This is a genomic window from Rheinheimera texasensis DSM 17496, from assembly GCF_000711985.1.
In the GTDB taxonomy this organism is placed as follows: domain Bacteria; phylum Pseudomonadota; class Gammaproteobacteria; order Enterobacterales; family Alteromonadaceae; genus Pararheinheimera; species Pararheinheimera texasensis.
This window is the reverse complement of the sequence record NZ_JONU01000007.1, coordinates 403701-461371: the sequence shown is the minus strand read 5'-3', so window position 1 is coordinate 461371 and position 57671 is coordinate 403701. Positions and strand designations below refer to the sequence as shown.

The window sequence follows — 57671 nt, the reverse complement described above, 5'->3', positions numbered from 1 at the left end:
CGGTGCTTTTAAGCTGCCGGCGCTTTCATCTGTCGCTGCTACTTCCACCTGAGTCTGATAGGTAAAATCAAAGCGCTGATGGGCGATAAAGACAGATACGGTTTGAGTCAGTGGGGTCGGCTGATAATGGCTGACCCGCACCCGGAACTGATGACTGTTGCCGGCGTTTGCCAGAGTAGCAGTTAAGGTATCACCACTCAGTTCAGCGCGGGCGTTGATGCAATAGTCATCAACACACAGACGCTGGCCGGTGGCCGTGCTTTGAATAACAACCTGCGAAGTGCTATCGCCGCTTTGTAAGTTAAACCGCACCTGTGGCGCTTCGTTTAACCGCCAGCCATAACCACAACTCCAGGGCGAGCGGTCGGTTGGGGCTGGTTGTTGCTTCAGCAGCAGATATAACGCCGCTAACAGCAACGCTTGTTGTGATTCGGACTGAGCCGGGGCAAATAAGTCGGCCTGATGATGTTCGATAAAGTGGGTGTCGAGCGCTGCCGCCGCAAAAGCCGGATGCGACACCAGCGCGCTTAAAAAGCCTAAGTTGGTTTTGACGCCGGCGATGCGATATTCGTCCAGCGCGTGGCGCATCCTGGCGATAGCGCGGTCACGGTTTTCATCCCAGACAATCAGTTTGGCGATCATCGGGTCATAAAACGGCGATACTTCGTCATATTCCACCACGCCGGTATCAATCCGCACATGGCGGTGACAATCCGGCTGGCGCAGGTAAGTCAGTTTGCCGGTGGCCGGTAAGAAGTTATTGTCCGGGTCTTCGGCATACACCCGCACTTCAATGGCATGGCCATCGAGCGGAATTTCTTCCTGCTTAAGCGGCAACGGCTGATTGCTGGCGACCAATAATTGCCATTTCACCAAATCCTGGCCGGTGATCATCTCAGTCACCGGATGCTCGACCTGCAGACGGGTGTTCATTTCCATAAAATAAAACGAGCCGTCTTCATCAAACAGGAATTCGACAGTACCGGCGCCGGCGTAACCAATGGCTTTGGCGGCAGTGACGGCGGCTTCACCCATGGCTTTACGCTGCTCAGCGCTGAAACTTGGCGCTGGCGCTTCTTCAATCACTTTCTGGTGGCGGCGCTGAATAGAACAATCGCGCTCGTGCAGGTAAACGGCGTTACCGAAGTTGTCAGCAAACACCTGAATTTCGACGTGGCGCGGTTTGGTGAGGTAACGTTCCATCAGAATTTTGTCGTTGCCAAAGCCGTTTATCGCTTCGCGTTTGGCGCTGTGTAGCTGCTCCATAAACTCAGATGCCTGCCACACCACTTTCATGCCTTTGCCGCCGCCGCCATAGGCCGCTTTGAGCAACAATGGATAGCCAATGCGGTTGGCTTCTGCGGCGAGGAACGTCTCGTCCTGATTTTCACCATGATAGCCCGGCACTAAAGGCACGCCGGCTTTGCTCATAATTTCTTTGGCCGCGCTTTTGGAACCCATGGCGGCAATGGCCGGCACCGGTGGGCCAATAAACACCACGCCGGCTTCAGCACAGGCTTTGGCAAAATCTTCGTTTTCACTTAAAAAGCCGTAGCCGGGGTGAATGGCTTCGGCGCCACTTTGTTTGGCGATGGCAAGAATTTTGTCCGCGCGCAGGTAGCTGTCTTTCGATGGCGCCGGGCCTAATAAAAAGGCTTCGTCAGCCATTTGCACATGGCGGGCGTTGGCGTCGGCTTCGGAATACACCGCAACACAACGAATGCCCAGCTGATGGGCGGTTTTAATCACGCGGCAGGCAATTTCGCCGCGGTTGGCGATCAGTATTTTGCTAAACATCTGAGTTATTCCTCGGTTTGGCCTGCGCTTGTGGGTTGTTGCCATGTCGGCGTGCGTTTATCTAAAAACGCCGTTAAACCTTCCTGGCCTTCGCTGGACACCCGAATGGCGGCGATACGTCGGGAGGTTTCGGCGATAGTGTCTGGTGTGAGCGGCGCGTCGGCGACATAAGCCACTAGAGCTTTGGCGGCTACTACCGCTTGCGGGCTGTTAGCGATAATGGCGTTGATCAGTGGCTGGGCTTTGGCGCGCAGGTCTGCCTGTTCTTCGCTTCCTGCGAGGTCACTGCCGGCAATTTCGCTAATCAGGCCCAGTTGTAAAGCCGTTTTCGCATCAAAACGCTCAGCTGTAGTGAAATAGCGCCGGCTGGCGCGTTCACCGATGGCGCGTACCACATAAGGGCTAATTACGGCCGGGATCAGGCCGATTTTCACTTCACTTAAACAAAAGCTGGCTTTGGGCGTGGCAATCGCCATATCACAGCAGGCGACTAAACCGACAGCGCCGCCAAAGGCTGCGCCTTGGACCAGCGCAATAACAGGCAGCGGAAAGCTGTTGAGTTTTTGCATCAGCAGCGCTAAGGCGCCGGCATCAGTCAGATTCTGCTGGTAGTCCTTTTGCGCCATCGCGCGCATCCAGTTCAAGTCAGCGCCGGCCGAGAAATTTTTGCCAGTCGATTCCAGCAGTAACACCCGTAAACCGGGCATAGCGGCGAGGGCATCCAGCGCCTGAATGAGTTCAGCGATCATCAGATCGCCAAAGGCATTATGCAGCTCAGGCCGGTTTAACCGCAGCACCCCGACGTAAGCGGATTCAGCGCCGTATTGTAAGAACTCAGTGGTGATTAAAGACATCAGCAGCTCCTTACATGCGGAACACGCCAAAGCGTGTCTCTTCAATCGGCGCATTGAGCGCAGCCGCTAAGGCGAGGCCCACCACCATCCGGCTTTGTGCCGGGTCGATAATGCCGTCATCCCACAACCGCGCCGATGCGTAGTAGGGGTGACCTTGTTGCTCGTACTGAGCGATGATCGGCTGTTTCAGGGCGGCTTCGGCTTCTGGCGTTAAAGTTTCGCCTTTCCGTGCCAGACCATCTTTAGTGACCTGCGCCATGACGCCGGCAGCCTGTTCGCCGCCCATCACAGAAATGCGCGCGTTCGGCCACATCCACATCATGGTCGGGTCGTAAGCACGACCACACATGCCGTAGTTACCAGCGCCATAAGAGCCGCCGATTAAAAGCGTAAACTTCGGCACTTTGGCGCAGGACACAGCGGTGACCATCTTGGCACCGTGTTTGGCAATGCCTTCGGCTTCATATTTCTGGCCAACCATAAAGCCAGTGATGTTTTGTAAAAACAGCAGCGGAATTTTGCGCTGACAGCAAAGTTCGATGAAGTGCGCGCCTTTTTGTGCCGATTCGGAGAATAAAATCCCGTTGTTTGCGACTATGCCAATCGGATTGCCGAAAATCCGCGCAAAACCACAGACCAGTGTGGGGCCGTACAGCTGTTTAAATTCATCAAAATCAGAGCCATCGACAATGCGTGCTATCACTTCGCGCACGTCAAATGGCTTTTTCAGATCTGTACCAACAATGCCGTACAGCTCTTGCGCGTCATATAAAGGCTCTTCGCTGGCTTTTACATCACGCAATACCGGCGTTTCACGATTTAAGCGGGATACGGCGTTCCGTGCCAGCTGCAGCGCGTGCTCATCGTTTTGCGCATAGTGATCAGCCACGCCGGAAATACGGCAGTGCACGTCGGCGCCGCCCAAATCTTCGGCGCTGACTTCTTCACCGGTGGCGGCTTTGACCAGCGGCGGGCCGGCGAGGAAAATGGTGCCTTGTTCTTTGACGATAATAGATTCATCGGCCATCGCCGGCACATAAGCGCCACCGGCGGTACACAGGCCCATCACCACGGCAATTTGCGGAATGCCTTTGGCAGACATATTCGCCTGATTAAAGAAAATACGGCCAAAATGCAGTTTGTCCGGGAATACATCATCCTGGCGTGGCAGGTTGGCACCGCCGGAATCCACCAGATAAATACAGGGCAGGTTACAACGCTCGGCAATTTCCTGGGCGCGTAAATGCTTTTTCACCGTCAGCGGATAATAAGTACCGCCTTTGACGGTCGCATCGTTGGCAACCACCATACATTCGATGCCATTGACGCGGCCGATGCCAGCGACCACGCCTGCAGCCGGTACATAGTCGTCATAACATTCCCAGCCGGCAAACTGACCGACTTCAAGAAATGGCGAGCCAGGGTCAAGTAATTTCTGAATACGGTCGCGGGCAAATAACTTGCCGCGGGCGACATGGCGGGCTATCAGGCTTTCGCCACCGCCGAGTTTGATTTGTTGCACCTTTTGATTCAGGTCGTCGACCAGCACCTGCATGGCCGCAGCGTTTTGCTGAAATTCAGCGCTTCGTGTGTTGATTTTACTGGTAATTTTGCTCACTGCATTCACCTGTCCAGTCAGATCCCGCGCCACGGGATAAAAAAACGGCAGCTCCAGGCTGCCGCTCCAGTCGTTATTTGGTTTCGTTGAACAGCTCGCGGCCAATCAGCATCCGGCGAATTTCTGAGGTGCCGGCGCCGATTTCATAGAGTTTGGCGTCACGTAACAAACGGCCAGTTGGGTATTCATTGATATAACCGTTACCGCCCAGCAGCTGGATTGCATCCAGCGCCATTTTGGTGGCTAATTCTGCGCTGTACAGAATGACGGCAGCGGCGTCTTTACGCGTGGTTTCACGGCGATCACAAGCTTTAGCGACTGTGTAGACATAAGCTTTGGCAGCATTCATCTGGGTGTACATGTCGGCCAGTTTGCCTTGTACCAGCTGGAATTCGCCAATCGACTGGCCGAATTGTTTGCGGTCGTGCAGATAAGGCACAACGATGTCCATACAGGCCTGCATAATGCCCAGCGGGCCGCCGGATAAAACCAGACGCTCGTAGTCGAGGCCTGACATCAACACTTTCACACCGCTGCCAATCTCGCCCAGCACGTTTTCTGCCGGTACTTCACAGTCTTCAAATACCAGCTCGCAAGTGTTGGAACCGCGCATACCGAGTTTGTCCAGTTTTTGCGCCTGGCTGAAACCTTTAAAACCACGCTCGACGATAAAAGCGGTGATACCTTTGCTGCCGGCGTTGACGTCAGTTTTGGCATAAATCACATAAGTGTGGGCATCCGGGCCGTTGGTGATCCACATCTTATTGCCGTTCAGTATATAGACGTCGCCTTTTTTGTCGGCGCGTAATTTCATCGACACCACGTCAGAGCCGGCATTTGGCTCAGACATCGCTAAAGCGCCGATATGCTCGCCGGAGCAAAGTTTTGGCAGATATTTTAATTTTTGCGCTTCGGTGCCGTTGCGGAAAATCTGGTTCACACACAGATTCGAGTGGGCGCCGTAAGATAAAGCCACAGAGGCGGAAGCGCGGCTGATCTCTTCCATCGCCACCACGTGTTCTAAATAGCCCAGGCCTGAACCACCGTATTTTTCATCGACGGTGATACCGAGCAAACCTAAATCACCGAACTTGCGCCACAGGTCATTCGGGAAAGCATTGTCATGGTCGATTTGCGCGGCACGTGGTGCGATTTCTTCGCGGGCAAAGGCGTTGACTTGTTCGCGGATCATGTCCACGGTTTCGCCTAAGTCAAAGTTCAGTGTTTTGTAGTGGCTAATCATTGGTTTATCCCCGTTTGCCTGTGAAGGGCGGATGGTTGATTTGAAAATGGTTATTTATTGGCAGTGTTATGTTCACTGCTTTTTGATTCGGCGTGTTTCAGCTCGCTGGTGCGGGCTTCGGTCAGCGTGTCACGACAACGTTTTTCGACGGTGATGAGTTCCATCAACACCACTTTGATGTCATCGAGTTGCTGATGCAGTTCGGTTTTTTTCAGCTCTATCAGCTGCAACATCGTCGTGAGCTGCGTGACGCTGGATTTGTCCGCGTCATAAAGTTCAAACAACTGGCCGGTTTCGGCGAGACTAAAACCGAGGCGTTTGCCGCGCAGAATAAGCTTCAGGCGCACCCGATCGCGTTTGCTGTAAATGCGGGTTTGGCCCTGGCGTTGTGGCGTCAGCAAGCCCTGATCTTCATAGAAACGGATGCTACGCGTCGTGATATCGAACTCTTTCGCCAGTTCGCTGATGCTATAAGTTGTCTGTTCTTTTTCAGTCATAAAGGCCACCATCGGATCTGCGGCTCACTATAAGTGAAGTTTACGTAAAGGTAAAGCTGGCGAGTGCGTGAGTAAAGCGGGTTAATTCGCCGATAAATTCTGTAAAATCAATAAAAACAACAAGATAATTTCGAAACTAATGCGGTTTTGTCCGTTTATCGTTGACGGCCTTGTACCTCTTATTCTGATAATTCGTAAAGACTGGCTGCCAAAAGGCGGCTCTGTGGCAGCTAATACAGACAAATCGCATCAACTGATAAGACCAAAGTGCAGCATGGTTGACGTTGGCGTAAACGTAAATTTGGTGTAGGCTCAGCGACAATTCGGTTGAAGCAGCCTTCAGTGAGGAAAAGCATGTCTGAGCAAATCGTGATTGTGGGTGCCAAGCGCACGGCGATGGGTGGTTTTATGGGTGGCCTGAGCGATGTGACCGCGCCGGATTTAGGTGCTGTGGCGATCAAAGCCGCGTTGGAACAAGCCGGCATCAGCGGTGATAAAGTCAGCGAAGTGCTGATGGGCTGTGTGTTACCGGCGGGCCTTGGCCAGGCGCCGGCGCGTCAGGCGGTGTTAAAAGCCGGTCTGCCATTATCTGCAGGCGCTACTACCTTAAATAAAGTCTGTGGTTCAGGCTTAAAAACCGTGATGCTTGCCCACGATTTGTTAAAAGCCGGCAGTGCTGATGTCGTTATCGCCGGTGGTATGGAATCAATGACCAACGCACCTTATCTGCTGCCAAAAGCCCGCGCCGGTATGCGGATGGGCCATGGCGAAGTCAAAGATCACATGATGCTGGACGGTCTGGAAAACGCTTATGACGGTAAAGCCATGGGCTGTTTTGCCCAGGGGACAGCCAACGAGCAAGGTTTCAGCCGGGAAGATATGGACCGCTTTGCCATTCAGTCGACCACGCGCGCTCAGCAAGCCATCGCCAATGGCGCTTTTGCCGCTGAAATTGCTCCTGTCACTATCCAGAGCCGCAAAGGCGAAGTGGTATTTGCCACTGACGAACAGCCTGGCAATGCGAAAATTGACAAAATCCCAGGCCTGCGCCCGGCGTTTGCCAAAGACGGCACTATCACTGCTGCCAACTCTTCCTCTATTTCTGATGGTGCCGCGGCCTTAGTGCTGATGCGCGCGACGGATGCCAAAGTGCACAACTGTGACGTGCTGGCGACGGTTGTCGGTCACGCCACCCATTCAATGGAACCGGCGCTTTTCACTGTCGCCCCTGTTGGTGCCATGCAAAAGCTGCTGAATAAACTCGGCTGGGGCGTGCATGACGTCGACCTGTGGGAAATCAACGAAGCCTTTGCCATGGTGACTATGCTGGCAGTCAAAGAGCTGGGTCTGGATGAAGCCAAAGTCAACGTCAACGGCGGTGCCTGTGCTTTAGGTCATCCGATTGGCGCTTCAGGCGCGCGTATTCTGGTGACTTTAATTCACGCATTAAAAGCCCGTGGCCTCAAACGCGGTATCGCGTCACTGTGTATCGGTGGCGGGGAAGCGGTCGCTCTCGCGGTCGAGTTGGCATAAGTAATACGCAAAGCAGGCAAATAGCCAAAGCGCCTCTACCAGCAGGCGCTTCCACATAAAAAACAACAGGGGTTGTTCCACAACGTGGAATGACAAAGCACCTAAACGGAGCACAGACTTCGGGTGCAATAAAAGACAGTGACCGGCCAGCCGGTTAAAGACAATCGCAGCGGCCGCTCAGAAGGCAGGCCGCGCAACGGGGAAAATGCTATGACAACTCAGGTTCAGCTGTTTATCGATGGCGAATTTGTTCACTCAAAAAGTGAAAAACTGATCCCGGTCACCAATCCGGCTACCCAAGAAGTGATTGCGCAGGTGCCTTGTGCTACTGCTGATGAAATGGCACAGGCCATTGCTTCTGCTAAAACAGCGTTCCAAAGCTGGAAAGAAACCCCGGTTTCCGAGCGCGCGCGCTTGATGATGCGTTTCGCCGTGCTGTTAAAAGAACATCAGGCAGAAATCGCCGACATTATTTGCCGCGAACTGGGTAAAACCATTGAAGATGCCAAAGGTGACGTCTGGCGTGGTATTGAAGTGGTGGAGCAAGCTGCCAATATCCCGTCGCTGATGATGGGTGAAACTGTCGAAAACGTTGCGCGCAGCATCGACACTTATAGCTATATTCAGCCACTCGGCGTTTGCGCCGGTATTACGCCATTTAACTTCCCGGCGATGATCCCGCTGTGGATGTTCCCGATGGCGATCGCCTGTGGTAACACTTTTGTGTTAAAGCCATCTGAGCAAGACCCGATGACGGTCAACCGTATCGCGGAACTGTTTGCAGAAGCCGGCGCGCCAAAAGGCGTGTTACAAGTGGTGCATGGTTGTAAAGAGCAGGTCGATGTGTTGCTGCATCACCCGGATATCAAAGCAATTTCTTTTGTTGGCTCGGTGAATGTCGGCCAATATATATACAAAACCGGTACTGATAACCTCAAACGCGTGCAGGCTTTTGCCGGCGCGAAAAACCATATGGTCATCATGCCGGATGCGAATAAACAACAAGTAGTGAATGCTTTAGTGGGGGCTTCAGTCGGTGCCGCCGGTCAGCGTTGTATGGCGATTTCAGTGGCGGTCTTTGTTGGCGCGGCCGCAGAATGGATCCCGGAAGTGGCTGCAGCTATTGGCAAAGTGCGTCCTGGTGTGTACACAGATCCGAACGCGGCCTATGGCCCGCAAATCAGTCCGCAGGCGAAAGCCAGGATTTTATCTTTGATTGCTAAAGGCAAAGAAGAAGGCGCGACTTGTTTGTTGGATGGCTCTGATTTTATGGTCGACGGTTATCCAAATGGTAACTGGGTAGGTCCAACGGTGTTCAGTGACGTCACGACTGATATGACCATTTATAAAGAAGAGATCTTCGGCCCGGTGTTAACGACTATGACAGTTGATTCACTCGATGCGGCTATCAGCGTGGTCAACGCCAGCCCATACGGTAACGGCACTTCGATTTTCACTGCCAGTGGCCATGCGGCGCGTAAATATCAGCATGAAATCGAAGTAGGTCAGGTCGGCATTAACATTCCAATTCCGGTACCACTGCCGTTTTTCTCATTCACTGGCTGGAAAGGTTCGTTCTACGGCGACCAGCATGCCTACGGCAAACAAGCAGTGCGCTTCTACACTGAGACTAAAACCATCACGGCGCGTTGGTTTGACGACGAAGTGCAGGTGTCTGGCCCGAATATGTCGATTAATCTGCGTTAATACCAAGCAAAGCCACCGCGTCAACAGCGGTGGCTTCGCTAATTTGTTTTATCAAGTCCGGTCATCATTTCAAACCACAGCGGCTGGTCTTAAAACACTGAGGTCCAAGCATGAATTTTAATTTAACCGAAGATCAAAAAGCCTTTGCCGACACAGCGCGCCAGTTTGCTGAAACTGAACTGGCACCTTTTGCCGCGCAGTGGGACCGTGAACATCATTTCCCGAAAGATGTTCTGCAAAAAGCCGGTGAGCTGGGTTTTTGTAGTCTGTATACACCGGAAGACGCCGGTGGTTTAGGTCTGTCACGATTGGATTCGTCCATTATTTTCGAACAGCTGGCGATGGGCTGCACTGCGACCACGGCCATGCTGACTATCCACAATATGGCGACCTGGATGATTGCGACCTGGGGCACTGAAGCAATCAAAGCGAAATGGTGCCCGACTTTAGTCACCGGCGAGCAGCTGGCATCGTATTGTTTAACTGAACCAGGTTCAGGCTCTGATGCAGCATCTCTTCGTACCAGCGCGAAAAAAGATGGCGACAGTTATGTCATCAACGGTTCAAAAATGTTTATCTCCGGCGCCGGCAGCACTGATGTGCTGGTGGTGATGGCGCGCACCGGTGAAGCGGGTCCAAAAGGTATTTCTGCTTTTGTGGTGCCAGCTGATGCTGAAGGCGTGATTTATGGCAAAGCCGAAGAGAAAATGGGCTGGAATGCCCAGCCGACCCGGTTAGTCACATTTGATAATGTGCGGGTGCCGTCGGAGAACTTATTAGGCGCAGAAGGCCAGGGTTTTACTTTTGCGATGAAAGGCTTAGACGGTGGCCGCATCAATATAGCTACTTGTTCTATTGGCACCGCGCAGCAGGCGCTCAACACCGCCCGCAATTACATGCTGGAGCGTGAACAATTCGGCAAACCGCTGGCAGCCTTTCAGGCGCTGCAGTTTAAATTAGCCGATATGGCAACTGAACTGGTGGCAGCACGCCAGCTGGTGCGTTTAGCGGCGTTTAAACTGGACCAACAGGACGCGGAAGCCACCGCATATTGCGCCATGGCCAAGCGGTTCGCTACTGACATCGGTTTTCAGGTTTGCGATCAAGCGCTGCAAATCCATGGCGGTTACGGCTACATCAAAGAGTATCCGCTGGAGCGGCATTTCCGCGATGTGCGGGTGCACCAGATTTTAGAAGGTACCAATGAAATCATGAGGCTGATCATCGGCCGGCGCTTACTGGACAGCGCGGCCTCTGATATTCTGTAAGCCTGTTTGCAAAATAACAACAAAGAGTTGGGCTGCCGGACGCAGCCCGCGGCTTGTCTTTCCGTATAAGGGATCCTTATGGCCCAGTTAAATGTTGAATTTCGTGGTCACACTGCCTTACTGACCATGTCCAATCCACCGGCCAATACCTGGACGCAGGAAACTTTGACCGCCTTGCGTGACACTGTGCGCAGCCTGAATCAAAACAACGACGTTTATGCCTTAGTGATCACCGGTGAAGGTCAGAAGTTTTTCTCCGCCGGCGCCGACTTAAAATTATTTGCTGACGGCGATAAAGCAGTCGCCAGCGATATGGCGCGGATTTTTGGTGAAGCCTTTGAAACGCTAAGCCAGTTCCGTGGTGTGTCGATTGCCGCGATTAATGGCTACGCGATGGGTGGTGGCCTTGAAGTGGCGCTGGCCTGTGATATCCGCATTGCTGAAACGCAGGCGCAACTGGCATTGCCAGAAGCCAAAGTCGGTTTATTACCTTGTGCCGGCGGCACGCAAAATCTGGCCTGGCTGGTGGGCGAAGGCTGGGCCAAACGCATGATCCTTTGTGGTGAGCGTCTTAACGCCGATAAAGCGCTGCAGATTGGCCTGGTTGAAGAAGTAGTCGGAACCGGCGAAGCGCTGGCTGCGGCGCTGGCACTTGCGGAAAAAGTCGCAGAGCAAAGCCCATCAGCGGTGACCGCCTGTAAAAAGCTGATCCAACAGGGCCGCAGTGGCTCGATTAACGCAGCGTTGCCGCTTGAGCGTGAACTTTTTGTTGGTCTGTTTGATACCAAAGATCAGGTCGAAGGCGTCAGCGCCTTTTTGCAAAAACGCCCGCCACAATGGGTGAACGGTTAAGGAGCCTGGTATGACCGAAATCACGCAAAACCAGGCTGTTGTACTGTTCAGCGAACTGACGGCCGACAATGGCAAAAAAATTGGCGTAGCGACGCTTAACAGTGAAAAGTCACTGAATGCGCTGAGTCTGCCGATGGTAGAACTGCTGCTGCCACAAATGCAGCAGTGGAAAGACAATCCGGACATCGCTATGGTGCTGTTGCAGGGCGCGGGTGACAAAGCCTTTTGCGCCGGTGGTGACATCCGCGATTTGTATCATACGATGAAAGCCAGTCCCGCTACTTTTCAGCCTTATGTAACTGAATTTTTTACCAAAGAATATACGCTGGATTATCTCATCCATACCTTCGACAAACCGGTGCTGGTGTGGGGCAATGGCATCGTGATGGGTGGCGGTTTAGGCCTGATGGCCGGCGCTTCGCACCGCGTAGTGACAGCGACCAGCCGGATTGCGATGCCGGAAATGGCGATTGGTTTGTATCCGGACGTTGGCGGCAGCTGGTTTTTAAACCGGATGCCAGCTGGTTGTGGTTTGTTTTTAGGGCTAACCGGTGCTTCGATTAACGCCGCCGATGCTAAGTTTATTGATTTAGCTGACTTTTATATTCCGCATGATAAACGCCAACAAGTGATTGAGGCGTTGCTCAGCATCCGCTGGGGCAATACCGTGGTGCTGAATCATCAGAAGTTGTCAGACTTGCTGATGAGTATTGAGACGCAGACGTTAAATCAGCAGCCGGCCAGCCAAATCCGTTTGCATCAGACGCCTATCGCAGCGCTGGGAAATACACCGGATTTACCGGCGGCTATCGACGCCATTCTGGCCATGCCGAACGAAGACAGCTGGCTTGGTAAAGCCAAAACGTCTTTACGGTATGGCAGTCCAATAACCGCGCATATCGTTTATCGCTTGCTGCAGCTGGGGCAGTCGAAAATTCTGGCCGACAGTTTCCGTTTAGAACTTGGCCTCAGTGTGCAATGCGGCAAACTCGGCGAATTTACCGAAGGCGTGCGGGCATTACTGATCGATAAAGACCAGCGGCCACAGTGGTTGTACCCGGATGTAGCTTCAGTACCAACATCGGTCATTGACGAATTGTTCAGCTCACCCTGGTCAGCCGCCGAGCATCCGCTGGCCGCGTTGGGTCGGCTGCATCCACCACAATAAATACAGGCAGATGCGGGCTAAAACGCATCGCTAACAGGGGAGAATTCTATGCAAGTTGTTGCTTTTATCGGTCTTGGCAATATGGGCGGCCCGATGGCGCTGAACCTGCAAAAAGCCGGGTTTCAGGTGCAGGCCTTCGACTTAAATAAAGATGCTTTAGCTGCGGTTGCGGCTGAAGGAGCCAAAGCCGCCGATTCCGCGCGCGCGGCAGTGCAAGGCGCTGATTTTGTTATTTCGATGCTGCCGGCCGGCAAACACGTCATTGGTTTATATCAGGACGTGCGCAGTGAGATTAAAGTCGGTGCTTTGGTGCTGGATTGTTCCACTATCGATGCGCAAAGCGCACGTCAGGTCGGGGCTTTACTGGCTGATGCCGGTATCGCCTTCATAGATGCACCGGTATCCGGCGGTGTGGGTGGTGCTAAAGCCGGAACTTTGACTTTTATCGTTGGCGGCTCCGCCGAGAACTTCCAACGTGCCAACGACGTCCTTTCGGCGATGGGCAAAAATCTGTTCCATGCCGGGGATGTTGGCGCCGGGCAAATTGCCAAAATCTGTAACAACATGCTGTTGTCGGTGTTGATGGTTGGCACCAGCGAAGCGCTGCAGCTGGGTATTGATAATGGTCTGGACCCGAAAGTGTTGTCTGAGATCATGCTGAAAAGCTCAGGCCGCAACTGGACGCTGGAACTCTATAACCCATGCCCGGACGTGTTGCCAAACGTGCCTGCCAGCAACAACTATCAGGGCGGTTTTATGGTCGACTTGATGGCGAAAGATTTGGGCCTTGCCAGCGAATGTGCCCAGCAAAGTCAGTCCACCACGCCGATGGGGGCATTAGCGCGTAATTTGTATGTGCAGCATCAGCGGCAGGGCAACGGCAAACTCGATTTTTCCAGCATTTTCCGTTTTTTCAGTAAAAAATAATTGCCGCGGGCAAATAGGTTAACGCGATGAATTTAAAAGACAAAGTCATAGTGATCACTGGCGGCGCACAGGGCCTTGGCCTCGAAATGGCGCGGATGTGTGCGGACAACGGCGCGGCTCTGGCGCTGATTGATATGAATGCTGAGCAACTCGCTGCTGCTGCGACAGAGCTGCGCGCTTACGGTGTGCGGGTTGAAACTTATGCCGCGAATGTAGCGGATGAAGCCAGTGTTGAGCAGACGTTCGCCGCTATTGCTGCTGATTTTGGCAGTATTGACGGCCTCATCAATAACGCCGGTATTTTACGCGATGGCTTGCTTTTGAAATATAAAGACGGTCAGCTCACCGGCAAAATGCCACTGCAGCAGTTCCAGTCTGTGATTGATGTTAACCTGACCGGCGTGTTCCTCTGTGGCCGCGAAGCAGCTGCTCTGATGGTTCAAACCGGCCGCAAAGGCGTCATCATCAATATGTCGAGCGTGGCTCGTGGCGGTAATATGGGCCAGACCAATTACGCCGCATCTAAAGCTGGCGTGGTTGCGATGACGGTGACCTGGGCGCGGGAATTGGGTCGTTATGGCATTCGGGTTGGCGCTATTGCGCCGGGCGTGATTCGCACAGCGATGACCGATGCGATGAAGCCGGAAGCGCGTGACCGGTTGGTGGCGATGAAGCCGGTTGGCCGGTTAGGCGAAGCGGCTGAAATTGCGCACACCGCCAAATATATCTTCGAAAATGACTTTTTCACCGGCCGAGTGGTTGAGGTCGACGGTGGCATTTCGATGTAGTGAGAAAACCCCGAAAAAGAGCCCGCTGTTGCGGGCTTTTTGGTGCGATGTCACTGAACTCAGCAACTTCAGTCGATTAAACCGTAGTGCTGTTTCAGCACTTCAACAATTTCCGCCTTCGGATTGGCGGACAATTCAATACGCCGGCCTATTACTTTCTCGGCGATGCCGAGGTAAGTACGTGAAATATCCATCATCACTTCAGTCGGCAACAGGTTGTCGCGGGCAAGAGCCACGCGCTCCGGCATCCGATCTTTGTTCAGCAGAATATCCGGATCCGGGAAGTGATTCAGCAGCCACTGGCGGAAGCCTTCTTTGGACTGCTCAACAATCTGGCCATCGCGCCAGGACGCGCCGTCCCAAATCCGTGAACTGTCCGGTGTGCCGACTTCATCCATATAAATCAGTTTGCTGTTGCCTTGGGTGTCTTTGACATAACCAAACTCAAATTTGGTATCGACAAACATCTGGTCGAGCGCGGCCAAAGCGTCGCTTATCACGGCAAAGCCTTGTTTTAACAGCTTTTCATACAAAGCGATGTCTGACAGCTGTTCAAAGCCAAAGGCCTGATAATGGCGTTCGATGTCAGCGCGGGAAATGTTGACGTCATCTGCTTCCGGCACGCCGGCCAGACCGGTCAGAATGCCTTTGGTCGAAGGTGTGATCAGAATTTCCGGCAGCTTTTGTTCTTTTTGCAGGCCTTCCGGCAGCGTGATGCCACAGAATTCGCGCTCACCTTTGCTGTAAGCGCGCCACATGGAGCCGGTGATATATTGCCGGGCAATGGCTTCAATTTTCACCGGCCGGGCTTTTTGTACAATCCAGACCAGCGGGTGCGGGATGTCGAGAATATGGCTGTCGGCTAAGCCATGTTGTTTAAATAACGAGAACCAGTGATTTGAAATTGCATTCAGTGCAGCGCCTTTGCCTGGCACGCCATTCAGGCCGTTTTCACCTTGCCAGATACAATCAAATGCCGAGATACGGTCACTGATCACCATAATGGCGAGCGGGGTATCAGCTGGCACCGGGTAATTTTTTTCCCGGATAAGACGGGCGCTGTCCTGTTCGGTCAGCCAATAAACACTGCGGACTTTGCCGGAATGTACAGGTAAATGCGTGCGGATCGGCAGATCATCGTTGACCGCCAGGACCTGAGTTGCAAGAGTCATGATCACTTCTTCTGTCGCTGAAAAAAGGCGGGCCTGAGTGTAGCAGAAAGGGCGCTTTAACTGAATCGGTGGCAGCAGTTTATCTGCGCTCTGATATGATAGGCAGCATTATTTAAGACAGGACGACGGAGTTTTCCATGTCAGACTTACGCAATCCGGTTCAGCCGGATGCCTGCCCTTTATGCCAACACCCGGCAACCACACCTTATTACACAGATAAAACACGCCAATACTGGCATTGCCCGGTCTGTCAGTTGGTATTTGCCAGCCGGCAAAGTTTACTGAGCAACGACGCTGAACTGGCGATCTACCAGCAGCATCAGAATGACCCGAGTGATGCAGGTTACCGGCATTTCCTCAACAAGCTGGCGGCGCCTTTGTTGCAGCGCCTCGGCCCGCAGGCACTACAAGGGCTGGATTTTGGTGCAGGCCCAGGGCCGACTTTGTATCTACTACTTGAGGAAGGTGGACATCAGGTCAGCAATTACGACCCGTATTTTGCGCCGGACGCAACCTTACTTGAGCGTCAGTATGATTTCATTTGTTCAACAGAAGCGATAGAGCATTTCTATCAACCGGCATTAGAGTGGCAGCTTTGGCTGGACTTGTTAAAACCTGGTGGTTGGCTTGGGTTGATGACACGACTTCGGCCACAACAGGTCGAAGATTTTTCCCGCTGGCACTATAAAAATGACCCGACTCACGTCAGCTTTTTTCACGCAAAGACTTTTGAATGGCTGGCAAAGCGTGACGGTTTTAGTCTCGAAATCATTGGCCCTGATGTGGTGATAATGCAAAGATGCGTCGCAACGGTCTATAGCTAAATCATGCAGCATGGCGAGTCTACAGTAAAAAATAGTTTGCTTAACCAGGCCTGGCAGCAGGCATTGCTGGATGTTATCCATCAGCGCCAGCTGAAAATTTTCGCCATCAGTGGTGCGCAGGGCTCTGGTAAAACGACGCTGGCAGCCAGTCTGCAACAGGCCTTGCAACAAAGCGGTATGCGTGTTGGTGTGGTGTCGCTGGATGATTATTATTTAAGCCGCAACGAACGCCAAATACTGGCAACCCAGGTTCATCCGCTATTGAGCCAACGTGGCGTACCCGGTACTCATCACATCAACGGCTTACAGCAGGACCTGACAGCGCACCTTGCCGGTCAGCCAATAGCATTGCCGCGTTTTGATAAAGCGCTGGATGATGTGGTGGCGGATACGCCGCTGTGCGGCTTCGACCTGCTGATCATTGAAGGCTGGTGCCTCGGCGCTTTGCCACTCAGTAAAGCTGAAATGGCTCTGCCGGTGAATGCACTAGATGTGTTGCCGGGTGCGGAGCGTTGGCGGCAATTTCAAAATGAGCAGCTACAACAGCATTATCAGCCCCTATGGCCTTTGTTACAGCCGATGGTTTATCTGCAGGCGCCGGATTGGCCAACGGTCTGTTTATGGCGGCAACAGCAGGAAGCTGAGTTATGGCGCCAGCGCGGCGTCGGTATGGATAAAGTTGCTCTGCTGAAGTTTATGTTGCCGTTTCAGCGTTTAACAGAAGCGATGTTGCGGGGCGATCTGGCTGGTCAGCCGCTGGTGCTAAAGCTTGATCAAAACCGACAAATCACTGCGACTTTGCCGGCAGACCTTGATTGTTTGTGGCCTAAGTCACAGAGCTGACAGCAAAAATTTGCTAATTTCTGCACAGTATCGTCATACTGCAGTGGCATATTAAACAGCTGTTGCCAGTCAACAAAACATTGTTGCAAGCGCAACCTCAGACTTCAGGAGTTTTGCGATGCCAGCCTTGTTAAGGACCATTTTGGCGCTGCTTACCGGCGTGGTGGTGACTTTCTTTACGATTTCTGCGGTGGAGCAGCTTGGTCATATTCTGTACCGCGCACCGGTTGGACTCGACTGGCAGGACAGTTCTGCCGTTTCCGCCTATTTAAAACAGTTACCTGTAGGTGCTTTATTGTTAGTGCTGGCTGGCTGGTTACTTGGTATTTTTACCGGCCTGACCGCTGCCACCTTGTTGGCCGGCCGTTGCCGCGGCCGTTTTGCCCTGGCCATCGGTATTCTGGTCTTTTTAGGCGCCGTCTCGAATTTTTATCTGCTGCCGCATCCGATGTGGCTGATGGCGCTGAGCCTTACCACAATCCCACTGGTGACATTGTCGAGCTGGTGGGCGCTAAAACAACGTTTTGCACAATCTGTGTTGCCCCCTGAAGGAGAACAATGATGGTGGAGATTCGTTTACTGGGTATTTGTGGCAGCCTGCGTAAGGCGTCACACAACATGACTTTATTAAAAACAGCTCAGCAATTGCTGCCGGCTGAAGTTAGTCTCCAAATTGCGGATTTAACCGAAGTACCCTTCTTTAATGCGGACCTGACGTCCAAGCCGCCTGCTGTAACCACGTTATTAGCAGCGATGGAACAAGCCGATGGTTTTGTCTTTGCTTGCCCGGAATACAATTATTCGCTGGCGCCGGCGCTAAAAAATGCGTTGGATTGGGCTTCGCGGGAGCCAGACAACCGCCTGCTGGCAGGTAAAGCCGCAGCCATCATGGGCGCTGGCGGTGGTATGGGCACCTCACGGGCACAATATCATTTGCGTCAGGTCGGTGTGTATCTGGACCTGCATTTTGTCAATAAACCTGAAGTGTTCGTCAATGCTTTCAGTGGTGTGTTTGCCGCCGACGGCGCACTGCAGGATGACAAAATCCGCGCCACCATGCAGGCGCAGTTGGTTGCTTTACAGGCGCTGGTTTTAAGATGCAAAAAATGATGCAGGCCCGTCGGTTTAAGCAAACTTTGATTGGACTGGCTTTGTCTGTCGTTGCAATGCAAGTTGCTGCTGTGCCGGAAAGCACGCTGTCGACGCGCTATCCAACCGAGATCCAGTCCTTTTGGCAGCAACAGGTCAAGACCGGCAGCATAAAGACACCGGATGGCTCTCAGCTGGCTTACGCCTACGTGATACCGCCACAGGCCAAATATGCGCTGTTATTAGTGCAAGGCCGGACCGAAGCTTATCTGAAATACCAGGAGCTTTATTTTGATTTAGCCTCGAAAGGTGTGGCGGTGTTTAGTCTGGACCATCGCGGTCAGGGCTTGTCTCCCCGTGAGCTTGAAGACCCGCATAAAGGCCACATCACGGATTTCGCGTTATATAGCAAGGACCAGCAGCAATTTATTGCCGAAGTGGTCAAAGCTCAGACCCAGTTACCACTCAATCTGTTAGCGCATTCGATGGGCGGTGCTGTCGCTGTGCAGCTACTGGCGCAGCAACCCGCGTTGTTTCAGCGTGCTGTGCTGACGTCGCCAATGATAGCGCCAAATGCCACAGTGGCGTTTTCTGAACAGGATGGGTGTTATCTGGCAGCAGCTTTCGAGTGGACTTGTCCGGACTGTTATGCCGGTTTTGTGGCTCAGCCATATCCCTTTGATCAGACTTTTGCCGACAATATTCTGACCAGCTCTAAAACGCGTTATCAGTTATTTAGGGATTTGTATCAGCAACAACCGCAGTTGCAGCTGGGTGGCCCGACGTGGGCCTGGTTGTCGCAGGCTTGTGCTGTTGCAGAGCAAATGTCGCAGTTAGCCCAACAGATCAAAACACCGGTGTTGATATTACAATCAGGTGCTGAACAGGCCGTCAGTAATAGTGCGCAGCAACAGTTTTGTCAGGAATTAGGGCCACTTTGCTTTGGCGGAAAGGTCGAGAATTTTGCCGGCGCAAAACATGAGTTGTTGTTTGAAGCGGATAGTATTCGCGATCAGGCATTGAAGAAAATCTTCGGTTTTATTGCTGAAGATAGATAGCAGCACTCTGAAACGTGACTTAGGTTAAGAAAAACTGACAAAAAAAGAGCCAGCAATAGCTGGCTCTTCATCTTTACCCAGAGATTATTCTACTGCAGGCGGCTTCGTCATAGGCGCAGCGGCAGACTGGCGGGCTGAGGCAGAACCTGCAGTGCCTTCTACTGTGGCTTTGACTTCATATTGCACGCCTTGCGGCACCACTGCCGGGCTGTCGTCAACAACCGCGACTGGTTTAGTCATAGTTGCAACCACCATATTGCCATACCGGTTCGCTTTGGCAGCCGGAGCCGGCGCCGAGACTGGTGCTGGTGCTGCCGCAGGGGCTTCCATCACAGCAACTTCGACAACTGGAGCGACAGCTTGGGCTGCAACTGCTGGTGCTTGTTCAATAACAGTTTCAACTGGCGTTGCGACTGCAGCGTCGATGGCAGCGACAGGTGCTTCAGGCGCAGTGGCTTCCACAGTTGTTGTTGCAGGCTCTGCCGCAACGCCTATTTCTGCGACCGGTTCATCTGCAACAACGTCGGTGACGGCAGCTTCTGCGGCTTCAACCACCTTCGGCTCGCGCTGACGCTGACGGCGTGGTTTTGCCGGTGCAGCTTCAGCAGCAGATGCTTCGATTGCAGTAATTTCTTCTGCTGCAGCGACTACAACTTCTGCACTGACTGGAACTGTCGATTCAGCGGCTTCAGCAGCGATTGGCAAGTCTAATTGCTGTTCAGTACTGACGACATCTTCTTCAGGATAACGGGCATCTACGGCATCATCCGATTCGCCTTGTTGCTGCTCTTTTTTGCGTTTCTGACCAGCGGCACGCAGATGGCGTGGTGAGCGGCGGCTGCGGCTGCGGTTTTCGCCGTTAGCTGCATCAGCGACTTCTGCCTGGCTGTCTGATGCTTCAGCGCTGATGTCAGTTGTGACTGGCTCAGCGGCGATATCAGTTGCAACTGCGAGCACGGGCTGTTCAGCCGGCGCCACAACCACGGCTACAGGTTCTGCAACGATCTGCAGTTCTGTTTCCACACCTTGTTCAGCCTGTTGCTGTTTGTCCAGGCGCACAGATTTACGCATATTACGGCGCTGACGACGCTCGGCAACTTTGCTTGATGATGGAACTTCATCATCAGCATCAATCACTGGAGCCGGACGTGGTGCTTTCTCGCCCTGAGGTTTTTTATCCAGGCGTTCAGTGCGCTCAGGGCGCTCAGCACGTTCTGGGCGGTCGGCTTTTTGTTCCGGACGGGTGTTGCGTGGTTTGTCGTTACGGTCCTGGCGTGGCTGGCGGCCTTCATTCCGGCTGTCATCCTGTTCAGCGCGGCGTTTTTGACCATCGCGGTTGTCCTGACGGTTATCGGTGCGGCCATCGCGGTTATCACGGCCGCCGCGGCGGTTACGACTGTCGCGGTTATTCTGCCGGCGCTGTGGCGCTTCTGCTTTCACTTCTGGCACCGGTGTTGGTGCACCAAACAAAGATTTAAAGAAAGCACCGACTTTGGCCAACAAACCAGTTTCTGCAGCTTCTGGTGCTGCCGGTGCAGCGTCGGTTTTAACCACTGGCACAGCTACCGGGGCTGGTGCTTCAGTCATTGAAATGGCAGCAATCGCCGGTTTTTCCTTCACTGCATCAGACACCGGGTGATACAGCGTATTGGTCACCGCCGGCGCCTTCACCAGATTGTAGCTGGACTCTTCGATTTCTTCGTCAATACGGATCCGCGTTACTTCGTAATGCGGCGTCTCATAATGCTCATTCGGGATAATGAAGATCCGAATGCCATGACGGGCCTCAATGCGGCGAATAGATTCACGTTTTTCGTTCATCAGGTAGGTAGCGACTGAAACCGGCACCTGCGCATGGATTTGGCTGGTGTTGTCTTTAATCGCTTCTTCTTCGATTAAACGTAAAATAGACAATGCAGATGACTCAGTACTGCGGATAGTGCCGCGACCGTGACAGCGTGGGCAGACATGCGTCGCGGATTCACCTAATGACGGCCGCAGGCGCTGACGCGACATTTCCAGCAAACCAAAGCGGGAGATGCGGCCGATTTGCACGCGGGCGCGGTCTTGTTTCACTGCTTCTTTTAAGCGGTTTTCCACTTCACGCTGATGCCGGACTGGCGTCATATCGATGAAGTCGATGACGATCAAACCACCTAAGTCACGTAAACGTAACTGGCGGGCGATTTCATCGGCAGCTTCCAGGTTGGTGTTAAAAGCGGTTTCTTCGATATCGCCGCCTTTGGTCGCTTTTGATGAGTTGATATCAATGGCGGTTAAGGCTTCGGTTGAATCGATCACGATAGAGCCGCCACTTGGCAGACGCACTTCGCGGCGGAACGCAGATTCAATTTGCGTTTCGATTTGATAATGCATAAACAGTGGCGTTTCGCCCTGATACATTTTTACACGGTGGGCGAAGTCCGGGCGGAACTGCTGGATATAGAGTTTGGCTTCTTCGAAAATACGCGGGTTGTCGATCAGGATCTCACCGACATCGCGGCGCAGATAGTCACGGATGGCGCGAAAGACCACGTTGCTTTCCTGATGGATCAGGAATGGTGCAGGGCGGTTTTGTGCTTCTGTGGTGATGGCTGACCAATGCTTCATCAGCGCTTTTAAGTCGTAATCCAGCTCTTCGTATGATTTGCCAACACCGGCAGTGCGGACAATCAACCCCATGCCGTCTGGCATTTCAAGCTGACCTAACGAGTCTTTTAATTCCTGCCGTTCATCGCCTTCAATGCGGCGGGAAATGCCACCGGCGCGCGGGTTGTTCGGCATCAGCACCAGGTAAGAACCAGCCAGACTGATAAAAGTGGTCAGCGCAGCGCCTTTTTGGCCGCGTTCTTCTTTATCGATTTGAATGATGACTTCCTGACCTTCGCGTACCACTTCTTTAATGTTCGGGCGACCGTCGAAGGCATAACCTGATGGGAAATATTCGCGGGAAATTTCTTTTAATGGCAGAAAACCATGCCGCTCGGCGCCGTAATCGACGAAAGCTGCTTCCAGGCTGGGTTCAACCCGGGTGATTTTACCTTTGTAAATATTAGCTTTTTTCTGTTCGTGGCCCGGGCTTTCAATATCCAGGTCGTATAATTTCTGGCCATCGACCAGCGCAACGCGGATTTCTTCTTCCTGCGTCGCATTAATGAGCATTCTTTTCATTGTGTCTGACTCTTGCATTCAGCCACAACGACAGCGCGCACAATCTATGCGTGTCAGATAACGTCAAACATATAAAAATGCAGTCTCCCGACTGGAATGCTTGAAAATCGATTTAATTATCAATTGTTTTTAAAACAGAACACCAACTGGGTTGTCAGGCCGGTCTGGCATTCATTGAGAATCTGCACACATCGCGTCAGCGTTGCGTTATAGCTTTACTTTTTTGTGTGTTGCCCAGTTAACTGGCAGCTGTGTCGTGCTTCGAACAGTAATAAATTACGCACATTACTGGTTGCACAGAGCATTATTCGTTGGCGGGGAAGATAAAATCGTTGGTTTTCACCACGGATTCGGTATGATCTGCGTCCCGACCGGTGCCTCACAGCTTCTCTTACGTCTTTCTGAGCGCCCTAACGGCCATTTTGGCTCAATTAGCGGGTCGATTATCCCATTAATTAAGTTGCATTAGCAACCTAAATGTAGCAGCAAATACGCATGACAGAAGAAAGAAAAACCTCGGTGCAATTTATTGATGTAGATGCAGAATTCGCCGGTCAACGCATCGATAATTTTCTGCTGGCGCGCCTCAAGGGTGTACCCAAAAGTGTTATTTACCGGGTGCTGCGAAAAGGGGAAGTTCGGGTCAATAAAGGCCGGATCAAGCCTGAATATAAGTTACAGGCTGGTGACCAGGTCCGGGTGCCGCCGATGGTAGTGGCTGCAGAGGCTGACCCGGTGTCAGTCAAGCTGACCGCAGTCAAAACGCTTGAATCGCACATTTTGTACGAAGACAACGAGCTGATTGTATTAAACAAACCGACCGGCATGGCGGTGCATGGTGGCAGCGGCTTACAGTTTGGTGCTATCGAAGCGCTGCGAGCGCTGCGGCCGCAAGCGAAGTTTTTAGAGCTGGTGCATCGACTTGATCGCGATACCTCAGGTTGTCTGCTAATCGCAAAAAAACGTTCGATCCTGACTGCATTGCATGAGCAACTGCGCTTAAAGGTCGTCGAGAAAAAATATTGGGCACTAGTGGCCGGCCAGTGGGACGGTAAAATCAAAAAAGTCACAGAGCCACTGAAAAAGAACACCTTGCAAAGTGGTGAGCGGATTGTGCGGGTAGATGAACGTGACGGGAAACCATCTGAGACCCGCTTTAAAGTGTTACAACGTTTTGAGGAAGGCACTTTATTAGAAGCATTTCCGGTGACAGGCCGGACGCACCAAATCCGCGTCCATACCGCCTGTAATGGTCATCCAATTGCCTGTGATGACAAATACGGCGATAACGAATTTACCGGTCAGATGAATGGGCTGGGCCTGAACCGATTGTTCTTGCATGCCAAACTCATCAGTTTCGAACATCCGGTGTCTGGTCAGCGCATGACGTTTGAAGCGCCACTGGATAAAGCCTTGAGTCAAATTCTGACCAGGCTGGTTAAAAAAAAGTAGGGCAGTTTTCGGTATGCAAGATGTCAAAGTTGTGATTTTCGACTGGGATGGCACTGTGATGGATTCCATTGCCAAGATTGTCAACTCAGTTCGGATCGCCGCACAGCGGCTAGAGCTACCGGTGCCAACTGAGCATGCGGCAAAACAGATTATAGGTTTATCGCTGGACCCGGCGTTTAAAACCTTGTTTCCACATAGTTCAGCAGCAGAGCGCGAGTTACTGTCAGAACACTATAAAGATGTCTACAGCAATGTAGACCGCACGCCGACACCGCTGTTTGACGGCGCTGAACATGTCTTCAACTCACTACGTCAGCGCGGTTATCAGTTAGCTGTAGCAACCGGCAAAGCCCGTCTCGGTTTGGACCGGATGTTCAGTGAAACGAAGACCGGACATCATTTTGTTACCAGTCGCTGTTCCGATGAGGCGCAAAGTAAACCACATCCGCAAATGCTGGAACATATTCTGACCGAACTAAAACTGACCCCGCAGCAGGCAGTGATGATTGGTGATTCCCGCTACGATTTGATGATGGCGCATAGTATCGGAATGCACCGGATTGGCGTCACTCATGGTGTGCATGGCCGTCAGGAGTTCGCGCCCTTCGCGCCGCATGCGGTGATCGACAACCTGCCGGCGCTGTTAGATATTTTGCGTTGAGGATAGCGGGGGAGAACCCCGCTTCCGGCTATACGCCATGCAATAGCAAATCCACCCCAGCGCGCTTTAACATGGCGTGCAGTTTTATCAAGGGCAAGCCAATCAGACTGTTTGGGTCGTCGCCTTCTAAGCGTTCAAACAAAGTAATACCCAGCCCTTCAGATTTAAAACTGCCTGCACAATTCAGCGGTTGTTCGCGTTTTATATAACTGTGGATCTCAGCATCTGTCAGTTCACGGAAATGTACAATAAAACGGTCGAGGATTGTGTCGGTCTTATTTGTTAGGGTGTCCGTTACTGACAAGCCGGTTAAGAATTGAACCTCTTGACCACTAAAGCTGCGTAATTGGGCAAAAGCACGCTCTTCAGTGTGTGGTTTGCCTAGAATTTGGCCGTTAAAAACCGCGACCTGATCAGAACCAATGACTAGTGCTCCCTCTGCAGCTGAAGTGATCTGCAAAGCAACTGCCTGTGCTTTTGCAGCCGACAAACGTAAAACAAGTTGTTCAGCTGTTTCACCGGCGAAAGGTGTTTCGTCGACCTCAGGTTTAGAGGTCTGGAATTGTGCAGTCAGTTTTTCTAATAAAGCGCGGCGGTAAATGGATGTTGAAGCCAACCATAATGATTTGGACATATTCTGCCTTTTGTTTGATTTGCGTCGTCAAATGATATGCTGCGCACTATAATATTTTTCTTTGATTTTCGCGTCAGAAAAGTTAACAAAAGTCTGATCAACCCTTTGACAGCAAGGGGATCGATCTATATGATGCGCGCCTTATGCAAAAAGTTAAAATACCAATTACCATCGATCCCGCCCGTGCCGCGCAAAAGCGCAGCAGTTTTGACGGAGTCCTGCCGCTGCAAAATCTGACGCGTTTGTCAGAGCAGCTTGTGATGACAGATGGTGATGTTGCTGTCGTTATTCATTGCGGCAATGACGAGCAAGGTCTGGTCTATATAGAGGGTGAAGCCCACTGTACTGTCCAGGTCCGTTGCGAACGTTGTGGCGATGATATGACAATGCACATAGACAGCAGTTTTGCATATACCCCGATTAAAGGGGATGATTCGGCTCAAGAAGAGATTCCACAACGCTACGACGTGGTCGAAACTGACGAACACGGCGAAGTGAACCTGCGGCAATTGGTTGAGGACGAATTAATTCTGGCTTTGCCACTGTTTCCAATGCACGATGAAGGTCAATGCGACTCCAACAAAGTGCAGATGAGCTGGGGCGAAATAGAGCCGGAACCAGAGAAACCGAATCCATTTGCAATTCTGCAAGAATTGAAGAAAAAGTGATTTTTTAGGAGAAAGACCATGGCTGTACAACAGAACAAAAAATCTCGCGCCCGCCGCGACATGCGTCGTTCACACGACGCGCTGACTGGCCCAACGCTGTCAGTTGACGCAACTACCGGTGAAACGCATCGTCGTCACCACATTACTGCTGACGGTTTCTACAAAGGCCGCAAAGTAAAATAAGTCCCGGTGCACCAAGTGCAACCAGCCAGACTTAAAATTGCGTTAGATATGATGGGGGGCGATCATGGCCCCCTATCTACTATTCCTGCAGCCATCGACGCTGTGTCTGAAAATCCCCTGCTAGACCTCATTCTCGTTGGCGACGCGGTAGCAATCCGACAAGCGTTAACCGATGCCGGTTATGCCGAACACCCACAATTACAAATTCAACACGCCAGTCAGCAAGTGCTGATGACTGACAAGCCTTCTGTTGCGCTTCGCACCAAACGTGATTCTTCGATGCGCGTGGCGCTGGATTTGGTTGACCAGCAAAAAGTCCAGGCTTGTGTCAGTGCCGGTAACACCGGGGCTTTGATAGCCATGGCGCATTATGTGCTGAAGATGCTCAATGGTATCGAAAGACCAGCATTAATCAGTGCCTTGCCGACTACAGCGGGTAGCCCGGTATTTATGCTGGACCTCGGTGCGACCGTCAACTGTGATTCCGACACGCTGTTTCAGTTTGCTGTGATGGGCGCGGTGATGGCGGAAGAAGTGGAGTCTATTCAGCAGCCGAAAGTCGCTTTGCTTAATATGGGCGAAGAGGAAATCAAAGGCTCGGACCAGATTAAACGCACCTCTTTATTGTTGTCTGAATGCGCTGATATCAATTACATCGGCTATATCGAAGGCAACGATATCTTTTCCGGCAAAGCTGATGTCATCGTCTGTGATGGTTTTGTTGGCAATGTGGCATTAAAAACCTGCGAAGGTGTCGCCAAACTCATCATTAAACGCTTTGAATTTGCGTTGAAAAACAGTATGTCTGCGCATTTATTCGGCTGGATGATCAAACCTCTGCTAAAAAGCATCGGAACAGGTGTGAACCCCGACCACTATAACGGTGCAAGTCTGATAGGATTGCGCGGAATTGTAGTGAAAAGTCATGGAAATGCGACAAAAGAAGCATTTCTCAGTGCCATCCGGCAGGCGGTGCGCGAGGTTGAACGCCAGGTGCCCGCAAAAATAAAAGACCGGTTGGAACACCTATTAATCGATAAAGCGTAGGTCTGCATGTATTCTCGCATTATAGGCACCGGCAGTTATTTCCCGGCGCAAATCCGCACCAATGCGGATCTGGAAGATATGGTGGAAACCACCGACGAATGGATTATCGAACGCACAGGGATCCGCGAACGTCGTATCATTGGTGAAGATGAAACTGTTGCCACCATGAGCACACAAGCCGCACGCAAAGCCATCGAGGCTGCCGGCATCGATAAAAACTCCATTGATATGATTGTACTGGCAACTACCAGTGCGTCGCGCGCTTTACCCAGTGCTGCCTGTGAAGTGCAGCGTGAGCTGGATATTCCTGGTATTCCTGCTTTTGATATCGCCGCAGCCTGTGCCGGGTTTTGTTATGCCCTGAGTATTGCTGATCAGTACATTAAAGGTGGCATGGCAAAGCGCGTACTGGTGATTGGTGCCGATTGCCTATCACAACTGGTAAGCCCGGAAGACCGTTCTATGGTCATTTTGTTTGGTGATGCAGCTGGTGCAGTGGTGCTGGAAGCCTCTGAACAACCAGGCATTTTATCCACCCATATTCATGCCGACGGCAAGTACTCCGAATTACTGTATGTCGACAATCCACGTCGTGGCGTTGAGGCTTCAGTCCACGAAAGCTGGGGCTCAATGAAAGGCAATGACGTATTTAAAGTTGCCGTCACTAAATTATCGGAAGTTGTTGAGCAAACACTTGCGGCCAATAATCTCGATAAATCGCAAATTGACTGGCTGGTGCCGCATCAGGCCAACCTGCGGATCATCTCTGCGGTCGCACGTAAACTTGATATGTCGATGGATCAGGTGGTGATTAACCTGGATCGTTATGGCAATACGTCTGCGGCGACAGTGCCAACTGCGCTTGATGAAGCGGTACGGGATGGTCGCATTAAGCGCGGTCAGACTTTATTGCTGGAAGCCTTTGGTGGTGGATTTGCCTGGGCATCAGCCTTAGTGCGTTATTAATCTCATACATTGCAGAGCAGAACAATGAATCAAAAACTTGCATTGGTATTCCCTGGTCAGGGCTCACAAACTGTGGGCATGATGGCAGATCTTTATGCGGAATTTCCGCTGGTCCGTGACACTTTTGCCGAAGCATCTGCGGCACTGGGTTATGATCTTTGGGCGTTAATCGCGAATGGCCCGGAAGCTGATTTAAATGAAACGCACCGTACCCAACCTGCGCTGTTAACTGCGTCAGTGGCCGTATGGCGTTTATGGCAACAACAGGGTGGTGCGACGCCAGCTTATCTGGCAGGTCATTCTTTAGGTGAATATTCGGCGCTGGTTTGTGCCGGTGTACTGACCCTGGTTGATGCAGTTAAACTGGTGGAAAAACGCGGTCAGTATATGCAAAGCGCAGTACCAACCGGCACTGGTGCTATGTCCGCCATTATTGGTCTCGACGACGCTTTGATTGCCAAAGCTTGTGAAGAAGCTGGCCAGGGTGAAGTGGTGTCGCCGGTGAACTACAACTCGCCGGGCCAGGTGGTGATCGCCGGTCACAAAGCCGCCGTTGAACGCGCCAATGAGCTTTGTAAAGCTGCAGGCGCCAAACGTGCTTTGCCGTTGCCAGTCAGTGTGCCAAGCCACTGCGCGCTGATGCGCCCGGCCGCCGAACAGCTTGCCAAAGATTTACAAACGCTTGATTTTAATGTGCCTGTCATTTCGGTAGTGAATAATGTCGATGTCACTGTCTCTACTGATGCAGCAGCCATTCAGGACGCTTTGGTCCGGCAATTATTCAGCCCGGTGCGCTGGACTGAAACCATTGAATATCTGGCCGCTCAGGGTGTCACCGAAGTGATTGAACTGGGTGCCGGCAAAGTGCTGAGCGGTTTAATCAAACGTATAAATAGAGAATTAGTGACAACGTCGGTCAACGATGTTGCGTCGTTACAAGCTGCGCTGGCAGCGAAGGAATAAGGATTTTTATGACTGCTTTTATCTCTCTGGAAGGCAAAGTCGCGTTGGTGACCGGTGCGAGCCGTGGTATTGGCCGGGCCATCGCAGAACAGCTGGCCGCACTTGGCGCCAAAGTGATTGGTACTGCTACCAGTGAAAAAGGTGCCCAGGCTATCAGCGATTATTTAGGCGCAGGCCAGGGCCTGGTGCTTGATGTCGCCAGCGCAGAATCGATTGAACAATGCCTAGAAACCATCAAAACCAATTTTGGTGATATCGATATCCTCGTCAATAATGCCGGCATCACCCGTGATAATCTGTTAATGCGGATGAAAGATGAAGAATGGTTTGATATCATTCAGACCAATCTGACGTCCGTGTTCCGCATGAGTAAAGCCGTCATGCGCACCATGATGAAGAAGCGCTTTGGCCGTATTATCACTATTGGTTCAGTGGTGGGTTCTATGGGCAATGCCGGTCAAACCAACTACGCAGCAGCCAAAGCCGGTGTGCTTGGATTTACAAAATCTCTTGCGAAAGAAGTGGCGTCTCGTGGTATAACTGTCAACGCTGTTGCCCCTGGTTTTATCGATACCGATATGACTAAGGAGCTGACAGAAGAACAAAAACAAGCGATCTTTGGTCAGGTACCGGCGAATCGTCTGGGACAACCTGAAGAAATTGCGGCCACTGTCGCGTTCCTGGCATCGAACCAGGCCGCGTATATTACCGGTGAAACGATTCACGTTAACGGCGGCATGTATATGGTTTAAATATCAGGTTTGACCAGCAGGAAATGCCAAACGCATGGCTTGCATCGATCTGAGTGAACCACTAAACTAGCCGCCACACAAAATTGCACGAATTGTTGCGATTTATATGAGAAAAAGGAAGAAAAGATGAGCAACATCGAAGAACGCGTTAAGAAAATTATCATCGAACAGTTAGGCGTTAAAGAAGAAGACGTAAAACACGAAGCTTCTTTTGTTGACGATCTGGGCGCTGATTCATTAGACACAGTTGAACTGGTCATGGCGCTGGAAGAAGAATTCGATACCGAAATTCCTGATGAAGAAGCAGAAAAAATCACGACAGTACAATCTGCTATCGATTACATCAAAGCCCACGCTGAATAAGGCGTGAGGTCATCGCCAGGCGCGATGCAGACGGGTAGCGCAGGCTACCCGTTTTTATTTGTAGCGGTGAAAATCCGCAGGATTGCAAACAACTTCAGGTTGTTGTGGAGGATAAAGTGACGAAACGTCGGGTCGTTGTTACCGGAATGGGGATGTTAACGCCGTTGGGCAATGATGTGGCATCCACCTGGCAGGCATTACAACAAGGCAAAAGCGGCATTGATTTTATTACCCATTTTGATGCTGAAGCCTACAGTACTAAATTCGCCGGCTTGGTTAAAAATTTTGAAGTCGAACCTTTTTTCTCCGGCAAAGAAGCGCGGAAAATGGACCTGTTCATTCAATACGGCGTCGCTGCAGGCATTCAGGCATTTCGTGATTCAGGTATTGAAATCACTGAACAAAATGCCGGCCGGATCGGTGCTGCTATCGGTTCTGGTATCGGTGGTTTAGGCCTCATTGAAGAGAATCATGAAAAGTTGTTGGCCAGCGGCCCGCGTAAGCTGTCGCCGTTTTTTGTGCCTTCAACCATTATCAATATGATTTCAGGTCATTTGTCGATCATGCTGGGTTTACAGGGGCCAAATATCAGTATCGTCACCGCCTGTACCACCGGCGTGCACAATATTGGTCATGCCGCGCGGATGATTGCTTATGGCGATGCCGATGCCATGTTAGCCGGTGGCGCGGAAAAAGCTTCGACGACGTTAGGCATGGGCGGTTTTGGTGCAGCCCGTGCTTTATCAACCCGTAACGATGCGCCACAACAAGCCAGCCGCCCATGGGATAAAGACCGTGATGGTTTTGTGCTCGGCGATGGCGCTGGTGTCGTGATGCTGGAAGAATACGAACACGCCAAGGCGCGTGGCGCGAAAATTTATGCGGAACTGGTTGGTTTTGGCATGAGTGGCGATGCCTATCATATGACGTCCCCGCCGGAAAATGGCCGTGGTGCCGCTTCAGCGATGGTCAATGCGCTGCGGGATGCCGGCGTAAATCCGTCGCAAGTGCAATACATCAATGCCCACGGCACTTCGACACCTGCTGGTGATATTGCCGAAACTATGGCGATTAAGTCAGTGTTCGGCGCCAAACCTGAAGGTCTGATGGTCAGCTCCAGTAAGTCGATGTTAGGTCACTTATTAGGTGCTGCCGGTTCTGTCGAGTCGATCATTACCGTGTTGTCACTACAAGATCAAATCGTTACACCGACTATTAACCTGGATAATCCGGATGAAGGTTGTGACCTTGATTACGTGCCACATCATTCGCGTCAAGCGAAAATGGAGTACGCTCTGTGCAACTCTTTTGGTTTCGGTGGCACTAACGGTTCGATTTTATTTAAGAAAATCTAGTTTGCCGTTTTTGTGGAGCAAAAGGCTGCGATGCAGCCTTTTGTTTTTTGCAAGCTGCTGTTCTGGCAGATTTAACCTGTGGCTTTTTTCAGGCATACTGCCGTTCAATTCTCTTTTTATTTCACAATGTCGATGCAAATCCCGTTTTCAGACCGCAGCTTTCAATACGGCGATGGTATTTTTTCGACCATCCGGATTTGCCGTGGCGAACCGCAACTCTGGTCTTTGCACTGGCAGCGGCTAACAGATTCTATGCACCGGCTTGGCTTTAATGCCCCGGGTGAAGAAGTGGTGTTATCTCAGGTCCATGCTGCAATCAGTGCACCCAATCAAGTGCTCAAGGTATTAATTAGTCGCGGGCAAGGCGCGAGAGGTTACGGCACTCTTGGGATAAGCGAGGCGGATATCTACTGCTGGACGGCGCCAATGCCGGACTATAGCCTCACGCGCCAGCAAGGAGTCTCACTGGGCCTGGCCAGTATGCAGCTCTCGCAACAACCTTTGCTGGCCGGTATCAAACACTGCAGTCGCCTCGAAACCGTGTTATTAAAACGCGAAGCTGAGCTGAGCCAATATGACGATTTGCTTGTTGGTGACCAGCAAGGTTTTTTAATCGAAGCCAGTGCCGCTAATCTGCTGGTCTGGCATCAGCAACAGTGGTGGACGCCGGACCTGCAACAAGCAGGTGTAGCGGGGGTGATGCGTCAACTATTATTGCAGCAGCAGCTGGTGTCAGTTCAACCGTTGCCGGTGAGCCTGCTCAGTGAAGTCTCCACACTGGCACTGTGTAATGCGCTGATGGGGATAGTGCCGGTTGCTACTTTTGCTGGCCGTTCGCTGGTTACCGGGCCTGCCGTGACATTGCAGCGTCAGGTCGATGAATTATTACAGGAAGTCTGAATGAAAAAGTTTTTGTTGCAGGGGCTGATTGTGCTGGCCGTTGCGGCTTTTGGTGTTCGCAATGAACTGCAGCAAGTCCTCCTGGTGCAGATGAAGTTGCCTGATACTTATTTAGAGCTAAGACCCGGCTCGAATTTGTCGTCTTTATGCCGGCAATGGCAACAACAGCAATTATTAACTGCTTGGCAATGTCAGCAGCTAAAACTGCAGTCGCTGCTGAATCCGCAATTAAGGCAGCTACAGGCCGGGGTTTACGCTGTGCAACCAATGCGTTTACAGCAACTTCTACAGCTATTGCGCAGTGGGAAAGTTGCTCAGTTCAGCCTGACCATCCGGGAAGGCCAGACTTTTGCCCAGAACCTGCAACAGCTGCAACAGTTGCCTTATCTGGACGCTGATGTCGCCGACACCGACAAAGCCCGGCAGCTGCTGCAATGGCCAGCTGATTGGGGCACAAAGCCGGTGTCAGCCGAAGCACTAGTGTTCCCTGATACCTATTTTTATACCGCTCACACCAAATTGTCTGTGGTGCTGCAAAGAGCCAATCAGGTGTTGCTGAATAAGCTCGACGCCGCCTGGCAGAGCAAACAAGGCGGCTTACCGCTGCAAAATCGTTATGAGCTGCTGACGCTGGCTTCTATTGTGGAAAAAGAAACTGGTCATTTACCCGAAAAGCCGTTGATCGCGGCGGTTTTTATCAACAGGTTGCAGAGCAAAATGAAGCTGCAGACCGATCCAACGGTTATTTACGGATTGGGTGACCGGTATCAGGGTGATATTAAACGCGAGCATTTGAAAGACCCGCATCCGTACAATACTTATGTGTATGCCGGGCTGCCGCCAGGGCCAATTGCATTGGTCAGCTTGGGCTCCTTACAGGCCGCGGCGCAGCCGGCTCAGTCTGACAAATTGTATTTTGTTGCAAAGGGCGATGGGACTCACCAGTTTTCACAAAGTCTGGCCGAACATAATAAAGCGGTACAGCAGTATATTTTTGGGAAAAAATCATGAAACAGGGCCGTTTTGTTGTAATTGAGGGGCTGGAAGGCGCCGGTAAAACGACAGCCATCCAGACAGTGCAGCAGTGGCTGCAAGAGCAAGGGCATCCATTGGTGCAAACGCGAGAACCAGGCGGCACGCCATTGGCCGAACAGATCCGCACGCTGGTGAAATCGGTACAACAGGAAAGAGTATCACCAGTCACCGAGCTGCTGCTGATGTACGCAGCACGCGCCCAGCTGTTGGATAACGTGATCCGGCCGGCACTGGAACGCGGCGACTGGGTGTTAGCCGACCGGCACGACCTCTCTTCCCGCGCTTATCAGGGCGGTGGCCGGCAGATTCCGGACGAGGTACTGGACCCGATCCGTCAGCTGGTATTGGCAGATTTGCGGCCGGATCTGACGCTGTATCTGGATATTGACCCGGTGATTGGCCTGGAACGCGCCAGAGCCCGCGGCGAGCTGGACCGGATTGAACAAGAGCAGCTGGGGTTCTTCCAACGCGCACGCGCGAAGTATCTGGCCATAGCCTCGAGCGAACCCAATATCGTGGTGATTGATGCTGCAAAGCCGCTGGCGGATGTGCAGCAGCAATTACGACAAGCGCTGGAGCAACATTTCGCGTGACTACGTCATTACCCTGGTTGCAGCACACTGAACTGCGTCTTTTTACTCTCGCCGTCAACCAACAGTTGCATCATGCCATTTTACTGACTGGCCCGGAGGGCATCGGCAAACATATCCTCGCCAAACAACTGGCCCATCTGTTGCTGTGCCAGAATCCTTTAGCGGAAGGCGCTTGTGGTCGATGTAAAAGCTGTTTGCTCGGGGCCGCCGGCCATCATCCGGATCTGTTGACGCTGGAAGTTGGCAGCAGTATTTCAGTGGACCAGATTCGGGACATCAGTTATTTGCTGCAAAATGCGCCGCAGCAGGGCGGTGCCCGGGTAGTGGTGATCCCACAGGCGGAAAAAATGACCGAATCCGCGGCCAATGCCCTGCTGAAAACGCTGGAAGAACCCGGCCACAGCAGTTATCTGCTTTTACAAACCGCTTATGCCGATCAGCTGATGCCGACTATTTTGTCGCGTTGTCAGCGCTGGGACTTACCGGCGCAGTACAGTGCCCAAACGGCGCAGTGGCTGCAGCAACACAGCCCGGACCCATTACCGGAGTTTTTGCTGGAGCTCTGCGGCGGTGCTCCGTTAAAGGCGTTGGAATTGCTGCAAAGTGGTGAGGCGCTGACATTGGCGGCACAGTTGCAGCAACTGCAACAATTTCTGCAAAGCGGCAATGGGCTTGGTGCACTGCAAAAGCAGCTGGAGACACAAACGGAACTGCCGGCTTTACTTTACTATACGCTTAGGCACTGGTCGGTACAGCAGGCGTTGCCGCCGGTGCAGCTTTTTCAAAGAGTGGCTCAATGGTGCCGTGACGAACAACGGATTTTGGGGCAGAATAAATCTTTAGCACTGACAACTTTGTTGTTAGACCTGCACCAGATGTTGAGAGGTACGCCATGGAAGAACTGACATTAGATTTCGCCGATTTAAAAGAGCTGTACCGTTCTTACATGCCGTTTTTTAAACAAGGCGGGCTCTTTGTGCGCACCAGCCGGCATTATAAAATGGGGCAGTCGCTGGCATTACAGGTCACCTTGCCGGATGCACTGGAAGCTATTCCGGTGTCAGGGAAAGTGGCGTGGTTAACGCCGCAAGGCGCGCAAAATACCAGTCCGGCCGGTATTGGTGTGGCCTTTATTGATGACAAAATGAATCTGCGTGACAAAATCGAAAAGTTATTAAGCGGCACGCAGGAGTCGGCGGAACTGACTTTTACGTTGTAGTGCTTGCAGGCTGAGTCCGGAACAGATTTTTACGGCAGGCAGCTTCACCAAGCAGTTTGATGTCGCACAGCTTCACAATCCAAATCTTCACGATCCAGCCTGCTTCAGGTACACTGCCGCCGTTTTTCCTATCGCCATTCAAGTCTGGAGCTGCTTTTGTTTATTGATTCCCATTGCCACCTTGACCGTCTTGAACTCGACAAGCTCGGGATGGATTTACCTGCAGTTCTAGCTGCAGCTGCGACAGCGCAGGTTAATCATATGCTGTGTGTCAGTGTCAGTTTGCAGGAATTTCCGGCGATGGCTGCGCTGGTCAAAGACTATCCGCAAATATCCGTTTCCTGCGGCGAACACCCGCTGCATCAAAAACTGGGATTTAGTCAGGACGATTTACTGCGCTTGTGCCAAAGCAACTCAGTAGTGGCTGTCGGTGAAACCGGCCTAGATTATTTTTATAGTCCGGATAACAAAACGACCCAACAATCGGCTTTTGCCGCTCATATCGGTGTGGCCCGTCAGCTGAACAAACCGCTGATTGTGCATACCCGGGATGCAAGAGGTGATACATTAGCCTTGTTGCGTGGCGAGCAGGCGCAGGATTGTGGCGGTGTGCTGCACTGTTTTACCGAAGACTGGGATACGGCCAAAGCAGCGCTGGATTTAGGCTTTTATATTTCCTTTTCCGGCATTATGACCTTTCGTAATGCCGACGCTTTGCGGGAAGTTGTCAGGTTGGTGCCATCAGATCGCCTGTTAATTGAAACGGACTCGCCATATCTGGCGCCGGTGCCATATCGCGGTAAAACTAATCAGCCTGCTTATGTCGCAGCTGTCGCGACGGCAATTGCCCGTGAGCGCCAGATCGATATTGAATTATTAGCTGAGCAAACCAGTCAGAATTTTCGTCGTTTATTTCCGCTTGCCAGCGCCTGAGTCAGACAAAGCACTATTGGTTCAGGGCCAGCCCGCGGCAAACATTGTCGACAAAAGAAAAGAAGCCCAGAACCAATCCGCATTGTTCCGGGCTTAGGGGAATGGCTCAAGGATGAGCCGTGCGCTAGAGGGGGAGGTGCAGACCATCTGCACCAAACAGATAAAACCAGTGTAGCCAAGTGCACATATTTTGCGCAGCGAGCGGTGAGCAATAAAATGTTGAATTGGTAAACAATACGTAATTAAAGCACAGCTTGCACCCAGCTTATGCAGAAGTTATCCCCAGCTTTATCCAGTCAATAAAGCATTAGCTAAGGCTTTGCTTTAGGTTTCCCTAAATCTGCTACTTATCATTGACATATTAATTAACTCTTATGCACCTGATTTTTAATCACCAAATATTCTAATAAAAAATTCTTACTGTTGAGTTCCAGTTGAGTTGGAAGAAATTTGTTACAAGCCCCTGTGCATGCAACTTGCCAAAGTCACGGTGTTTTGCATATGAATTGTCGACAATACTACTTTTGTCTGGCTTGACTTAGCATTAAAAAGACTCTAAAACTGCGCCATGGCATATTTATGTCGACATAATGCGGTTTTCTGATGCAAAAAGACCCAATTACTGCCGCAGACAGAGTGCTGCTAGAGATCCAGCGCGCCATAGTCGCCGGCGAAATAGCCCCTGGCAGCAAAATTTCCGAACCTGAATTGGCGAAGCAGTTTGATTTAAGCCGCGCGCCTCTGCGTGAAGCGCTTGCGCGACTGGAACGCTGTCATCTGATTGAACGGATCCCGAATGCCGGAGCCAGGGTAGTGAAATTGACCCCGCAAGGTCTGATTTCGCTGTATCAAATTCGTGAAAATCTCGAAGGTATGGCTTGCAGGCTGGCGGCAGAGCAGATGTCCGATGCAGACATCAAACAAATGCAAAGCCTGCTGGACCAACACCTGGCGACGCAGCGCGTGCGTGAAGGCGAAAGTTATTATCAGGAAGCCGGCGACGTCGATTTCCACTACCGAATTATCCAGGCCAGCAAAAATCCTTATCTCATCAACATCTTATGTGACGAGCTTTATTATCTTGTGCGGATGTACCGGGTGCAGATGGGCATGGCTGGCCCACGGGTGTCGCGCGCTTTTGACGAACATAAAGCCATACTGAACGCCATTGCCAATCGTGATGGCGAACTGGCCGAACTTCTGATGCGCCGCCATATCAGCGCGTCGCGCCGCAATATCGAATTACATTTACAACAGGGGAATTGAAATGACAGCAACTGCAGGTTTTAAACTCCGTCAGGCCATTGAGGCTAACCAGCCATTACAGCTGGTCGGTACTATCAACGCCTACACCGCCATGATGGCCGAACGTGTTGGTCACAAAGCGCTGTATTTATCCGGCGCTGGCGTAGCCAATGCCTCTTTTGGTTTACCGGATCTGGGCATGACTTCGCTTAATGACGTCTGTGAAGACATCCGCCGTATTACCGGTGCCACTGAACTGCCGCTGTTAGTTGATGCCGACACCGGCTGGGGCGGGGCTTTTAACATCGCCCGCACCGTGCGTGAGATGACGCGGGCTGGCGCTGCTGGTTTTCACATTGAAGATCAGGTGATGCAAAAACGTTGTGGTCACAGACCGAACAAAGAAATTGTGTCGCAGGACGAGATGGTCGACCGCGTCAAAGCTGCAGTCGATGCCCGCACTGACGCCAGCTTTTTTATCATGGCGCGCACTGATGCATTACAGCAACAAGGCTTAGCCGCGGCGATTGAACGGGCACAGGCGTGTGTTGAAGCTGGTGCCGATGCCATTTTTGCCGAAGCCGTGTATACGCTGGAACAATATCATGCCTTTACTCAGGCGCTGTCGGTACCGGTGCTCGCCAATATCACTGAATTTGGGCAGACGCCACTGTTTAATACCGCCGAACTTGCCGGCGTTGGCGTCAAGATGGTGCTGTATCCGTTATCTGCGTTCCGCGCGATGAACAAAGCTGCGCTGAATGTATATCAGTCCATTCTGACCAACGGCGACCAGAAAGCGGTGGTCGACAGCATGCAGACCCGCGCTGAACTTTACGATTTCCTGAATTATCACAGTTACGAAGAAAAACTGGACTCGTTATTTGCTCAAGGCAAAAACAAATAATCACAGTAACTTTTACTTATCTGCCTCTGGAGAACCGAATATGTCGACAACTAAACAACTGACCGGTGCCGGTTTACGCGGTCAAATTGCTGGAAAAACCGCTTTATCTACGGTCGGAAAAACCGGCTCAGGCCTGACTTACCGCGGTTATGATGTCAAAGATTTAGCGGCGAAATGTGAATTTGAAGAAGTTGCCCACCTGATTTTAAAAGGTGAGTTACCAACCGAAGCTGAACTTGCCGCTTATAAAGCAAAACTGAAAAGTTTACGCAGCCTGCCACAGGCATTAAAAGAAGTGCTGGAACGCATTCCGGCGAGCGCCCATCCGATGGACGTGATGCGCACCGGTTGTTCTATGCTTGGCAACCTGGAAACTGAGCACAGTTTCAATGAACAGCAAGATGTCACTGACCGCATGCTGGCGATTTTCCCTGGCATGATTAACTACTGGTACAACTACAGCCATCATGGCAAGCGTATCAACGTTGAAACGGCCGCGGATTCGATTGCTGAGCAATTCCTCTGGACTTTGCATGACAAAAAACCAGAACCACTGCATGTGACTGTGATGCACGCATCACTGATTTTATACGCCGAGCATGAATTTAACGCCTCGACTTTTACCGCGCGCGTCTGTGCTTCGACATTGTCTGACATGCATTCCTGTATCACCGGCGCTATTGGTTCGCTGCGCGGCCCACTGCACGGCGGCGCTAACGAAGCTGCGATGGAACTGATTGAAAATATGCGTGACCCTGAGCACGCTGAAGAGACCTTACTCGGCATGCTGGCGCGTAAAGATAAAATCATGGGCTTTGGCCATGCGATTTATTCTGAATCCGACCCACGTAATGCCGTGATCAAAGCCTGGTCTGAGCAACTGGCCAAAGCTAACGGCGATACGCGTTTGTACGATGTGTCTGTGCGCTGTGAAGCCGTGATGTGGCGTGAGAAAAAACTGTTCTGTAACGCCGACTTTTTCCATGCCTCGGCTTATAACTACATGGGCATCGCCACTAAGTTGTTCACGCCGATTTTCGTTTGTTCACGCTTAACCGGCTGGGCCGCTCATGTGATGGAACAACGGGCTGATAACCGCATCATCCGGCCTAGTGCGGACTATGTTGGTGTAGAACCGCGTGAAGTGCAGCCTATCGCCGCACGTGGTTAATGTCGCTGGCGCCGGCGGGGTGATGCCGGCGCATCAAGTCTATGAAAAGTCTGAAGAAGAGATGGCGATGAACACTTTATTCCGTAAACCCCTGGCCGATACTGGCCTTGATTATTTTGATGCGGCTGCTGCGGTCGACAGCTTGCAGCCGGGCGCTTGGGCAACACTGCCTTATACCTCGCGTGTGCATGCGGAAAACCTGGTGAGACGGGCAGACCCGGCACAGCTCAATGCCTATTTGATGCAACTGATTGAACGCAAACAAGAACTGGACTTCCCTTGGTTCCCGGCGCGCGTGGTCTGTCATGACATTCTTGGCCAGACCGCATTAGTGGATCTGGCAGGCTTGCGTGATGCGATTGCAGCACAAGGCGGTGACCCGGCCAAAGTCAATCCGGTGGTGCCGACGCAGCTCATCGTTGACCACTCATTGGCCGTCGAGCATGGCGGTTTTGAAAAAGATGCTTTTGCCAAAAACCGCGCTATTGAAGATCGTCGCAACGACGACCGTTTCCATTTTATTAACTGGACGAAAAAAGCCTTTAAAAACGTCGATGTGATCCCGCCTGGTAACGGCATCATGCATCAAATTAACCTGGAGCGGATGTCGCCGGTTATTCACGCCAAAGACGGCGTGGCTTATCCGGATACGCTGGTTGGCACTGACAGTCATACGCCGCATGTCGATGCGCTCGGCGTTATTGCCATTGGTGTTGGTGGCTTAGAAGCCGAAAGTGTGATGTTAGGCCGCGCATCCTGGATGCGGCTGCCGGATATCATTGGCGTTGAGCTGACCGGCAAAGCGCAGCCGGGCATTCAGGCAACTGACATTGTATTAGCGCTGACTGAATTCCTGCGCAAGCAAAAAGTGGTGTCAGCTTATCTGGAATTTTTCGGCGAGGGCGCCAATAGTCTGAGCCTTGGCGACCGCGCCACCATTTCCAACATGACACCGGAATACGGCGCCACGGCTGCGATGTTTTACATCGATCAGCAGACACTGGATTATCTGACGTTGACCGGTCGTGATGCCGCTCAGGTAAAACTTGTTGAAACTTACGCCAAAACGGCTGGCCTTTGGGCGGATAGCCTGACTACAGCTGTCTATCCGCGGGTGCTGCGGTTTGATCTGTCGACTGTGGTGCGCAACATCGCCGGCCCGTCGAATCCGCATGCCCGCGTTGCGACTACAGATTTAGCTGCCAAAGGCATCAGTGGTGTGGTTGAAAATGAACCTGGCCTGATGCCGGATGGCGCTGTGATTATCGCCGCTATCACCAGCTGTACCAACACCAGTAACCCACGTAATGTCATCGCGGCCGGTATTCTGGCGCGCAATGCCCGTAAACTTGGCCTGGTGCGTAAACCCTGGGTCAAAACCTCACTGGCGCCGGGCTCCAAAGCAGTTGAACTGTATTTGCAGGAAGCCGGTTTATTGGAGGACTTGGAAGCACTGGGATTTGGTATCGTCGCTTTTGCCTGTACTACCTGTAACGGCATGAGCGGGGCGCTCGACCCTGTCATTCAACAGGAAGTGATAGAACGTGATTTGTACGCCACCGCCGTGTTGTCGGGCAACCGCAACTTTGACGGCCGCATTCATCCTTATGCCAAGCAAGCATTCCTGGCATCACCGGCCTTAGTGGTGGCTTATGCGATTGCCGGCACAATCCGCTTTGATATCGAAAAAGATGTGCTGGGTTATGCTGCAAGCGGCGCGGAAATTCGCCTTAAAGATTTATGGCCAAGCGATGCTGAGATTGATGCGGTGGTGGCTGCCAGCGTCAAACCTGAGCAGTACCGCAAAGTCTATGAGCCAATGTTTGCCGTTGATGTCGATTACGGTGAGAAAATCAGCCCGCTGTATGACTGGCGGCCACAAAGTACCTATATTCGCCGTCCGCCTTACTGGGAAGGCGCTTTAGCCGGTGAACGCACGCTTAAAGGCATGTTGCCGCTGGCGCTTTTAGGCGACAACATCACCACGGACCATTTGTCACCGTCTAACGCCATTATGTTGGACAGTGCGGCTGGTGAATACCTGCACAAAATGGGCTTGCCGGAAGAGGATTTTAACTCTTATGCCACCCACCGCGGCGACCATCTGACGGCGCAACGGGCCACTTTTGCCAACCCGAAACTTATCAATGAAATGGTGGTTGTGGATGGCAAAGTGAAGCAAGGCTCGCTGGCCCGACTGGAGCCGGAAGGCAAAGTCATGCGGATGTGGGAAACCATTGAGACCTACATGCAGCGTAAACAACCACTGATTATCATCGCCGGTGCTGATTATGGTCAGGGTTCGAGTCGCGACTGGGCGGCTAAAGGTGTGCGTTTAGCCGGCGTTGAAGCCATTGTGGCCGAAGGTTTTGAACGCATTCACCGCACGAACCTGGTTGGTATGGGCGTGTTACCACTGGAATTTAAAACCGGTACTAACCGGCTGACGTTAGGGCTTGATGGTACTGAGAGCTTTGACGTGATTGGAGAGCGCCTGCCCCGTGCCACGCTGACCTTGGTGGTGCATCGCCGCAACGGTGAAACGCTGCAGGTGCCGGTCACTTGCCGGCTGGATACTGCTGAAGAAGTGTCGATTTATGACGCTGGCGGCGTGTTGCAACGGTTCGCCAAAGATTTCTTAGGCGGCAATCTGTAACAGACTAAAGCCGGCCTTGTTGCCGGCTTTTTCAATGAAGAATAAAGGCTATCTGATGAGTTATGCACCTCAGTTAAGAATTCCGGCCACTTACATGCGGGGTGGCACCAGTAAAGGCGTGTTTTTCCGTTTAGAGGATTTACCGCAAGCAGCACAACAATCAGGCGCTGCGCGCGATACGCTGCTACTGCGGGTGATCGGCAGCCCGGACCCTTATGCTAAACAAATTGACGGCATGGGTGGCGCGACATCCAGCACCAGTAAAACGGTGATTGTCAGTAAAAGTAGCCGTGCTGGTCACGATGTGGATTATCTGTTTGGCCAGGTCGCCATCGACAAAGCTTTTGTCGACTGGAGCGGTAACTGCGGCAATTTATCGGCTGCGGTTGGGTCTTTTGCCATCCAGTCCGGTTTGATTGATGCGTCGACATTACCGGCAAATGGCCTTGCCACAGTCAAAATCTGGCAGGCCAATATTCAAAAAACCATCATCGCTCATATCCCGATGTCTCACGGCCAGGTGCAGGAAGACGGTGATTTTGAGCTCGATGGCGTCACTTTCCCGGCCGCAGAAGTACAGCTGGAATTTATTGACCCAGCCGCCGATGAGGGCGAGGGCGGTGGTGCGATGTTTCCAACCGGTCAGCTACTTGAAACTTTAGAAGTGCCTGGTATTGGCAGTTTTCAGGCGACTTTTATCAATGCCGGCATTCCGACTATTTTTCTGGATGCAGCGGAATTGGGCTATCAGGGCACCGAATTACAGGAAGCGATTAACGGCGATGCCAAAGCGCTCGAGCGGTTTGAAACCATCCGCGCCTACGGCGCACTGAAAATGGGCCTGATCAAGGATTTAAGCGAAGCGGCTGCGCGTCAGCACACGCCTAAAATCGCTTTTGTCAGTGCACCAAAAAGTTATGTCGCGTCCAGTGGCAAAACGGTTGGCGCCGCAGACGTGGATCTGTTAGTGCGGGCCTTATCGATGGGTAAGTTGCATCACGCTATGATGGGCACTTGTGCTGTTGCCATTGGCACCGCTGCCGCTATCCCGGGGACTATCGTTAATCTGGCGGCCGGTGGCGGCGAGCGCACCGCGGTGCGTTTTGGCCATCCGAGTGGTACTTTACGGGTTGGTGCTGCTGCAGTGTTGCAGGATGGGCAGTGGCAGGTGACGAAAGCGATTATGAGCCGCAGCGCCCGCGTGTTGATGGAAGGTATGGTGCGGGTGCCGGCAGGTACGCTGGAAATGCTGGAGCTGGAATAGCCTTACAGCTGAGCGAAGAGGCGTCTGGCAACAGCGCCCTTCGATATTGATTTTTCTGCAGTTGATTGCAAATTAAGATTTTTCTGATTAGATTGATTAGATGTCGCAACTTAAGCGGGATGCTTCCGATGAAAAAATGGTGTTTAGCTGGATTATTGTTAAGTAGCCTGTTGCCAGTTCAGGCGGCAGATCAGGATTATAAGTTAGTCACGGTCGCGGGTTATCTGAACTTTTATCTGTTGAATTTAAATGCCTGCCAGGATTTCCATCCGTCGGTGCGCAAAGAAGCCTACGCGGCAGAAAGCAGTTTGTATCCGTGGCTGGATAAGCTGGATGCCAAGACTAAAGGCAGTATCGATTCCGGTATGTTAAATGCCGTGGTGCAAAAGCGTCGTGATGCGTTGAATGCACAAATCAAAGAAGGCGATTTTACTGTTGACCATTGTCATGCCGTGATTAAGTTATTGACGGCAGATGGTTTGGACAAGACGCTGCTCAAAGCGATTGAGTGAGTTTTGTAAGCCGCAACGGCAGGGTCCATCGCAGTCTGTAAAGTTATGTTTCAAATCCGTTTAATGCAAGTCGCAGATCTCGGCAAAGTGGTCCGGTTACAGGACCACTGTTATGCCGACGAGTTTTATGAATCCCCTCAGGTTGTCTCTCAACGTCTGATGCTGTATCCGCAGTCCTGCTGGGTGGCGGTGTATCAGGATAAAATCTGGGGTTATTTGTTTACTTACCCTTCAAAGTTATCGCAGATCAATCCGTTAGGTGCCGAATTTGGCCAGTATGAGCAGGCCAATTGTTTGTATTTGCACGACATGGCCGTGAGCCCGGATGCGCGTGGCCAGGGTGTTGCCAGTGCGTTGCTACAAAGTGCGCTCGCCTATGCCGGCACTTTAGGTCTGGGTCATCTGGCATTAGTTGCAGTGCAAAATTCCGCCTCGTTCTGGCAACAGCAACAGTTTATCAGCGATACGGATCTTGGGGAGCAAGCACGGGCCGCGCTTGCCACTTATGGTCGTCAGGCGCTGTACCTTACCAGATCCGTCTGAACTGTCATCTTCCGGTCATTAATCCAAGCCAGACTGCTGATTTTTATTAGCTGAGGATGGCGTTGATGTGGCGTTTGTTTGGTGTCTTGTTGTTGGTTGTCAATGACGTCAGTGCGGCTTGTCCAGTCTGGCCGCTGGTGATTGCACATCGGGGCGCCAGTGGCGATTATCCGGAACATACGGCAATAGCTTATTGGCAGGCGATGCAGCAAGGCGCTGATTTTATTGAAGCCGATTTAGTGCCAACTAAAGATGGTGTGTTGATAAGCCGACATGAAAATGAGCTGAGCCAAAGTACTAATGTGGCAACGATTAGTCAGTTCGCCAACCGTAAAAGCAAGAAAGTAGTCGATGGCCTCGCAGTCGAAGGTTGGTTCGCCGAGGATTTTACTTTGGCGGAGATCCGTATGCTCAGAGCGCGTGAATCGAAACCAGAATTAAGACCTGACAGTGCTGCCCATAATGACCATTATCCGCTCGTCACTTTGGCGGAAATTATCGAGCTGGTTGAGCGTTTTGAACAACAAAGTGGCCGGCGGGTTGGTCTGTACCTGGAAACAAAACATCCAACCTATTTCCGTGTGGAGGGCCGTCATCAGGATGGTAAGCTGATCAACCAGGATACCTCGGTGATGTTGTTGCAGCAGCTGGCACAGTGGCAACGGCAGGCGGATTACCCGGTCTATATTCAGTCGTTTGAAATCAGTAATCTGTGGTGGATTCGTCAGCAGGGCTTGAAGCAGTATCGGGTCAGTGCAGCACTGATTCAATTGCTGGGCGATATAAGCGGCAACAGCTTATATCCGGCGTCTAATTTCGCAGAGCCTTGGGATCTGGTGGGTCAGACGGCTGCAGAAGCACGCAAGATCAACCCTGTGCTGCAACTGCCAGCCTTTCATTACGGTAAGCTGCTTACCTCTGAGGGGCAGCAGTTCCTGCAAAGTTATGCCGATGGTATTGGCCCCTGGAAAGAACAATGGTTCAGCCCGAACCAGCCTCAGCGATTGTTATTTCTACAATCGAAAAGCCCACTCAAAGTACATCCTTACACCTTTCGCGCGGAAAAAACTTTTCTGCCCTCAGGCGTGACGGATCTAAACACAGAATTGCGGCAGGTTTTTCAGCAGGGCATCGATGGGGTTTTTACTGATTTCACTGCCATTGCGGTGCAGAGCAGGGCTCAGACCTGCGTTTTATAAAAGTCGCCGGATTGCACAGATACCTGACATAACTTGTTACTGTTAACAAGTTGGTTTTACTCAGGCTTTCGATAGACTAGGATTTGGAATTATTTTTTCAATTACCTGGAAGTCGTTTATGAAAGCTCGCCCACAACTTACTTTGTTAGCCCTGGTGATGGCGCTGACGCTAAGCGCCTGTTCCAAGCCGGCGCAACCGGAAACTGAGACTGATGCTGTTTCCAGTCTGGCGCTGGTGTCGCAGGATATTCTGACTATAGCAACCAGCGAGCTGTCAAAAGGACCGATGATTTCCGGTACGTTACAGCCGGTGATCAAAGCAGAATTAAACGCCGAAGTGGGCGGTATCGTCACCCGCGTGTTAAAAGACAACGGTGATTTGGTCAAAGCCGGCGAAGTGCTGGTACAGATTGACCAGACTACTTTTCGCGATAAATTACTGTCGGCACAGGAAGCTGAACGCTCAGCGCATGTCGCCTCAGATCAGGCCGCCAAACAATTAAAACGTATGCAGCAGTTAAACCGGCAAAATCTGGTGACTGCTGAAGTCTTAGAAACGGCTGAAATCAAAGCCAATCAAACCCAATCCGACTTAGCGTCCGCCAAAGCCCGCACCGTCGAAGCCCGTCAACAACTGGAACGTACCGAGGTCAAAGCGCCATTTGATGGTGTAGTGGCGGTACGCAAAGTTTCTTCAGGTGATACCGCGCAGATCGGTAAATCGCTGATGGTGATCATCAACCCGGAAAGCATGCGGTTTGAAGGTTATATCGCCGCAGATCAGGTAGGCAGCGTCAAGGTGGGCTCCGCTGTCAGTTTTAGAGTCAATGGCTATCCGGGGCGTCGTTTTGACGGTGAAATTGAACGCATTAACCCACAGGCTAATGAACAAACCCGTCAGGTGCAGGTGTTTGTGAAGTTGCGTGAACAGGCCAGTTTTGTTGCTGGTCTTTATGCCGAAGGTTTTATCTCCGTCGAACAACAACAAAGTGTGATGTTATCGCCGGCAAGTCTGATCAACGAAGGCGATCTGCAGTTTGTCTGGTTGTTAAAGGACAATAAGCTGGTGAAGACCCAGGTGGAAACCGGCGCGAAAGACCCACGTTTTGGCACAGTGCAGGTGGTCAGTGGTCTGACGGTTGGTCAGCAGATCCTGCGTCATCCGCAAGGCGCACTGAAAGATGGCATCAGTGTGACTATTGGTTCAGAGCCGACAGTTGCCAGCAAAGCGGCTGACAAAACTCAGTCTGTCAGTGGGAAATAATTATGATCCTGTCCGATTTTAGTATTAAAAGGCCACTGGTCGTGGTGGTCGTGACCATCGCATTGATGTTATTTGGCTATTTTGCCCTGACCAACCTGAAAACCAACCAGTTCCCGGACGTGCAACCGCCGGTGCTGGTGGTCAATGTGCCTTATCCAGGCGCGTCGCCGGAAACAGTTGAGCGGGAAATTTTAAACCGGGTTGAAGACTCGATGTCGACCATCCAGGGCATCCGTGATATCCGGTCTTACGCGCGGGAGTCGAGTGCGACTATCGTGGTGTTCTTTGACTTTGATAAAGACTTAACCGCTGCTGCACAGGAGCTGCGCGACAGTATTTCCACAGTACGTGACAAACTGCCAACGGAAATGAAAGAGCCTTTTATCAACCGGGCTGATCCGAACGCACAACCGGTGATGTCGCTGGCATTGTCATCTGACGTATTAACCCCTCTGGAGCTATCCCGTCTGGCAGAAATTCAGATTGGCCGGCAGTTACGCTCGGTTCCGGGCGTTGCACTGGTTGAACTGGAAGGTGAACTGGAACGCGAAATGACGGTGTTCCTTAACAGCCAGGCGATGCGGGAAGCCAAAGTGTCGGCGCAGGAAGTGGTCGCAGCATTGCGTGCACAAAACCTGGCTGCACCCGTGGGTCGTGTGGTCAATGGGCTGGAAGAACAAAGCATCCGCTTACAGGGCCGGCTAAAAGATGTCACTGAATTTGAGCAGATGGTGGTCAAGCAAAATGGCGACCAGGCAATCCGCTTAGGACAGGTCGCAGATATTGTTGACGGTGGTGCTGAGCAACGCCGATTATCTTATTTCAACGGCAAAAAAGCTTTGGGTATCGATATTACCAAAGCCCGCGAAGCATCAACCATTTCTGTCACTGATGATATCAAAGCCAAACTGGAAGAAATTCAGAAAACCCTGCCGAAAGAAGCTGAGCTGGTGATTGTGTCCGACCAGGGCGAAGACGTTGCGGCCAGCATGCGCAACGTGACTGAAGCACTGGGCTTAGGTGCGTTGCTTACCATCGTTGTGGTGTTTGTGTTCCTGAACTCCTGGCGTTCGACGCTGATTACCTCGTTAGCGCTGCCAACGTCCGTATTAGCTTCTTTTATCGCCGTCTGGGCTTGTGGTTTTACGCTGAACTTTATGTCGTTACTGGGTTTATCACTGGCGATCGGTGTGTTAATTGACGATGCGATTGTGGTGCGGGAAAACATCGTGCGCCATATGGAAATGGGCAAAGACAATATGACCGCCGCCCGTGACGGTACCCGCGAGATTGGTATGGCGGTGATCGCTACGACCATGTCGATTGTGGCTGTATTTATTCCAATCGCCTTCCTGGATGGCATTACCGGTCAATGGTTTAAGCCGTTTGGCCTGACGGTGGCATGTTCGGTCTTAGTGTCGTTGTTTATCTCTTTTACTATCGACCCGATGATGTCGGCTTATTGGCATGACCCGGATCACGACAAAAACAAACAACGCAGGGGCCTGGGTAAAGTATTCCAGAAGTTCAACATTTGGTTTGACCATCAGGCAGAGCGTTATTCTCGGCTGATTGGCTGGGCGCTGAAACACCGTAAGTCGATGTGGTTCCTGGCATTTTTAAGTTTCTTTGGTGCTTTGTTTTTGCAAAGCAAGTTTGGTGGTTCGGGTTTTATGCCGGATACCGATAACGGCGCCTTTATCGTGTCGATTCGTGCACCGAGCGAGGCCAGTATCGAATACACCAAAGCCAAAGCAGCGCAGGTGGCTGAGATCACCCAAGTGCTGCCGGAGCATCGTTATACCCAGACCACTATTGGCGTGCAGGGTAATATTACCCGGGCTCAGGTGTTTGTGCGCTTAGTACCGGAAAAAGACCGCAATCGCAGTGCCAAACAAGTGGCCGAAGAAGTGCGCGGTAAAATCAAAGCGCTGGTTGGTGCTGAATTTACCGTGTCGGCGGACTTAAACGGCGGCGGTGGCGGGGATGGTAAACCGTTGCAAATTCAGTTCCGTGGCCCGGAAACCCGCGTGCTGGAAGGCATTGTGATGGATTTTGTCGAGAAGCTGAAAAAAGTACCGGGTGCAGTGGATGTTGGTCTTTCAGCACAGGATCCTAAACCTGAATTACAAGTTGAATTCGACCGTGGCCTCGCTGCCAGTGTCGGTTTGTCGATGAGCGATGCTGCCAATGCGATGCGACTGGCCTTTGCCGGTGCGGAAATTGGTGACTGGGTCGACCCGACCGGTGAAACCCGCAACGTCTTTGTCCGGGTGCGGCCAGAGGAGCGGGCGACAGTGGCTGATCTTGAGCAATTACCGCTGTTATCCAGTAAAACCGGTGCTTTAGTGCCGCTCGAGCAGGTCGCGACAGTGACCCTTGGGAAAGGCCCGGCGCTGATTGAGCATTTAGACCGTGAAACTATGATGGCCGTAACAGCCAACGTGCAGGGCCGCAGTTTCGGTGAAGTCTTTGCCGATGCGATGAAGCTCGCCAAGCAAATCGATTTTCCGCCGGGATATGATTTGGTCGTTGGCGGCGAAGGCCGTGACCAGCAGGAAGTATTTGGTAAAATCTTTGGCGCCCTCGGTCTGGCTGTGGTGCTGATGTATTTGATTTTAGTTGTGCAGTTCCACAGCTTTATGGCACCGGTGGCGATTATGATGTCTTTGCCGCTGTCGTTGATTGGTGTGGTGTTGGCGCTTTTAATCGGTAACTCAACGCTGAACCTGATGAGCCTGATTGGTGTAGTCATGCTGATGGGTATTGTGGCGAAAAACGCCATTCTGCTGGTCGATTGCGCGCGTAAAAAAGAGCAAATCGACGGTTTATCGCTGGAAGAGTCGCTGATCGCCGCAGGCCGGGAACGGCTGCGTCCAATTCTGATGACCACTTTTGCGCTGGTCGCCGGTATGTTGCCGGTTGCAATCGGTGTCGGGGAAGGTTCTGGTTTCTACCGGCCGTTGGGTATTGCGGTCATTGGCGGGACTATCACGTCAACTATCCTGACGTTGTTAGTAGTCCCAACCTTCTACGACAGTCTGGAAACGCTGAAGCGCCGCATCAAAGCGCGTTTTAAAGGTAAAAAAGCCACTGCAACCCATACAACAGTGGAAACACCAGCTTCCTAAATGTAAGAGCTGAAATAACAAGGGCGCCACATGGCGCCCTTGCCGTTTGTCGGAAGTATTGAGTTAGAAACCCAGACTCACAGTAAAACTGGCTGTACGGCCAGCGCCGATGTAATAAGCGCCTTCCTGGCCGCCGGACAGATACTCCTCGTCAGTCAGATTGTTCACCAGCAGCGATAAATCGACATACTGGAACATCGCATCCTGACTCAGCGTTTTCTGATAGCCCAAAGATAAATCCAGCACTGTAGAGGCTGGCAGCTCATCTTTGTTACCACCCATTGCCGCGCCGTAATATTCCGCAGTGTGACGGGCAGTCAGAGCGCCATGGTATTTGTCCGTAGTAAAGCGCGCGGACAGGGTCACTATAGTTTCCGGTGCGCCGGCCACCTGGTCATCCTTAAAGATGCCACGTGGATTCTTCACCGTCTGATTGCCTTCTTTGATGGAACCATTAATGGTTTGGTTATACACCGCGTCGTTTAATGTCAGAGCGCCATATAACGACCAGACGTCGTTCAGCTGCAAGTTCAGGCTGGTTTCAACACCTTTGGCATCAATACCACCAACGTTGATATAGGTGCCATCAAGCTCGTTCAGATAATCCGGCGCGCCCTGATTGGCACCTGGCTGCAGGAAGGTGATGCGGTTGTCAAAGGTGGTGCTGTATAGCGTCAGGTTTAATGACAGATTGTCAGCGTTATAGCGCAGACCAAAGTCAATATTGTCAGCCGTTTCTGCTTCAAGTTTGCTGAAGTCCTGACTGGTTTCCAGAATTGCATCGCCGATGGCTTTGAAGTTCTGGCTAAAACCAGCAAAGGCTTCCAGCTCATCGGTCACGCGGTAGACAGCACCTAAGGACCATAATGGATCTGAATCACTGGATAAATCACCGGCATTGCTGGTGACGATATTATCCTGACGTTCCACGTCGACATAAAACTGTTTCACACCGGCGGTCAGGGTCAAATCACCCAGCTCAATCGTATCCTGCGCAAACAGTTTCAGCGTGTCTGTGCTGTAATCACGGTCATAGTGAACCCAATACGGTGTTTCATTGAAGTAATGATAGATTTTGGTATCCAATACCTGATGCCAGTCGCGCGTCTCGTTGCGGTCCTGCTGTTCGTACCAGATCCCGGCGCGCAGCTGATGATTATCCAGTTGCATTTTCAGCTCTGACGTGAGGCCCAGACGGTCTTTTTCGTAGTGGGTATGACGGTATGACGCGACACGGGTGGCTTTGGATACATCTGCTTTCGGGTCGAGAATAGGCCGGCCCTGCGCATCCACATGGGTATAACGTTGTAACTGGCCATTGCCGGTACCGCGGTTCACGCGTTTGCCGTCTTTGTCCGTGACATACACCTGATAAGGTGGCAGCCAGTCGCCACGACCACTTTGTAAATGCAGGTAAGGCGTGACGATTAAATCAGTCTCATCGGCCAGCTCCTGCTCCCATTTCACGTAGCTGAAACTGTTTTCGCGCAGCGTCGACCAGGTTTCGGCGAAGTTCTGGTCAATCTCCGGATCGCCGGTCCATTGGCTGGTCAGGCGGTCCCAGGTCGGATTTTGCTCAAAATCGGCCAGCGAAACGGTGTTGTAGTTGTCTTCTGCAGTGTCGTCATAAGAAAAACGCGCTGTGATTTTGCTGTGCTCCAGTTCAGTCACAGACTTGGCTTCAAAATGCGTGCGCTCGGCAAAACCATTGCTGCCAGTGCCAATCCAGCGGTTGTTAAAGCCGTCCGACAAGCTGAAATAGGCGGTGGTGTTGCCAAATAGCTGGCCCGTATCATAACGGGTGAAATACTTACGAGCGTTGTGGTCACCGCCGGTAATGCCGGCCCGGACTCCGGCTTCTGCTTCCGGTGTTGCTGAGACAAAGTTCAATGTGCCGCCAAGCGCATCTAAAGACGCTGACGCGATGTCCGCAGTACCTTGTGCCACTTCAACCGCCGCAGTGTTTTCAGTATCTAAATAGCGGTTGGCTTTGCTGCCGCCACCATAAGCCGACCCGCCGTTTGGCAGGCCATCAATAGTGATACCAAGCTGCTGTTCGTTCAGATTAATGTTGAAACCGCGCATGGAGATGGTGGTGGACCAGTCATCTGCACCAAAAGCATCGCCCTGGCCAACACTGACGCCTGGCAGATATTTAATGGCGTCCAGCACGTTGCCGGCTGGTGATACCGTATCCAGCATAGCTTCATCAGTACTGTTATTGGCGTAAGCAATGCGTTGGCCAGTGACGGCGATTTTTTCGATAGCGGCTTCAGCGCTGGCATCTGCTGCGGCGCTGGTTTCTGCTGCGGCAAAACTAGGACACGTGGTTAAAAAGGTGCTGGTCAAAGCCAGACTGATCAGTGATTTGCGAAACTGCACGATATTCTCCGTATTGTTATAAAATCGCGGATATTCTCTGCAGCTTCAATGACGTTGGTGTGAAGTCACAGTGACAAAACTGCGACTTCGTTGTGACGGAATTACGACAATGTTAGTTTTTTTTGGCAAATGGCCGCAGCAAAAAGTTGCCTTGGGCCAGGTCCTCGGCCAGTTCAAACGAACGCTCGGTGACTTCCTGCCAATAAGCGATACGGACCGGGTCGGGGAGTTTGTTAAAGTCGGTCCGGTCCGGAATTTTGCCAAACGGCAGGCTGGCCACCCATTCAGGTGTCGGGCACAGCATCGCGACCTGCTGAAAATCTTTGGCTTTTGCCCGGCGCCATGGCAGTGATTTATCGAACCAGCCCGGACTTGCGTGTGGATAAAAGTGCGGGAACAACACCAGTCCTGAAGTCTGAAATGGCCAGGCGAAGTGGTAGTCGGTCAGGCCGCCATCGATAAATTGGCCAGGTTGCATGCCGGCAATCTCGGTGACAGGATCCAGCACTAAGGGTATAGAACCCGAGGCCAGCAGCGCAGGCTGCAGATTAGCGGTGGTGAGGGCCTGACGTTCCGTAGGTAGATCGGCCGGTGCCGTTACATTACTGTCTTTTTGTGCAAACAGCACCCGCTGGTAAAACCGGCCAAGCCAGGGACGATGTAACAGATTCAGCGCCGCTGTGCCGGTGATTTGTCCAAGCTGACCAAACCGGCTTTGCGCCAAAGGCCGGCCTTTTTTCTGCGCCACGATAAAATTCAACCGGAAGGTCGTATTACTGACCACTTGTGTTACATGTGCTGCATTTGGGAATACGGCATCAAGCACTGTTTTGGAAATAGCGGTTACTTCGCTGGTTGGCGCTTTCGCCGGATAACACAAGGTGCGGTAAGCATCACAAAAACGCCGGGAAGCGGCAGCGCCATCATGTTGCGCATAACAGGCAAAACGCCAGGCGCCGGCTGAACTGCCTAATAATTCTAACGGCTGTTGGCGGTCTTTGAAAAATGTACTGAGCAGGTATTGGTCCAGGCCAAACAGACTAAACCACTTGGGACCACCGCTGGCACCAACCAGCATGTCGATGTCCTGTGCACGTAAACCATCGCGGCTGATGTGGGCATAAGCGTTGGCGCCGGCTAATAATTGCAAGCGAGGGTGCTTCAACTGAGACCTCCGTATAACCGCTGCATCATCCGACTGGCATATTCGTCAGTCATGCCGGCGATATAATCGCAGACCACACGTTCGCCACGTTGTTGTGCCGCTAATAACTGCCAACGCTGACGTGTGTTTGCCGGCAACAGCCGTTCTGGCTCTGCCGCGAAAGCGTCAAACAATGCCTGCACTGTGCGCTGACCGCGAAATTCGTTTTGCTGCAATTCCGGATGTCGGATCACATACTGATAAATAAAGTTTTTTAACAGTTGCAGCATGTGATGTTCGGCTTGCGGCAATACTGCGTTGTAGCGCAGCAGTGGCTCTGTCACTTCAGGCAGCACATCGGCAAGTTGTATCGAGGTGATTAGCCGGTTCACCAGGCTACCAATGGCCGTTTTGCGGATATGGTGTTCGCTGCGAAACAGTTGGGCGCCGATAAGCCGCAGGAAAGTCGAATCTGTGTTATCGAGGGCCGCATCCTGCAGTGTTTGCTGCCATTGCTCGGCACTGACGGTACCTGTGACTACGGCATCTTCCAGGTCGTGCACACCGTAGGCGATGTCGTCTGCCAGCTCCATAATGGAGGCATCCAGTGACTTGTAGCAGGACCGTGGCACATTGCCGGTGTTTATCTGACGCTGAAAAGTGTCGCGGTCGGTGTTAGCCAATGGCGCCAGCACCCAGTCCAGTAATGCTGCGTCTTCTCGATAAATGGCTTTAACTGGCTTGGTGAGTCCGTCTGGTATCACTTCCGGCTGCAACACCGGGTACTTCAGCAGACCAAGTAGGGTACGCCGGCATAAATCCATACCACCGCTTTCGGTATAAGGTTCCAATTTCCCAACGATACGAAACGTCTGGCCATTGCCTTCAAAACCACCAAAAGCGCGCATTTTATCATTCAGCGCCGTTTCGCCGCCGTGGCCATAAGGCGGATGTCCTAAATCGTGGGCCAGGCACAGCGATTCCATTAGCGCGTCGTCAGGTAACAAATCAGCAGATACGGTAGGCGGCAAGACTTTTGTGCGCAACTGAGCCACTAAAGCTGTACCGATTTGGGCTGCTTCCAGCGAGTGTGTCAGGCGGGTGCGGTAAAAATCGTTCTGACCGATGCTCATAATCTGCGTTTTTGCCTGCAGGCGCCGAAAGGCAGCGCTATGCAGAATGCGGGCTTTATCCCGTTGATAGGGTGAACGATGGTCGCCCGGTCTTTCGCCCTGACTGGATAAATGTCGTGCGGTCCAGATGTCCATATACATCTCCTGTGCTGATTCCTCTATCTTACTGAAATTGTTGAATAACTGCGACATTGCTCTATCAGCAAAAATGGCTGGACATACATACAGTATATGCTGTATAAAATAACAGTAGATAAGAAATGATTCACCTTCAGGAGCTAATCATGCCAGTTGTCATTCAATACGTAGTAGAACGTGATGGAGAAGCCAAAATGACTTTTGCCAGCAAACAGCAAGCGGATGCTTATGACAAAATGCTCGACCTTGCGGAAATGATGCAAGAGATTATCGGCCGCAGTGACTTACTCGGCGAAGCGCAAACCGAAGCCTTATCGTTATATTTGGCACAGCAAAAAGATGAATTGTTGCTGGCGTTACAGGGCAAGACGAAAGCGGTAAAAAAGTCGAAAGAGGAGCAGGCCACTGAGCCGGAACAGAGTACAGATGACGCAGAACCTGTTGCTGAGTTAGCCGAGGCGGCCTGAGCCGCCAGAGCTTGAGGGGTGTCGACTGACTTTAGTTACTTGGGACTCAGGCGCTTGATAGACCCGGGTAAGAAAGATGCTTGCGATTTGCCTGCTTTTTCTTACTTGCCTGATGTTAACCGCTTAAGCTCGTTCTGTAGCTGTTGTAGTTTGTGTTTCAGCGCCAACGCTTCAGCAGCATTATCGGTTTGGCTCAACTTAAGGCTGGTTGCTGCAATATCTTGTTGGAGTTGCAGAACTTTCAGGCCAGGACTGCTTGTAAGGCTTTGTTGTTCGGCTGCCAGTTCTGCAGCTAAGTCGTCATCCGGAGCGCTGTCGTTCGTTGTTTGTGTTGGGGCTGCGGCTTCCGTTAACGAGGTGTTTTCCGACAGTTTTGCGGCGGCACTTTGCTTTTGCTGTTGCGCGGCCGTTGTCACTTCTTTTAAGTCTGTGGCAACAGCGTCAGCACCGCTATTACTGGCAGAAACTTGTGAAGTCAATGCAGCCTTTGCTGCTTCATGGGCTGTTGTTTGGCCCGTTACCTGGTCTGTCGTGACCGGCAGCACAGCGTTTTTAATCTCGGTGCTAACAGCAGCTGGTTTCGCAGATGGGAGCAGCTGCTTCACTTGATCTTTGGTCTGTTGCAGTTGTTGTTCGCTTTGCTGCTGCAGCTGTTTGATGGGTTGTTGCAGCGTGGTCTCGTTTTCTTGTTGTAATTGCTGCACTTGTTGCTGTGCAGCTTTTACCGGTTGTGCCACAGTCGCTTTGGCTTGTTCTTTTACTTGCCCGACTTGTTGCTCTAGTTGGTCTTTTACCTGATGTACCGGGGACAATACTTGCGCCGCAACTGTCTGTTGTGTTTGTTGAATCTGGGTTTCGGTTTGCTGTTTCAGGTTTTTTAGCTGCTCTACTTTGTCTGCAACCGGCGCTATAGCTGCTGGCACCGGCACTTTGTCAGTGATTTGTTGTTTTGCTCGGTCTAGAGCCTGTTGTTTTAACTTTGCCGGATCTGTGTAATCACTGAGTTCGGCCGGCCACGTCGGTACTTGCTCAGCGATTTCGCTATTAATTTTTTCGGCAAAAATTTGTGGAGCACCGCCGCTTACCATTAAAACAGCCATTTGGTTGGTTTCGGAGTTCCAGACAAAACCTGCTTTTTCAGCCAGTTCTGGTACTGGAGTATATTTGGAGACAACATAAAACAGCGGGCCTTCCTGCTGGATTTTATCAGCGGTTTCCAGTAACTGGACTGCGCCGGCATAATGGCTGCCAAGTAGAGGCTCCAGACGGGATTGGATGAGTGGTTGTCTAAATAAATTGGCCTCTTTTGGATCAAGACCAACCATAGGTTTGAGTAACGCCCACACCAACTGGCTTTGTGGAGCCAACAACATGGCTGGAGCAACACACTGTGTCAGAAACAGGGCACTGCAAACCACTAAAATCGCAGGGAGGGTGGTGTTTCTGTTCAATGTGCGTCTCCAGGCCTGGTATGGGCATCCGCCTGCTGTTGTTTTTTACTAAGCTCACGGCGCTCTTTGAATTGCTCAATCGATTTGGCAATAGAATGATATAACAGGGTCAAAGGTCCCATTTTGAGCAGATGGCCACGCACAAACCAAAAAAAATGTGCTGGACGATGCCAGGTGCTGGTATGGTCCAATAAATGTGTTAATAAAAATTGCATTTGCCAGGTCCGGTATCGGCTTGCAGCAGGTGCGAGCTGCCCGGCTTCAGCAGGAAGTTGGATCGCAAAAACTTGTTGTAAGGTTGACAGTGCATAAAATACTGCAGCCTGAGCGTTAGATTGTTGTGCGGCAGCGACAAGGTCACTGAAAGGTTGCCGCGTTATCACCTCTTGATACAACAGGTATAAGTCGACCAGATCTTTCACCAGTTTATGGGTTTCATCCTGATAGAACAGATGCACGGCGGCATGCATAAACAGATGAGCGGGGCTTGGCACCGAAAACGCACTATCCGTCAGCGGGATCGCTTGTTCGACGATAGGCTCTACCCTAATGTTTTCACGGGATGACACCGGAAAGATATGGTGGTGTAAATCGATATTGGCACCTCTGAGGAAGTGGGTCAGTGGCGGATGTTGGTGCGTCCAGCGTAAGTAGTAGCGCCGGTCATACGCCGACATGCTGAACTCTAGGTAACCTGCGTTTTTTAGTTTTTCGAGCGCCTGCGCAAAATGACTATCTGGTACTAACAAATCGATATCTGAGAATACCCGGCCGCGCGCGAGGGAATAACCGTCGACCCGATAAGCAACACCTTTTACTAATAACGCAGGAATAGCTGAGTCTGTAAAGATTTTTTCCAGCTCAATTAATTCGTTTAGTAGCGTGATTTTTTGCTTTTCTGCGTAATGATAACCAGAGACTAGGTGATTCT

General features: G+C 51.8%; 52 protein-coding genes (2 of these 52 cut by a window edge). 39 read left to right on the top strand and 13 right to left on the bottom strand.

Annotation, left to right across the window (positions count from 1 at the left end):
• From Q399_RS0102095 to Q399_RS0102075, 5 genes are all read right to left on the bottom strand, one after another.
• Positions 1-1797 carry the 5' portion of an acetyl/propionyl/methylcrotonyl-CoA carboxylase subunit alpha gene (locus Q399_RS0102095; RefSeq protein ID WP_031564978.1) on the bottom strand. It extends 213 nt beyond the left edge of the window, so only the first 1797 of its 2010 coding nucleotides appear in the window; its start codon is at positions 1795-1797; its stop codon lies off the left edge, out of view.
• A gap of 5 nt (positions 1798-1802) precedes the next feature.
• A complete protein-coding gene (locus Q399_RS0102090; protein WP_084164042.1) occupies positions 1803-2651 on the bottom strand; it encodes an enoyl-CoA hydratase-related protein in 849 nt (282 codons plus the stop codon).
• A 10-nt stretch (positions 2652-2661) separates the two neighbouring features.
• On the bottom strand, positions 2662-4269 hold the full coding sequence (locus tag Q399_RS0102085) for a carboxyl transferase domain-containing protein (protein WP_031564976.1): 1608 nt from the start codon (positions 4267-4269) through the stop codon (positions 2662-2664).
• Positions 4270-4342: 73 nt separating this feature from the next.
• A complete protein-coding gene (locus Q399_RS0102080; protein WP_031564974.1) occupies positions 4343-5512 on the bottom strand; it encodes an isovaleryl-CoA dehydrogenase in 1170 nt (389 codons plus the stop codon).
• A 50-nt stretch (positions 5513-5562) separates the two neighbouring features.
• A complete protein-coding gene (locus tag Q399_RS0102075; protein WP_051685790.1) occupies positions 5563-6009 on the bottom strand; it encodes a MerR family transcriptional regulator in 447 nt (148 codons plus the stop codon).
• 354 nt (positions 6010-6363) lie between these two features.
• Here Q399_RS0102075 and Q399_RS0102070 point away from each other — a divergent pair, with 354 nt between their 5' ends.
• From Q399_RS0102070 to Q399_RS0102040, 7 genes are all read left to right on the top strand, one after another.
• A complete protein-coding gene (locus tag Q399_RS0102070) occupies positions 6364-7542 on the top strand; it encodes an acetyl-CoA C-acyltransferase (RefSeq protein ID WP_031564971.1) in 1179 nt (392 codons plus the stop codon).
• Positions 7543-7752: 210 nt separating this feature from the next.
• A complete protein-coding gene (locus tag Q399_RS0102065) occupies positions 7753-9249 on the top strand; it encodes a CoA-acylating methylmalonate-semialdehyde dehydrogenase (protein ID WP_031564970.1) in 1497 nt (498 codons plus the stop codon).
• Positions 9250-9359: 110 nt separating this feature from the next.
• Positions 9360-10517, top strand: coding sequence for an acyl-CoA dehydrogenase family protein (locus Q399_RS0102060; RefSeq protein ID WP_031564969.1), 1158 nt, complete (start codon positions 9360-9362; stop codon positions 10515-10517).
• Positions 10518-10595: 78 nt separating this feature from the next.
• Complete coding sequence (locus tag Q399_RS0102055) at positions 10596-11369, top strand: enoyl-CoA hydratase (RefSeq protein WP_031564968.1); 774 nt, start codon at positions 10596-10598, stop codon at positions 11367-11369.
• 10 nt (positions 11370-11379) lie between these two features.
• The gene (locus tag Q399_RS0102050) at positions 11380-12537 is read left to right on the top strand and encodes an enoyl-CoA hydratase/isomerase family protein (protein WP_031564967.1); all 1158 of its coding nucleotides are present in this window, start codon (positions 11380-11382) and stop codon (positions 12535-12537) included.
• 48 nt (positions 12538-12585) lie between these two features.
• A complete protein-coding gene (mmsB, locus tag Q399_RS0102045) occupies positions 12586-13464 on the top strand; it encodes a 3-hydroxyisobutyrate dehydrogenase (RefSeq protein WP_031564966.1) in 879 nt (292 codons plus the stop codon).
• A 26-nt stretch (positions 13465-13490) separates the two neighbouring features.
• On the top strand, positions 13491-14252 hold the full coding sequence (locus Q399_RS0102040) for an SDR family oxidoreductase (protein WP_031564965.1): 762 nt from the start codon (positions 13491-13493) through the stop codon (positions 14250-14252).
• Positions 14253-14320: 68 nt separating this feature from the next.
• Here Q399_RS0102040 and Q399_RS0102035 read toward each other — a convergent pair whose 3' ends face one another.
• Positions 14321-15424, bottom strand: a complete 1104-nt coding sequence (locus tag Q399_RS0102035) for a phosphoribosylaminoimidazolesuccinocarboxamide synthase (RefSeq protein ID WP_031564964.1) — start codon at positions 15422-15424, stop codon at positions 14321-14323.
• A 137-nt stretch (positions 15425-15561) separates the two neighbouring features.
• On the opposite strand from Q399_RS0102035, the gene Q399_RS0102030 reads away from it, so the two are divergent.
• From Q399_RS0102030 to Q399_RS20945, 5 genes are all read left to right on the top strand, one after another.
• The gene (locus Q399_RS0102030; RefSeq protein ID WP_031564963.1) at positions 15562-16248 is read left to right on the top strand and encodes a class I SAM-dependent methyltransferase; all 687 of its coding nucleotides are present in this window, start codon (positions 15562-15564) and stop codon (positions 16246-16248) included.
• A 3-nt stretch (positions 16249-16251) separates the two neighbouring features.
• Positions 16252-17091 carry a hypothetical protein gene (locus tag Q399_RS20955; protein ID WP_051685674.1) on the top strand — a complete coding sequence of 280 codons (840 nt, stop codon included), beginning with the start codon at positions 16252-16254 and terminating at the stop codon, positions 17089-17091.
• 118 nt (positions 17092-17209) lie between these two features.
• Positions 17210-17653 (top strand): hypothetical protein, encoded by a 444-nt coding sequence (locus Q399_RS21335; RefSeq protein ID WP_051685673.1) that lies wholly within the window; start codon positions 17210-17212, stop codon positions 17651-17653.
• Positions 17650-18201, top strand: coding sequence for an NADPH-dependent FMN reductase (locus Q399_RS0102015; RefSeq protein ID WP_245612805.1), 552 nt, complete (start codon positions 17650-17652; stop codon positions 18199-18201). The genes Q399_RS21335 and Q399_RS0102015 overlap by 4 nt, the downstream gene beginning before the upstream one ends.
• Positions 18189-19238 carry an alpha/beta fold hydrolase gene (locus Q399_RS20945; RefSeq protein WP_084164041.1) on the top strand — a complete coding sequence of 350 codons (1050 nt, stop codon included), beginning with the start codon at positions 18189-18191 and terminating at the stop codon, positions 19236-19238. Before Q399_RS0102015 ends, Q399_RS20945 begins: the two co-directional genes overlap by 13 nt.
• Before the next feature lie 84 nt (positions 19239-19322).
• On the opposite strand, the gene rne is transcribed toward Q399_RS20945, so the two are convergent.
• The gene (gene rne / locus Q399_RS0102005) at positions 19323-22409 is read right to left on the bottom strand and encodes a ribonuclease E (protein ID WP_031564948.1); all 3087 of its coding nucleotides are present in this window, start codon (positions 22407-22409) and stop codon (positions 19323-19325) included.
• Between the two features lie 495 nt (positions 22410-22904).
• Between rne and rluC the strand changes: the two genes are divergently transcribed.
• Positions 22905-23861, top strand: coding sequence for a 23S rRNA pseudouridine(955/2504/2580) synthase RluC (gene rluC / locus Q399_RS0102000; RefSeq protein WP_031564946.1), 957 nt, complete (start codon positions 22905-22907; stop codon positions 23859-23861).
• A 13-nt stretch (positions 23862-23874) separates the two neighbouring features.
• Positions 23875-24522 (top strand): HAD-IIIA family hydrolase, encoded by a 648-nt coding sequence (locus Q399_RS0101995; RefSeq protein WP_031564944.1) that lies wholly within the window; start codon positions 23875-23877, stop codon positions 24520-24522.
• Between the two features lie 28 nt (positions 24523-24550).
• Here the strand turns inward: Q399_RS0101995 and Q399_RS0101990 are convergent, their stop codons facing one another.
• Complete coding sequence (locus Q399_RS0101990) at positions 24551-25156, bottom strand: Maf family protein (RefSeq protein WP_031564942.1); 606 nt, start codon at positions 25154-25156, stop codon at positions 24551-24553.
• Positions 25157-25299: 143 nt separating this feature from the next.
• Here Q399_RS0101990 and yceD point away from each other — a divergent pair, with 143 nt between their 5' ends.
• The 24 genes from yceD to Q399_RS0101865 all read left to right on the top strand — a co-directional run bounded on the left by yceD (position 25300) and on the right by Q399_RS0101865 (position 50025).
• Complete coding sequence (gene yceD / locus Q399_RS0101985) at positions 25300-25824, top strand: 23S rRNA accumulation protein YceD (RefSeq protein WP_031564940.1); 525 nt, start codon at positions 25300-25302, stop codon at positions 25822-25824.
• A gap of 18 nt (positions 25825-25842) precedes the next feature.
• Complete coding sequence (gene rpmF / locus Q399_RS0101980) at positions 25843-26007, top strand: 50S ribosomal protein L32 (RefSeq protein ID WP_031564938.1); 165 nt, start codon at positions 25843-25845, stop codon at positions 26005-26007.
• Between the two features lie 6 nt (positions 26008-26013).
• A complete protein-coding gene (gene plsX, locus Q399_RS0101975) occupies positions 26014-27054 on the top strand; it encodes a phosphate acyltransferase PlsX (protein WP_211253146.1) in 1041 nt (346 codons plus the stop codon).
• A 6-nt stretch (positions 27055-27060) separates the two neighbouring features.
• Positions 27061-28020: a beta-ketoacyl-ACP synthase III gene (locus tag Q399_RS0101970; RefSeq protein WP_031564933.1), complete on the top strand. Its 960-nt coding sequence runs from the start codon at positions 27061-27063 to the stop codon at positions 28018-28020.
• Positions 28021-28044: 24 nt separating this feature from the next.
• Positions 28045-28983, top strand: a complete 939-nt coding sequence (gene fabD, locus Q399_RS0101965) for an ACP S-malonyltransferase (protein ID WP_031564931.1) — start codon at positions 28045-28047, stop codon at positions 28981-28983.
• Positions 28984-28991: 8 nt separating this feature from the next.
• Entirely contained in the window at positions 28992-29735 is a 744-nt protein-coding gene (gene fabG / locus Q399_RS0101960) for a 3-oxoacyl-ACP reductase FabG (RefSeq protein WP_245612804.1), read from the top strand.
• Positions 29736-29861: 126 nt separating this feature from the next.
• Positions 29862-30098 carry an acyl carrier protein gene (acpP, locus tag Q399_RS0101955; RefSeq protein ID WP_031564929.1) on the top strand — a complete coding sequence of 79 codons (237 nt, stop codon included), beginning with the start codon at positions 29862-29864 and terminating at the stop codon, positions 30096-30098.
• 116 nt (positions 30099-30214) lie between these two features.
• Positions 30215-31453, top strand: a complete 1239-nt coding sequence (gene fabF, locus Q399_RS0101950) for a beta-ketoacyl-ACP synthase II (protein ID WP_037045638.1) — start codon at positions 30215-30217, stop codon at positions 31451-31453.
• Between the two features lie 132 nt (positions 31454-31585).
• Complete coding sequence (pabC, locus tag Q399_RS0101945) at positions 31586-32353, top strand: aminodeoxychorismate lyase (protein WP_157836207.1); 768 nt, start codon at positions 31586-31588, stop codon at positions 32351-32353.
• The gene (mltG, locus tag Q399_RS0101940) at positions 32354-33364 is read left to right on the top strand and encodes an endolytic transglycosylase MltG (RefSeq protein ID WP_031564918.1); all 1011 of its coding nucleotides are present in this window, start codon (positions 32354-32356) and stop codon (positions 33362-33364) included.
• Entirely contained in the window at positions 33361-33981 is a 621-nt protein-coding gene (gene tmk, locus Q399_RS0101935; protein WP_031564916.1) for a dTMP kinase, read from the top strand. The genes mltG and tmk overlap by 4 nt, the downstream gene beginning before the upstream one ends.
• Positions 33978-34886 (top strand): DNA polymerase III subunit delta', encoded by a 909-nt coding sequence (gene holB / locus Q399_RS0101930; protein WP_031564913.1) that lies wholly within the window; start codon positions 33978-33980, stop codon positions 34884-34886. The genes tmk and holB overlap by 4 nt, the downstream gene beginning before the upstream one ends.
• Positions 34874-35200 (top strand): PilZ domain-containing protein, encoded by a 327-nt coding sequence (locus Q399_RS0101925; protein WP_031564911.1) that lies wholly within the window; start codon positions 34874-34876, stop codon positions 35198-35200. The genes holB and Q399_RS0101925 overlap by 13 nt, the downstream gene beginning before the upstream one ends.
• A 156-nt stretch (positions 35201-35356) precedes the next feature.
• On the top strand, positions 35357-36133 hold the full coding sequence (locus tag Q399_RS0101915; protein WP_031564909.1) for a TatD family hydrolase: 777 nt from the start codon (positions 35357-35359) through the stop codon (positions 36131-36133).
• 603 nt (positions 36134-36736) lie between these two features.
• On the top strand, positions 36737-37399 hold the full coding sequence (locus Q399_RS0101910; RefSeq protein WP_031564907.1) for a GntR family transcriptional regulator: 663 nt from the start codon (positions 36737-36739) through the stop codon (positions 37397-37399).
• 1 nt (position 37400) lies between these two features.
• Positions 37401-38285 (top strand): methylisocitrate lyase, encoded by an 885-nt coding sequence (prpB, locus tag Q399_RS0101905; RefSeq protein WP_031564905.1) that lies wholly within the window; start codon positions 37401-37403, stop codon positions 38283-38285.
• A 40-nt stretch (positions 38286-38325) separates the two neighbouring features.
• Positions 38326-39456, top strand: a complete 1131-nt coding sequence (prpC, locus tag Q399_RS0101900; protein WP_031564903.1) for a bifunctional 2-methylcitrate synthase/citrate synthase — start codon at positions 38326-38328, stop codon at positions 39454-39456.
• 67 nt (positions 39457-39523) lie between these two features.
• Positions 39524-42112 (top strand): Fe/S-dependent 2-methylisocitrate dehydratase AcnD, encoded by a 2589-nt coding sequence (gene acnD, locus Q399_RS0101895; protein ID WP_031564901.1) that lies wholly within the window; start codon positions 39524-39526, stop codon positions 42110-42112.
• A 55-nt stretch (positions 42113-42167) separates the two neighbouring features.
• The gene (gene prpF / locus Q399_RS0101890; protein ID WP_031564898.1) at positions 42168-43376 is read left to right on the top strand and encodes a 2-methylaconitate cis-trans isomerase PrpF; all 1209 of its coding nucleotides are present in this window, start codon (positions 42168-42170) and stop codon (positions 43374-43376) included.
• Positions 43377-43504: 128 nt separating this feature from the next.
• The gene (locus tag Q399_RS0101885; protein ID WP_031564895.1) at positions 43505-43888 is read left to right on the top strand and encodes a hypothetical protein; all 384 of its coding nucleotides are present in this window, start codon (positions 43505-43507) and stop codon (positions 43886-43888) included.
• Between the two features lie 45 nt (positions 43889-43933).
• Complete coding sequence (locus Q399_RS0101880) at positions 43934-44431, top strand: GNAT family N-acetyltransferase (RefSeq protein WP_031564893.1); 498 nt, start codon at positions 43934-43936, stop codon at positions 44429-44431.
• Between the two features lie 65 nt (positions 44432-44496).
• Positions 44497-45630, top strand: coding sequence for a glycerophosphodiester phosphodiesterase family protein (locus Q399_RS0101875; protein ID WP_051685671.1), 1134 nt, complete (start codon positions 44497-44499; stop codon positions 45628-45630).
• 118 nt (positions 45631-45748) lie between these two features.
• Positions 45749-46894, top strand: a complete 1146-nt coding sequence (locus Q399_RS0101870; RefSeq protein ID WP_031564889.1) for an efflux RND transporter periplasmic adaptor subunit — start codon at positions 45749-45751, stop codon at positions 46892-46894.
• Between the two features lie 2 nt (positions 46895-46896).
• Positions 46897-50025: an efflux RND transporter permease subunit gene (locus tag Q399_RS0101865; RefSeq protein ID WP_051685670.1), complete on the top strand. Its 3129-nt coding sequence runs from the start codon at positions 46897-46899 to the stop codon at positions 50023-50025.
• A gap of 63 nt (positions 50026-50088) precedes the next feature.
• Here Q399_RS0101865 and Q399_RS0101860 read toward each other — a convergent pair whose 3' ends face one another.
• From Q399_RS0101860 to Q399_RS0101850, 3 genes are all read right to left on the bottom strand, one after another.
• Positions 50089-52407, bottom strand: a complete 2319-nt coding sequence (locus Q399_RS0101860) for a TonB-dependent receptor domain-containing protein (protein WP_245612803.1) — start codon at positions 52405-52407, stop codon at positions 50089-50091.
• A 112-nt stretch (positions 52408-52519) separates the two neighbouring features.
• Positions 52520-53572, bottom strand: a complete 1053-nt coding sequence (locus Q399_RS0101855) for a patatin-like phospholipase family protein (protein WP_031564882.1) — start codon at positions 53570-53572, stop codon at positions 52520-52522.
• Entirely contained in the window at positions 53569-54819 is a 1251-nt protein-coding gene (locus Q399_RS0101850; RefSeq protein WP_106388944.1) for an anti-phage deoxyguanosine triphosphatase, read from the bottom strand. The genes Q399_RS0101855 and Q399_RS0101850 overlap by 4 nt, the downstream gene beginning before the upstream one ends.
• A gap of 149 nt (positions 54820-54968) precedes the next feature.
• On the opposite strand from Q399_RS0101850, the gene Q399_RS0101845 reads away from it, so the two are divergent.
• A complete protein-coding gene (locus tag Q399_RS0101845; RefSeq protein WP_031564877.1) occupies positions 54969-55289 on the top strand; it encodes a YebG family protein in 321 nt (106 codons plus the stop codon).
• Positions 55290-55390: 101 nt separating this feature from the next.
• Here Q399_RS0101845 and Q399_RS22210 read toward each other — a convergent pair whose 3' ends face one another.
• Both Q399_RS22210 and Q399_RS0101835 read right to left on the bottom strand, forming a co-directional pair.
• Positions 55391-56740: a hypothetical protein gene (locus Q399_RS22210; RefSeq protein WP_051685669.1), complete on the bottom strand. Its 1350-nt coding sequence runs from the start codon at positions 56738-56740 to the stop codon at positions 55391-55393.
• Positions 56737-57671: the 3' portion of a nucleotidyltransferase family protein gene (locus tag Q399_RS0101835; protein WP_031564873.1), read on the bottom strand. It continues 172 nt past the right edge of the window; 935 of the gene's 1107 nt are visible here — the last part of the coding sequence; its start codon lies off the right edge, out of view; the stop codon is at positions 56737-56739. Before Q399_RS0101835 ends, Q399_RS22210 begins: the two co-directional genes overlap by 4 nt.

Bases quoted from the DNA above. Each gene is read 5' to 3' on its own strand.
- fabD (WP_031564931.1), top strand. From the start codon at position 28,045: ATGAATCAAAAACTTGCATTGGTATTCCCTGGTCAGGGCTCACAAACT.
- Q399_RS0101850 (WP_106388944.1), bottom strand. From the start codon at position 54,819: ATGGACATCTGGACCGCACGACATTTATCCAGTCAGGGCGAAAGACCG.
- prpB (WP_031564905.1), top strand. From the start codon at position 37,401: ATGACAGCAACTGCAGGTTTTAAACTCCGTCAGGCCATTGAGGCTAAC.
- Q399_RS0102090 (WP_084164042.1), bottom strand. From the start codon at position 2,651: ATGTCTTTAATCACCACTGAGTTCTTACAATACGGCGCTGAATCCGCT.
- Q399_RS0102060 (WP_031564969.1), top strand. From the start codon at position 9,360: ATGAATTTTAATTTAACCGAAGATCAAAAAGCCTTTGCCGACACAGCG.
- acpP (WP_031564929.1), top strand. From the start codon at position 29,862: ATGAGCAACATCGAAGAACGCGTTAAGAAAATTATCATCGAACAGTTA.
- Q399_RS0101870 (WP_031564889.1), top strand. From the start codon at position 45,749: ATGAAAGCTCGCCCACAACTTACTTTGTTAGCCCTGGTGATGGCGCTG.
- Q399_RS0102065 (WP_031564970.1), top strand. From the start codon at position 7,753: ATGACAACTCAGGTTCAGCTGTTTATCGATGGCGAATTTGTTCACTCA.
- tmk (WP_031564916.1), top strand. From the start codon at position 33,361: ATGAAACAGGGCCGTTTTGTTGTAATTGAGGGGCTGGAAGGCGCCGGT.
- yceD (WP_031564940.1), top strand. From the start codon at position 25,300: ATGCAAAAAGTTAAAATACCAATTACCATCGATCCCGCCCGTGCCGCG.
- pabC (WP_157836207.1), top strand. From the start codon at position 31,586: ATGCAAATCCCGTTTTCAGACCGCAGCTTTCAATACGGCGATGGTATT.
- Q399_RS21335 (WP_051685673.1), top strand. From the start codon at position 17,210: ATGCCAGCCTTGTTAAGGACCATTTTGGCGCTGCTTACCGGCGTGGTG.
- Q399_RS20945 (WP_084164041.1), top strand. From the start codon at position 18,189: ATGCAAAAAATGATGCAGGCCCGTCGGTTTAAGCAAACTTTGATTGGA.
- rne (WP_031564948.1), bottom strand. From the start codon at position 22,409: ATGAAAAGAATGCTCATTAATGCGACGCAGGAAGAAGAAATCCGCGTT.
- Q399_RS0102040 (WP_031564965.1), top strand. From the start codon at position 13,491: ATGAATTTAAAAGACAAAGTCATAGTGATCACTGGCGGCGCACAGGGC.
- mmsB (WP_031564966.1), top strand. From the start codon at position 12,586: ATGCAAGTTGTTGCTTTTATCGGTCTTGGCAATATGGGCGGCCCGATG.
- Q399_RS0102015 (WP_245612805.1), top strand. From the start codon at position 17,650: ATGATGGTGGAGATTCGTTTACTGGGTATTTGTGGCAGCCTGCGTAAG.
- Q399_RS0102030 (WP_031564963.1), top strand. From the start codon at position 15,562: ATGTCAGACTTACGCAATCCGGTTCAGCCGGATGCCTGCCCTTTATGC.
- Q399_RS0102075 (WP_051685790.1), bottom strand. From the start codon at position 6,009: ATGACTGAAAAAGAACAGACAACTTATAGCATCAGCGAACTGGCGAAA.
- rpmF (WP_031564938.1), top strand. From the start codon at position 25,843: ATGGCTGTACAACAGAACAAAAAATCTCGCGCCCGCCGCGACATGCGT.
- Q399_RS0101875 (WP_051685671.1), top strand. From the start codon at position 44,497: ATGTGGCGTTTGTTTGGTGTCTTGTTGTTGGTTGTCAATGACGTCAGT.
- Q399_RS0102035 (WP_031564964.1), bottom strand. From the start codon at position 15,424: ATGACTCTTGCAACTCAGGTCCTGGCGGTCAACGATGATCTGCCGATC.
- Q399_RS0101910 (WP_031564907.1), top strand. From the start codon at position 36,737: ATGCAAAAAGACCCAATTACTGCCGCAGACAGAGTGCTGCTAGAGATC.
- Q399_RS0101880 (WP_031564893.1), top strand. From the start codon at position 43,934: ATGTTTCAAATCCGTTTAATGCAAGTCGCAGATCTCGGCAAAGTGGTC.
- Q399_RS0101990 (WP_031564942.1), bottom strand. From the start codon at position 25,156: ATGTCCAAATCATTATGGTTGGCTTCAACATCCATTTACCGCCGCGCT.
- Q399_RS0101865 (WP_051685670.1), top strand. From the start codon at position 46,897: ATGATCCTGTCCGATTTTAGTATTAAAAGGCCACTGGTCGTGGTGGTC.
- mltG (WP_031564918.1), top strand. From the start codon at position 32,354: ATGAAAAAGTTTTTGTTGCAGGGGCTGATTGTGCTGGCCGTTGCGGCT.
- prpC (WP_031564903.1), top strand. From the start codon at position 38,326: ATGTCGACAACTAAACAACTGACCGGTGCCGGTTTACGCGGTCAAATT.
- Q399_RS0102050 (WP_031564967.1), top strand. From the start codon at position 11,380: ATGACCGAAATCACGCAAAACCAGGCTGTTGTACTGTTCAGCGAACTG.
- rluC (WP_031564946.1), top strand. From the start codon at position 22,905: ATGACAGAAGAAAGAAAAACCTCGGTGCAATTTATTGATGTAGATGCA.
- Q399_RS0101845 (WP_031564877.1), top strand. From the start codon at position 54,969: ATGCCAGTTGTCATTCAATACGTAGTAGAACGTGATGGAGAAGCCAAA.
- Q399_RS0101995 (WP_031564944.1), top strand. From the start codon at position 23,875: ATGCAAGATGTCAAAGTTGTGATTTTCGACTGGGATGGCACTGTGATG.
- Q399_RS0102080 (WP_031564974.1), bottom strand. From the start codon at position 5,512: ATGATTAGCCACTACAAAACACTGAACTTTGACTTAGGCGAAACCGTG.
- acnD (WP_031564901.1), top strand. From the start codon at position 39,524: ATGAACACTTTATTCCGTAAACCCCTGGCCGATACTGGCCTTGATTAT.
- prpF (WP_031564898.1), top strand. From the start codon at position 42,168: ATGAGTTATGCACCTCAGTTAAGAATTCCGGCCACTTACATGCGGGGT.
- Q399_RS0101885 (WP_031564895.1), top strand. From the start codon at position 43,505: ATGAAAAAATGGTGTTTAGCTGGATTATTGTTAAGTAGCCTGTTGCCA.
- Q399_RS20955 (WP_051685674.1), top strand. From the start codon at position 16,252: ATGCAGCATGGCGAGTCTACAGTAAAAAATAGTTTGCTTAACCAGGCC.
- Q399_RS0101925 (WP_031564911.1), top strand. From the start codon at position 34,874: ATGGAAGAACTGACATTAGATTTCGCCGATTTAAAAGAGCTGTACCGT.
- Q399_RS0102055 (WP_031564968.1), top strand. From the start codon at position 10,596: ATGGCCCAGTTAAATGTTGAATTTCGTGGTCACACTGCCTTACTGACC.
- fabG (WP_245612804.1), top strand. From the start codon at position 28,992: ATGACTGCTTTTATCTCTCTGGAAGGCAAAGTCGCGTTGGTGACCGGT.
- Q399_RS0101970 (WP_031564933.1), top strand. From the start codon at position 27,061: ATGTATTCTCGCATTATAGGCACCGGCAGTTATTTCCCGGCGCAAATC.
- Q399_RS0102070 (WP_031564971.1), top strand. From the start codon at position 6,364: ATGTCTGAGCAAATCGTGATTGTGGGTGCCAAGCGCACGGCGATGGGT.